The sequence below is a fragment of the Streptomyces sp. NBC_00490 genome (assembly GCF_036013645.1).
GTDB lineage: Bacteria > Actinomycetota > Actinomycetes > Streptomycetales > Streptomycetaceae > Streptomyces > Streptomyces canus_F.
Map to the genome: position 1 here is coordinate 1,873,169 of NZ_CP107869.1, position 57,671 is coordinate 1,930,839.

Annotated in this window: 47 protein-coding genes and 1 pseudogene (2 of these 48 running past the window's edge); 28 read left to right on the top strand and 20 right to left on the bottom strand. The window is 72.0% G+C overall.

The features are described 5' to 3' along the window. Positions 1-346, top strand: partial view of an aldo/keto reductase gene (locus OG381_RS08400; RefSeq protein WP_327715491.1) — the 3' portion only. Its footprint begins 707 nt before the window's first position; the window shows 346 of its 1,053 coding nt (coding positions 708-1,053); the start codon falls outside the window, past its left edge; its stop codon occupies positions 344-346. A 26-nt stretch (positions 347-372) separates the two neighbouring features. Here the strand turns inward: OG381_RS08400 and OG381_RS08405 are convergent, their stop codons facing one another. The 4 genes from OG381_RS08405 to OG381_RS08420 all read right to left on the bottom strand — a co-directional run bounded on the left by OG381_RS08405 (position 373) and on the right by OG381_RS08420 (position 5,781). Next, positions 373-870: a cupin domain-containing protein gene (locus OG381_RS08405; protein ID WP_327715492.1), complete on the bottom strand. Its 498-nt coding sequence runs from the start codon at positions 868-870 to the stop codon at positions 373-375. Between the two features lie 134 nt (positions 871-1,004). Then, entirely contained in the window at positions 1,005-3,521 is a 2,517-nt protein-coding gene (locus tag OG381_RS08410; RefSeq protein WP_327715493.1) for a cellulosome protein, read from the bottom strand. Positions 3,522-3,637: 116 nt separating this feature from the next. Further along, complete coding sequence (locus OG381_RS08415) at positions 3,638-4,174, bottom strand: MarR family winged helix-turn-helix transcriptional regulator (RefSeq protein WP_327715494.1); 537 nt, start codon at positions 4,172-4,174, stop codon at positions 3,638-3,640. Next, entirely contained in the window at positions 4,171-5,781 is a 1,611-nt protein-coding gene (locus OG381_RS08420; RefSeq protein ID WP_327715495.1) for an FUSC family protein, read from the bottom strand. The genes OG381_RS08415 and OG381_RS08420 overlap by 4 nt, the downstream gene beginning before the upstream one ends. A 163-nt stretch (positions 5,782-5,944) precedes the next feature. Here OG381_RS08420 and OG381_RS08425 point away from each other — a divergent pair, with 163 nt between their 5' ends. The 6 genes from OG381_RS08425 (at position 5,945) to OG381_RS08450 (ending at position 10,266) form a co-directional block, all read left to right on the top strand. After that, positions 5,945-6,475 carry a DUF5134 domain-containing protein gene (locus tag OG381_RS08425; RefSeq protein ID WP_327715496.1) on the top strand — a complete coding sequence of 177 codons (531 nt, stop codon included), beginning with the start codon at positions 5,945-5,947 and terminating at the stop codon, positions 6,473-6,475. Between the two features lie 75 nt (positions 6,476-6,550). Further along, positions 6,551-7,486, top strand: coding sequence for a M56 family metallopeptidase (locus tag OG381_RS08430; protein ID WP_327715497.1), 936 nt, complete (start codon positions 6,551-6,553; stop codon positions 7,484-7,486). A gap of 54 nt (positions 7,487-7,540) precedes the next feature. Further along, positions 7,541-8,212 carry a phosphatase PAP2 family protein gene (locus tag OG381_RS08435; protein ID WP_327715498.1) on the top strand — a complete coding sequence of 224 codons (672 nt, stop codon included), beginning with the start codon at positions 7,541-7,543 and terminating at the stop codon, positions 8,210-8,212. Next, positions 8,209-8,709 carry a hypothetical protein gene (locus tag OG381_RS08440; protein WP_327715499.1) on the top strand — a complete coding sequence of 167 codons (501 nt, stop codon included), beginning with the start codon at positions 8,209-8,211 and terminating at the stop codon, positions 8,707-8,709. Before OG381_RS08435 ends, OG381_RS08440 begins: the two co-directional genes overlap by 4 nt. 9 nt (positions 8,710-8,718) lie before the next feature. Beyond that, positions 8,719-9,435 carry an HAD family hydrolase gene (locus OG381_RS08445; RefSeq protein WP_327715500.1) on the top strand — a complete coding sequence of 239 codons (717 nt, stop codon included), beginning with the start codon at positions 8,719-8,721 and terminating at the stop codon, positions 9,433-9,435. 153 nt (positions 9,436-9,588) lie between these two features. Continuing rightward, on the top strand, positions 9,589-10,266 hold the full coding sequence (locus OG381_RS08450) for a TetR/AcrR family transcriptional regulator (RefSeq protein ID WP_327715501.1): 678 nt from the start codon (positions 9,589-9,591) through the stop codon (positions 10,264-10,266). On the opposite strand, the gene OG381_RS08455 is transcribed toward OG381_RS08450, so the two are convergent. Continuing rightward, positions 10,254-11,753, bottom strand: coding sequence for an LVIVD repeat-containing protein (locus tag OG381_RS08455; protein WP_327715502.1), 1,500 nt, complete (start codon positions 11,751-11,753; stop codon positions 10,254-10,256). The two genes, OG381_RS08450 and OG381_RS08455, sit on opposite strands and share 13 nt — an antisense overlap. 98 nt (positions 11,754-11,851) lie before the next feature. On the opposite strand from OG381_RS08455, the gene OG381_RS08460 reads away from it, so the two are divergent. After that, positions 11,852-12,487, top strand: coding sequence for a DUF305 domain-containing protein (locus tag OG381_RS08460; protein ID WP_327715503.1), 636 nt, complete (start codon positions 11,852-11,854; stop codon positions 12,485-12,487). A gap of 28 nt (positions 12,488-12,515) precedes the next feature. On the opposite strand, the gene OG381_RS08465 is transcribed toward OG381_RS08460, so the two are convergent. Then, positions 12,516-12,977 (bottom strand): DUF6214 family protein, encoded by a 462-nt coding sequence (locus tag OG381_RS08465; protein ID WP_327715504.1) that lies wholly within the window; start codon positions 12,975-12,977, stop codon positions 12,516-12,518. 199 nt (positions 12,978-13,176) lie between these two features. Between OG381_RS08465 and OG381_RS08470 the strand changes: the two genes are divergently transcribed. Next, positions 13,177-14,520 carry an FAD-dependent oxidoreductase gene (locus OG381_RS08470; RefSeq protein WP_327715505.1) on the top strand — a complete coding sequence of 448 codons (1,344 nt, stop codon included), beginning with the start codon at positions 13,177-13,179 and terminating at the stop codon, positions 14,518-14,520. 88 nt (positions 14,521-14,608) lie between these two features. Next, positions 14,609-15,997 (top strand): nucleobase:cation symporter-2 family protein, encoded by a 1,389-nt coding sequence (locus OG381_RS08475; RefSeq protein ID WP_327715506.1) that lies wholly within the window; start codon positions 14,609-14,611, stop codon positions 15,995-15,997. Here OG381_RS08475 and OG381_RS08480 read toward each other — a convergent pair. Continuing rightward, on the bottom strand, positions 15,917-16,270 hold the full coding sequence (locus tag OG381_RS08480) for an ArsR/SmtB family transcription factor (RefSeq protein WP_327715507.1): 354 nt from the start codon (positions 16,268-16,270) through the stop codon (positions 15,917-15,919). The two genes, OG381_RS08475 and OG381_RS08480, sit on opposite strands and share 81 nt — an antisense overlap. Positions 16,271-16,390: 120 nt before the next feature. Between OG381_RS08480 and OG381_RS08485 the strand changes: the two genes are divergently transcribed. Continuing rightward, a complete protein-coding gene (locus OG381_RS08485) occupies positions 16,391-17,470 on the top strand; it encodes an NADH:flavin oxidoreductase/NADH oxidase (protein ID WP_327715508.1) in 1,080 nt (359 codons plus the stop codon). A gap of 278 nt (positions 17,471-17,748) precedes the next feature. On the opposite strand, the gene OG381_RS08490 is transcribed toward OG381_RS08485, so the two are convergent. Then, the gene (locus OG381_RS08490; protein ID WP_443061884.1) at positions 17,749-19,101 is read right to left on the bottom strand and encodes an extracellular catalytic domain type 1 short-chain-length polyhydroxyalkanoate depolymerase; all 1,353 of its coding nucleotides are present in this window, start codon (positions 19,099-19,101) and stop codon (positions 17,749-17,751) included. Positions 19,102-19,378: 277 nt separating this feature from the next. On the opposite strand from OG381_RS08490, the pseudogene OG381_RS08495 reads away from it, so the two are divergent. Both OG381_RS08495 and OG381_RS08500 read left to right on the top strand, forming a co-directional pair. Continuing rightward, positions 19,379-19,568 (top strand): annotated as a pseudogene (locus OG381_RS08495) (pectate lyase); the annotation flags it as partial. 30 nt (positions 19,569-19,598) lie between these two features. Further along, the gene (locus tag OG381_RS08500) at positions 19,599-20,402 is read left to right on the top strand and encodes a pectate lyase (RefSeq protein ID WP_327715510.1); all 804 of its coding nucleotides are present in this window, start codon (positions 19,599-19,601) and stop codon (positions 20,400-20,402) included. Positions 20,403-20,466: 64 nt separating this feature from the next. Here the strand turns inward: OG381_RS08500 and OG381_RS08505 are convergent, their stop codons facing one another. Beyond that, positions 20,467-21,198, bottom strand: a complete 732-nt coding sequence (locus OG381_RS08505) for a PaaX family transcriptional regulator C-terminal domain-containing protein (RefSeq protein ID WP_327715511.1) — start codon at positions 21,196-21,198, stop codon at positions 20,467-20,469. Between the two features lie 65 nt (positions 21,199-21,263). Between OG381_RS08505 and OG381_RS08510 the strand changes: the two genes are divergently transcribed. Further along, positions 21,264-22,904 carry a DNA alkylation response protein gene (locus OG381_RS08510; protein WP_327715512.1) on the top strand — a complete coding sequence of 547 codons (1,641 nt, stop codon included), beginning with the start codon at positions 21,264-21,266 and terminating at the stop codon, positions 22,902-22,904. A 121-nt stretch (positions 22,905-23,025) separates the two neighbouring features. Beyond that, the gene (locus OG381_RS08515) at positions 23,026-25,029 is read left to right on the top strand and encodes a HEAT repeat domain-containing protein (RefSeq protein ID WP_327715513.1); all 2,004 of its coding nucleotides are present in this window, start codon (positions 23,026-23,028) and stop codon (positions 25,027-25,029) included. An 11-nt stretch (positions 25,030-25,040) separates the two neighbouring features. On the opposite strand, the gene OG381_RS08520 is transcribed toward OG381_RS08515, so the two are convergent. Then, a complete protein-coding gene (locus tag OG381_RS08520) occupies positions 25,041-25,640 on the bottom strand; it encodes an Rv1733c family protein (protein WP_327715514.1) in 600 nt (199 codons plus the stop codon). A 224-nt stretch (positions 25,641-25,864) separates the two neighbouring features. On the opposite strand from OG381_RS08520, the gene OG381_RS08525 reads away from it, so the two are divergent. The 4 genes from OG381_RS08525 to OG381_RS08540 all read left to right on the top strand — a co-directional run bounded on the left by OG381_RS08525 (position 25,865) and on the right by OG381_RS08540 (position 29,747). Beyond that, positions 25,865-26,950, top strand: coding sequence for a WD40/YVTN/BNR-like repeat-containing protein (locus tag OG381_RS08525; RefSeq protein WP_327715515.1), 1,086 nt, complete (start codon positions 25,865-25,867; stop codon positions 26,948-26,950). 72 nt (positions 26,951-27,022) lie between these two features. Continuing rightward, positions 27,023-27,700 (top strand): uracil-DNA glycosylase, encoded by a 678-nt coding sequence (locus OG381_RS08530; protein WP_327715516.1) that lies wholly within the window; start codon positions 27,023-27,025, stop codon positions 27,698-27,700. A gap of 20 nt (positions 27,701-27,720) precedes the next feature. Beyond that, the gene (locus tag OG381_RS08535; protein ID WP_327715517.1) at positions 27,721-28,707 is read left to right on the top strand and encodes an N-acetylglucosamine kinase; all 987 of its coding nucleotides are present in this window, start codon (positions 27,721-27,723) and stop codon (positions 28,705-28,707) included. Positions 28,708-28,826: 119 nt separating this feature from the next. Then, a complete protein-coding gene (locus OG381_RS08540; RefSeq protein WP_327715518.1) occupies positions 28,827-29,747 on the top strand; it encodes a sirohydrochlorin chelatase in 921 nt (306 codons plus the stop codon). An 89-nt stretch (positions 29,748-29,836) separates the two neighbouring features. On the opposite strand, the gene OG381_RS08545 is transcribed toward OG381_RS08540, so the two are convergent. After that, on the bottom strand, positions 29,837-30,862 hold the full coding sequence (locus tag OG381_RS08545; RefSeq protein WP_327715519.1) for a lactonase family protein: 1,026 nt from the start codon (positions 30,860-30,862) through the stop codon (positions 29,837-29,839). A 166-nt stretch (positions 30,863-31,028) separates the two neighbouring features. Further along, complete coding sequence (locus OG381_RS08550) at positions 31,029-32,522, bottom strand: FUSC family protein (protein WP_327715520.1); 1,494 nt, start codon at positions 32,520-32,522, stop codon at positions 31,029-31,031. Between the two features lie 211 nt (positions 32,523-32,733). On the opposite strand from OG381_RS08550, the gene OG381_RS08555 reads away from it, so the two are divergent. Both OG381_RS08555 and OG381_RS08560 read left to right on the top strand, forming a co-directional pair. Then, positions 32,734-33,210, top strand: coding sequence for an Lrp/AsnC family transcriptional regulator (locus OG381_RS08555; protein ID WP_327715521.1), 477 nt, complete (start codon positions 32,734-32,736; stop codon positions 33,208-33,210). Between the two features lie 13 nt (positions 33,211-33,223). After that, the gene (locus tag OG381_RS08560; RefSeq protein WP_327715522.1) at positions 33,224-33,919 is read left to right on the top strand and encodes an HAD family hydrolase; all 696 of its coding nucleotides are present in this window, start codon (positions 33,224-33,226) and stop codon (positions 33,917-33,919) included. A 7-nt stretch (positions 33,920-33,926) separates the two neighbouring features. On the opposite strand, the gene OG381_RS08565 is transcribed toward OG381_RS08560, so the two are convergent. Then, the gene (locus tag OG381_RS08565; protein WP_327715523.1) at positions 33,927-34,559 is read right to left on the bottom strand and encodes a TetR/AcrR family transcriptional regulator; all 633 of its coding nucleotides are present in this window, start codon (positions 34,557-34,559) and stop codon (positions 33,927-33,929) included. A 77-nt stretch (positions 34,560-34,636) separates the two neighbouring features. Here OG381_RS08565 and OG381_RS08570 point away from each other — a divergent pair, with 77 nt between their 5' ends. Beyond that, complete coding sequence (locus tag OG381_RS08570) at positions 34,637-37,711, top strand: carboxyl transferase domain-containing protein (RefSeq protein WP_327715524.1); 3,075 nt, start codon at positions 34,637-34,639, stop codon at positions 37,709-37,711. A 4-nt stretch (positions 37,712-37,715) separates the two neighbouring features. Here OG381_RS08570 and OG381_RS08575 read toward each other — a convergent pair whose 3' ends face one another. Together OG381_RS08575 and OG381_RS08580 are read right to left on the bottom strand one after the other, a co-directional pair. Further along, a complete protein-coding gene (locus OG381_RS08575; RefSeq protein WP_327715525.1) occupies positions 37,716-39,131 on the bottom strand; it encodes an FAD-binding oxidoreductase in 1,416 nt (471 codons plus the stop codon). A 109-nt stretch (positions 39,132-39,240) separates the two neighbouring features. Continuing rightward, positions 39,241-41,853 (bottom strand): helix-turn-helix transcriptional regulator, encoded by a 2,613-nt coding sequence (locus OG381_RS08580; RefSeq protein WP_327715526.1) that lies wholly within the window; start codon positions 41,851-41,853, stop codon positions 39,241-39,243. Positions 41,854-42,062: 209 nt separating this feature from the next. Between OG381_RS08580 and OG381_RS08585 the strand changes: the two genes are divergently transcribed. Further along, on the top strand, positions 42,063-44,891 hold the full coding sequence (locus tag OG381_RS08585; RefSeq protein WP_327715527.1) for a beta-L-arabinofuranosidase domain-containing protein: 2,829 nt from the start codon (positions 42,063-42,065) through the stop codon (positions 44,889-44,891). Positions 44,892-44,894: 3 nt separating this feature from the next. Here OG381_RS08585 and OG381_RS08590 read toward each other — a convergent pair whose 3' ends face one another. Beyond that, positions 44,895-45,647: a LysR substrate-binding domain-containing protein gene (locus OG381_RS08590; protein ID WP_327715528.1), complete on the bottom strand. Its 753-nt coding sequence runs from the start codon at positions 45,645-45,647 to the stop codon at positions 44,895-44,897. A gap of 58 nt (positions 45,648-45,705) precedes the next feature. Here OG381_RS08590 and OG381_RS08595 point away from each other — a divergent pair, with 58 nt between their 5' ends. The 5 genes from OG381_RS08595 (at position 45,706) to OG381_RS08615 (ending at position 53,260) form a co-directional block, all read left to right on the top strand. After that, a complete protein-coding gene (locus OG381_RS08595) occupies positions 45,706-46,113 on the top strand; it encodes a DUF5997 family protein (RefSeq protein ID WP_327715529.1) in 408 nt (135 codons plus the stop codon). 108 nt (positions 46,114-46,221) lie between these two features. Continuing rightward, positions 46,222-48,273: a calcium-binding protein gene (locus OG381_RS08600; RefSeq protein WP_327715530.1), complete on the top strand. Its 2,052-nt coding sequence runs from the start codon at positions 46,222-46,224 to the stop codon at positions 48,271-48,273. A gap of 311 nt (positions 48,274-48,584) precedes the next feature. Beyond that, a complete protein-coding gene (locus OG381_RS08605; protein ID WP_327715531.1) occupies positions 48,585-51,503 on the top strand; it encodes a glycosyl hydrolase 115 family protein in 2,919 nt (972 codons plus the stop codon). Positions 51,504-51,512: 9 nt separating this feature from the next. Beyond that, a complete protein-coding gene (locus tag OG381_RS08610) occupies positions 51,513-52,265 on the top strand; it encodes an SDR family NAD(P)-dependent oxidoreductase (protein WP_327715532.1) in 753 nt (250 codons plus the stop codon). 224 nt (positions 52,266-52,489) lie between these two features. Next, positions 52,490-53,260, top strand: a complete 771-nt coding sequence (locus OG381_RS08615; protein ID WP_443061885.1) for a response regulator transcription factor — start codon at positions 52,490-52,492, stop codon at positions 53,258-53,260. Here OG381_RS08615 and OG381_RS08620 read toward each other — a convergent pair. From OG381_RS08620 to OG381_RS08635, 4 genes are all read right to left on the bottom strand, one after another. Then, positions 53,249-54,802: an MFS transporter gene (locus OG381_RS08620; protein WP_327715533.1), complete on the bottom strand. Its 1,554-nt coding sequence runs from the start codon at positions 54,800-54,802 to the stop codon at positions 53,249-53,251. The genes OG381_RS08615 and OG381_RS08620 overlap by 12 nt on opposite strands. Before the next feature lie 75 nt (positions 54,803-54,877). Next, on the bottom strand, positions 54,878-55,795 hold the full coding sequence (locus tag OG381_RS08625) for a TIGR01777 family oxidoreductase (RefSeq protein WP_327715534.1): 918 nt from the start codon (positions 55,793-55,795) through the stop codon (positions 54,878-54,880). 49 nt (positions 55,796-55,844) lie between these two features. Continuing rightward, positions 55,845-57,434: an MFS transporter gene (locus OG381_RS08630; protein WP_327715535.1), complete on the bottom strand. Its 1,590-nt coding sequence runs from the start codon at positions 57,432-57,434 to the stop codon at positions 55,845-55,847. A 71-nt stretch (positions 57,435-57,505) separates the two neighbouring features. Continuing rightward, positions 57,506-57,671 carry the 3' end of a MarR family winged helix-turn-helix transcriptional regulator gene (locus OG381_RS08635; RefSeq protein ID WP_327715536.1) on the bottom strand. It continues 308 nt past the right edge of the window, so the window shows 166 of its 474 coding nt (coding positions 309-474); its start codon lies beyond the right edge, outside the window; it ends in the stop codon at positions 57,506-57,508.

Consider the following 57,671-nt stretch of genomic DNA (forward strand, 5'->3'; position numbering starts at 1 on the left):
CGCACAGGAGGAAGAGGTCGTCACCGCCGTCCTGGAGATCGCCGAACAGGGCGGCTGGAGTCCGGCCCAGGTGGCGCTGGCCTGGCTGCTCCAGCGGCCCGGCAACGTCGTTCCGATCATCGCCGCCACCAAGGAGCACCAGCTCGCCGACAACCTCGGCAGCGTCGACGTCCGCCTCGACGCCGACGCGGTCGCCCGCCTGGACGAGGTGAGCGCGGTGTCGCTGGGCTTCCCGCACGACTTCGTGAGGGACCCGGACGTCGTCCGGACGATCTACGGCGACCGCTGGGCGGACATCGACGACCGCCGCTCCGGGTACCGGCGTACGGCCACCGACGTCCTCTAGCCCCTTCTCGTCCCTTCCAGTCCCCTCTAGTCCACGAAGTAGCTGTCGTGCCGGACGCGGAACTGCTCGAGTTCCTCGCCACCGCGCTGCGCCATCTCCGCGACCCGCTCGAAGTACTCCTCGCGCGGGGCGCCCGGGGAGAAGAGCATGAGCATGGACGTCGGTTCGTCGGTCACGTTCTTGAAGGCGTGCAGGCCGCCGACCGGCACGTACAGGAAGTCGCCCGCGCGGCCCGTGACCCACTTCTCGCCGTCGTAGAGCTCCAGTTCGCCCGACAGGACGTAGAAGGACTCCGACATCGTCTTGTGGAAGTGGGTTCTGGCGCCGGCGGACCGTGGGCTCAACTCCGCCTTGTAGAAGCCGAACTCGCCGCCGGTCGAGGCGTGGGTGGCGAGGAAGTGGGTCGAACCGCCGGGCGAGGAGACGTCCGCGGGGGTGTCGACGGGGCGGAAGACGGCGTTCACCTCGCCCTTGTCGCCGTGGTAGCGGGGCTCCGGGTACGGGAGGTGTTCCGGGTAGGACATGATGCGCTCCTTCTGGCAGGTCTCCATCGCAAGCCTGGCCCGCGCCCCCGGACGGCCGCATCGGGCCCGCGGACGATCTGGGCGGTTCCGGGGAACTGGGGCCTCGGGCCCAGGCCTGCTTCTCGATGCGGTCGTCAGGCGAGCGGTGTCACCGTCACCGAGTCGAGAACCGGGGCGTGGGCGGAGCGCTGGCCGTGGGCGTTCGTGCCGGTGCCGTCGAAGTCGGGGAGCTCGTCGGCGGTGAACGTGACGGTGTTCGCGCCCTGTTGGAGGGTGACGGGGACGGAGAGCCGCCAGAAGTTGTTGAAGTGGAAGGTGGTGGGGAACAGCACGCGGCGCGTGTCGTCCCCGTTGACGGTGATGTCGGCGTGACGGCAGACCGGGTCCGGGTTGTAGTGGGTGCTCGGCGGCTGCTCGCCGTTGGAGTAGCGGATCGTCAGCGCGTGGCGTCCGGGGCGGTCCGCCGTCACCGTCAGGGTGAGTGCGTTGGCGGGGCCGCGGCCGATGCCGTCGACGGCCTTGCCGCCGGTGGCGTAGGGGAACGCGGTCGCCTTCGCGGTGCCGGTGAGCACGCCGTCTTGCGCCGGGTACGTCGTGGTGGGCAGCAGCCCGCGCGCCGGACCGACGGTCAACTGGTCCACGAGGAGCTCTTGCGAGGTCGCCGCGACCGTGACCTTGTTGACGCCCCCGGCGAGGAAGACAGGGAGGTCCGCGTCCCCGATCCGCCCGATCTCCTCCCCGTTGACCGTCAGCAGGCCCTCGCCGTCTCCGTGGAGGGCGAGGGTCGCCTCCCCGTCGTCGGCCGCGTGCACCCAGAAGGTCACGCTCCCGCCGCGCGGAAGCACGGCCGCGGGGCCGCTCACGCGCGCTCCGCCGGCGAGGGCCGCGTACCCGGCGTCGTAGCGCGCGACCCTCTCCGTGTCGCGCAGGACCAGCTCCAGCCGGTCGACGACCGCGTCGCCCCGGGTGGCACCGAGGTCGGGGTCCTGTGCCGCGAGGGTGATCAGATGGCGGCCCCCGGTCAGCTCCACCTCGGTGTCGGTGTGGCCCCAGACGGCCGGCTTGTAGCCGAGCGGCAGCAGCAGCTCGCGCGGGTCCTTGCCGTCGACGCGCAGGAAGACGTTGGTGGGGCCGTGTTCCCGCACCGCTTCGGCGAGGTTGTGCGCGTTGGCGTGGACACGGATCTCGTACGTCCCGTCCAGCGGGACCTCGACGTCGAAGGCGAGCACGCCGTCGGAGCCGGTGCGCAGACCGCCGACGTGGTAGCCGCCGGAGGTGGCGAACTTGTCGACGTCCGCCGGGGACCCCTCGGGGCCGTTCCTGGAGTAGCCGCCGCCCGTGTAGGCGGCGTCCTCGGCCTCATAGCTCCTGCGCCAGCCCGCCGACGGCTGCGGGCGGACAGGTCCGTCGCCGCCGGGCGACAGGATCAGTTGGTAGGCGGACATCTCGTCGAGACCGGTCAGGGGCAGCGTCACCCTGCCGTCGACCACAGGGAGTTGCTCATCCTTCAGGATCAGCGGCTGGGCGGAGGCGCCGAGTTGGCCCGTCCAGGGGATCTCCTGGAGCCGTGCACGGACGGTCGCGCCGAAGAGGTCGAGCTGCTTCACGACGATGTCGGCACTACCGCTCGCCCCTCCGAACAGCACCCGTGCCTGCCGCTTCTCCCGGTCGAGCGTGGCGACACCCTGGAGCGTGTACTGGACGTTGGGCTGCGGCGCGGTCACCGCGACCGTGTTCCCGGTCATCTGGCCGTAGGCGTTGAACAGCCACCACTGCCCGTTGGCCTTGTTGGCCTCGACGGCGGAGTCGTTGAGGTTGCCGGCGATGTTCCAGTACGCCATGTCGGCGTCGATCTTGGACTCCTCGATCGCGGAGATCCACTGGATCATCTGCCCGGGGACGGACAAGTGGTAGTTGTGGGCGTACTCGTTGACGTTGACGGGCAGCGGCCCGATGCCCAACTCGCGTTCCCAAGTGCGGTACTTGGCCACGTTCGTGCGGACCTCGTCCGGCGAGGAGAGTTCGTGCCAGGTGATCACGTCGGGCAGGACGTCGTGTTCCTTGGCGAAGGCGAGGAAGCCCTTGACCTCGGGATACAGGATGCAGGTATTGGGTCCGGCGATACGGGCGTCCGGGTCGAGGCCCTTGATCAGCCGGTAGATGTCCCGCCAGGCGGTGAAGTAGTGCCCCGGGTCGGTGTGCCACGAGATGCCGTCGTAGCTCCACTCCCCCTCGCCGAACATGTTGCCCTCGGGTTCGTTGAACGGGACGTAGACGACGTGGGACTTCAACGCACCCATGGTCAGGACCTGTTGGACCTGCTTGTGGATGCTCTGCGTGAAGCCGGCCAGCCGTTCCTCGCCGGTGGCGCCGGGCCACTCGTAGGGGAAGCCGCGCAGGATGTCCGGCATGTAGAGGTAGACGTCCTGCCCGCCGGCCGCGACGAAGGACGGCAGGATCTCCAGGGCGTCCGCGCCGGGGTGCTGGATGCCGTCCTGGGCCTTGGTGGCGACCGTGCGGACGTACATGCCCTCGACGACGGCGCGGCTGGGCACACCGTCGCCGTAGAGGCCGTAGAGCGTGCCGCTCGCGCCGCCGTGGAAGGGGCCCGTCTCGGTGCCGAGGTCGACGGTGAGCGTTTCGGCTGCCACGACATCTCTCCTTCGTCCGGTATTTCGCACGCGAGTCGGCGCATCGAACCGAACCTAGGAGCAGGTGTGGATCACGTCAATGGAGGAGCCGCTTCCGAGATTTACGGAACGGCCGGTCAGACGCGGAGCGCTCCGAGACGGCCTTCCAGCCGCGTCAGCAACTCGCCGAGCAGTGAGGCCAGTTCCCCCTGCTTCTCCCTGTCCAGCACGGACAGCACCGCGGTCTCGTACGCGAGCTGCTCGGGCAGGATCCCGTCCACGAGATCGCGGCCGGCGTCCGTCAGGCGGAGGTGGACCACCCGGCGGTCGCGGGTGTCGCCGCGGCGCTCGACCAGTCCGCGCTCGGTGAGCTGCTTGAGGCGCTTGGTGACGGCGGCGCCCGAGGAGAAGGTCTCACGGGCCAGGTCCCCGGGGGTCAGCTCATGGCCGGTGCGGCGGAGCGCGCCGAGCAGGTCGAACTCGGGACGGCTGAGACCGGCCCGCCGCAGGGGGGCGTCCTCGGCCTGCTGAAGGAGGGCGGCGGAGCGGTTGATACGGCCGATGATCTCCATGGGCCCGGTGTCGAGGCCGGGATGGACGGCCTGCCACTGTCGGACGACCGCCGCGACCGTGTCCGTCCTCGGGCCGTCTCCCCCGCTGGTCTCCGCCGTCATGGCCGTACGTCCTCCGTTGTCGCGCTGGTCAGCCGTCGTGTCGTCGCGGCGAGCGTACGGTGTCCCGCCTGCTCGGCGAGCACGACCCGCTCCTGGGGCAGGGCACGCTGCCACCATTCGCCGGACGCGGCGTCCACGGTGACACGCAGCTCGACCAGGGCGGCGGCCAGGGTCCGGCGCGCCGACTCCAGGGCGGCGGTGGCCGGGTCCGGCTCGGCGAGGAGGCGGGCCGTGCGCTCGCGGGCGCGGTCCACGGCGCTCAGGGCGTGCTCGACGCGGTCACCGGCGCGCCGGTCGGTGACGGCGATCGCGACGACGAAGCCGACCAGGGCGCCGACGACGGTGTCCACGATCCGCTCGGTGATCAGCCGGCCGGGCTCCTGGAAGCCGGCGAACTCGGTGATGAGCAGCGCCATCGGGGTCACGCAGACGCTGCCGAGCCAGTAGTTGCGGCTGATCAGCGCCTCCGCGCCGAAGTTGAAGGCGAGGCAGCACAGGACGAGGGCGGCCGGGCCGAGGTGGGCGAGCGGGACGACGGCGGCGAAGAGGAGGACACCGGCGAGATTGCCGACCACGCGCTGGACGCCGCGGCTCCAGGTGAGGGTGAGGTTGGCCTGGTAGAGGGAGGCGGCGGTGACCAGGGCCCAGTACGGGCGGCCGACACCGAAGGCTAGCGAGGCGTATCCGGCGAGGGCGCATCCGAGGGCGGTGCGCAGGGCGAGCGGGGTCAGGGGGCCGAGCCGGCGCCACCACGGGACGGTTTCGAGGCTGAGTTCGGCGTCGATGCCGAGCAGTTCACCCCGGTCCTCGGTCCGCGGGACCGGTCCGTTGCCGCGCAGGTCGCGCACCCAGGCCCGCAGCCGTTCGGGGTCGGTGTCGGCGGGGGCGGCGAGGGCGACCTCGGCGCGGACGACGAGGCGGTCGAGGGCGCGGCGGGGCTCGGTGCGGGCGCCGGCGGACAGCAGCGCCTGCCAGGCGGCCTGGACGGCGGCGGCCGCGGCGGCCCTGGCGCGGGGATCGTCGGGCTTCTCGGCGTACGCGGCGGCGGTGCGCAGCGCGTGGGCGGTGGCCCGGCGTTCCGGGCCGTGCGGACGGACCAGGCCGGGTGCCATGCCGATGAGCCAGGCCCAGACGCCCGCCGTGGCGGCGAGGGCCAGGTGGCCGGGGACCTGGGCGAGGGTCTGCGGGGCGAACAGGGCGGCGGAGGTGATGAAGGTGAAGATCACGTTGCCGGGCGGGCCGGTACGGGCCGCGTCGCACAGTGCCTTCTGCGCCGCGGCCAGGAGGGCGCCGACCGTGACCAGTGCCACGGCGCTCGTGGTGAGCGACGCGGCGACGAGGGCGACCGCGAGGCCGGTGAGCATGCCGAGCACGACCCAGGCCAGGGCGCGGGCCCGGGCGGCGTAGGGGCGATTGTGGGCGTACAGCGCGCACAGGGACCCGGCCATCGTGTACATCGCGAGGTCGAGGCGCCCGAGCGCCAGCAGGGTCAGGTTGGGCGGGGCGACCGCGACGACCACGCTCAGGGCGGGCTTGAACCAGATGTCCGAGGGCCGGCCGAGACGCAGGACGCCGGCGAGGGGGAGACGTGGGGTCGCGCTGTTCATAGCGATAACCTTAACAGGTGTTTTACTTGTAAACGATTTTCACGAGCCCGCGCTGACCTGCCGTGCTCCGCCGAATGCTCCCCGTGTACACCCTTGCGCCCGGGTGCGCGCCACAGTGGCGGGGCATCGCATCCCTGACCGACCGTCGAGCGGGGAGGCGCGTGTGCACGGACCGGCTTCGCCCGGCTGGCTGCTGGTGGCACTGTGTGCGGCGACCGGGGCCTACTGTCTGCTGCGGATGCGCAGCGAGGTCGAGGAGCAGCGCCGCGCGGCGGGTGGCGAGGCGCTCATGGGCTTCGGCATGGCCGCGATGGCCGTACCGGCGGCGGTGTTCACCCCGCCGTCGTGGGCCTGGTCCGGCTATGCCCTCGTGTTCGGCGCGGCGGCCTTGCGGGCGCTGTGGGCGGCACGGGCGAGCTCCCACCATCTGCACCACCTGGTGGGGGCGGCGGCCATGGTCTACATGGCGGTCGTGATGGCCGCCTCGCCCGGGCATCACGCGGGATCCGGGATCCCTTTGCTGACCGGGGTGTTGCTCCTCTACTTCGTGGGGTACGTCCTGCTGTCCGGGGTGCGGCTGGTGCCCGTGGCCGCCGGGGGCGGGACCGTCGGCTGGGGCGACCGGCCGGAGCTGGCGCGGGCGTGCCGGCTGTCGATGGGGATCGCCATGGTCGCGATGCTGGCGACGCTCTGAACACCTCCGTGTCCTGCGTCACTTTGCCCTCGGGGTCCGTACCCCTGGGTGGTGGGCCGCTCATAGGCTGCTCCCATGATGGTCCCCGCGGCACTGTTGCTGCTCGGCGCGCTGACCGCCGTCCTCGCCCCCCGGCTGCTCGCCCGGGCCGACTGGGCGGACCGTGAACCCGTGGTCGCCCTGTGGGTGTGGCAGTGCGCGGTGGCGGCCGTACTTCTGTGCTGTGCCCTGTCGATGACGCTCAGCGCGGCAGCGGCCTGGCAGGCGGTGCGCGGCCATGTCTTCGCGCCGGCGCCGTCCGGGGTCGTGGAGGCGTACGCGCTCGGCAGGGGCGGCAGCTGGGCGGCGACGACCGCGGTGACGCTGGCGCTGGGCGGGGTGTGGACCGCGGCGATGCTGATCCGGGAGATCGTACGGGCGCGTGCTCGGCGCCGGCTGCGCAGGGCCGAACTCCTGGTGCGGGCCCCGATGTTGCCCGGCGAGGAGCGGGGCGCCGGCCCTCTCGTGGTCCTGGAGGGCGAGCGGCCCGACGCCTGGTGGCTGCCCGGGGCGGCGCCCCAACTGGTCATCACCACGGCGGCGTTGCGCCGCCTGAAGGGGCGCCAGCTGGACTCTCTGCTGGCCCACGAGGAGGGGCACGCGCAGGCCCGGCACGACTGGCTGCTGCACAGTTCGGCCGCGTTGGCGGGCGGGTTTCCGCAGGTTCCGGTGTTCGCCGCGTTCCGCGACGAGATGCACCGGCTCGTCGAGCTCGCCGCGGACGACATGGCCTCCCGCCGCTTCGGGCGTCTGACGACCGCGCTGGCCTTGGTGGAACTCAACGAGGACCGGGGAGTGTTCGGGCCCTGCCCGACCCCGCAGGCCCATGTCCCGCAGCGGGTGAACCGCTTGCTGACCCCCCGGGACCGGCTCACGGCGGCCCGCCGGCTGCGCCTGACGGCGACGGCGGCACTGGTGCCGGTGGTTCCGGTGCTGGTGGCGTTCGTGCCGGGGTTGCGCGCGCTCGGCTAGGGGCCTGTCCGGCGGAATTCGCCTCCTGCCCCGCCGGTCGGCGAGGATCGTAGTATGCACTCGCCGACCGTCGACGCCCCGTCCCACCCGCAGGGCCAGCGCACCGCCCTCCGCTCGGCCGGTGTCCTGACCGTGTGCTCCGTACTGCTGCTCACCCTGGTCGCGGTCCGGTGGCACCCGCTGATGAGCCTCGACAAGGACATCGCGACGACCACGCACCACTGGGCGGTGGACGAGTCAGGGCTCACCCATGCCTTCCGCATCCTCACCGACTGGGTGTGGGACCCGTGGACGATGCGACTGCTGTGCGCGGTGGTCGCCCTGTGGCTGATGTGGCGGCGCCAGGCATGGTGGACGGCCCTGTGGCTGGGGGTCACGTGCTTGCTGGGCACCCTGTTGCAACAGGGGCTCAAGGCCGCGGTCGACCGTCCCCGCCCGGTCTGGCGGGACCCGGTCGACTCGGCTCACTACGCGGCCTACCCCTCCGGCCACGCCATGACCGCCACGGTCGTCTGCGGCCTGCTGCTGTGGCTCCTGCACCACCACGGCGCCGACCGCCGTGTCTTCCGCGCGGTGCTGGCCGTGTCCCTCGTCTCCGTCGTCGGCGTCGGCGTCACCCGTATCTGGCTCGGCGTCCACTGGACCTCGGACGTCGTGGGCGGCTGGCTGCTGGGGGTGCTGGTGGTGGCCGTGGCGGTGTTCGTGCACGCGCGGCGGAAGACGTGAGCTACCGCTATGTGGGACCGGCGGAGATCCGTGCGCGGGTCCGCCCCGGCGCCGGGGGCCGTGCCATCGGGTCACCGGCCGACCTGGGCGCCTGGGTGGCCGAGCGCGGCGAGGCCGAGGCGCGGGAGCCGTACACCTTCGTCGTGGACCTGGACGGCCGGCTGCGGCTCGCGCCGCGGCGCAGCGAGCACGTGGCCTGCGCGGGCGGCGGTTCCGTACTGGCGGCGGGCGAGATGGCCTTCAGCCGAGCGTCCGGACCGTGGACGGCCCACGAGATCAGCAACCAGTCGACCGGCTACTGCCCGGACCTCACGTCGTGGCACGCCGTCGCCCGTGCCCTGGAGTCCGCCGGTGTCGGCCATCCCGGCCGCTTCACCCACGAGGTGGTGTTCCGTCGCTGCGAGGGGTGCCGGGAGTGCTCCGTGGTGCGTGAGGGCGACTTCGTGTGCGTGTTCTGCGGCAGTGATCTTCCGGTCGAGTGGAACGTCGACTCGTAGGATCTGCGCATGATCGCAGTGCTGTTCGACTTCTCCGGGACCCTGTTCCGTATCGAGTCCACCGAGTCCTGGCTGCGCGGAACGCTCGCGGAAACCGGGATCGCGCTCCCCGAGGCCGAGATCACCGCGGCTGCGACGGCGCTGGAGGTGGCGGGGGCGCTGCCGGGCGGGGCGAATCCCGTGCGGGTGCCCGAGGAACTGGCGGGCCGGTGGGCGACCCGGGACGAGAGCGCCGAGCTGCACCGGGCCACCTACACCGGGCTCTCCCGGCAGGTGCCGCTGCCCGACCCGCGGCTGTACGACCGGCTCTACGACCGGCACCGGTCGCCGTCGGCCTGGCAGCCCTACCCGGACGCCGCCGAGGTGCTCCGGGCGCTGCGCGAGCGCGGGATCGGCGTCGGGATCGTGAGCAACATCGGGTGGGACCTGCGGCCCGTGTTCCGGGAGCACGGCCTCGACCCGTACGTCGACACGTATGCGCTGTCGTACGAGCACGGCGTCCAGAAGCCGGATCCGCGGCTGTTCGCCCTCGCCTGCGAGAGCCTCGGGGCCGACCCGCGCGGGACGTTGATGGTCGGTGACGACCGGCGGGCCGACGGCGGTGCGGCCGCGCTGGGCTGCGGGGTGCACTTCGTGGACCATCTTCCGGTGACCGAGCGCCCGGACGGGCTGCTGGCGGTGCTGGATCTCGTGGACGGGGCACGGGAGAACGCCACCGGTAAGTAGCCTCAGGCCACCACTGGGGCGTAAGAACCGCCCGTCTCGGGCGATCCCCCGCGTCGCCCGAGACAGACGGCAGCCCTGACCAGCCGTTTCACCGGCCGGTCCGGACGACTTGAGTATAGTTGGCTGGTAACCAGTCAACGCAGGAGTTACAGCATGTCCCCGCGCAGCGCCTCGGTCAATGAAGAGTTGCGCCGTCGTTCCCGGGAGCGGCTCCTGCAGGCGGCCGTCGAGCTGGTCTCCGAGCACGGTTACGAGGCGACGACGCTCGGCGCCATCGCGGACCGGGCCGGTTCGGCGCGTGGGCTGACCTCGTACTACTTCCCCGGCAAGCGCCAGCTCGTGCAGTCCGCCGTGCACCGGCTGATGCACCGCACGCTGGAGGAGGCGCTGGAGCGCGAGCCGCGCACCGACGACGGCAAGGAGCGGATGGCGCGGGCCATCGACGCGATTCTGGGCCTGGCCCGGGATCGGCCCGTGCTGATGCGCCAGCACATGGCCGGGCTGCTGCACGCCGAGGGTTTCATGCCGTGCCCGGAGCAGCGGCGCCTGGCCGAACTGCTGAGGGACACCGTCGCCCGCAACGGCTCGGGCGACGTCGACGCCGACTATCCGATGCTGCGCGCCCTGCTCATGGGCTCGGTCTACGCGGCCCTGGTGCCCGGGGTCCCGATGCCGATCCCGGTACTGCGGGCCGAGTTGTTCGGGCGCTACCGGCTGGACTGGGAACTGGGCGTCCCGCCGGACACCGATGAGGCGTCCGGCGGGACGTACGAGACCGATCTGTCGCGTTTCTTCGCGACCGGGGATCCCGCGGCCGGTCAGTCGAAGTAGTCGGGCTGCGTCTGGACGTTGAGCTCGCCCAGCCGCACCCGCTTCGCCGGGTCCGTGCGCCGGTCGTTGATCTTCAGGACGTCGAAGCCCTTGGCGATGTCGTTGGAGTAGATGTAGCCGTTGTAGTAGTACGCCGACCAGGGACCGGCCGTGGTGAGCTGCTCGGTGTTCACCGGGCCGCGCTCGAAGTAGCCGATCTCCTTCGGCTTCGAGGAGTCGGTGAAGTCCCAGACGGAGACGCCGCCCTGGTACCAGGCCTGGACCATGATGTCCTTGCCCTTGACCGGGATCAGCGAGCCGTTGTGGGCCACGCAGACCTCGACGTCCGCCTGGTAGCGGGGGATCTTGAAGTAGCTGCGGAAGACGAGCTTGCGCTTGTCGCCCTTGCCGACGATGTCGTAGATGCCGTCGGCGCCACGGTTCGGACCGATCGCCGCGTTGCAGGTGGCCGCGCCGCCGCCGCCCAGCTCGTCGGTGAAGACGACCTTGTTCGCCTTCTGGTTGAAGGTCGCCGAGTGCCAGAACGCGAAGTTGACGTTGTCCTGCACCCGGTCGATGACCTTCGGGTTCTCGGGGTCCTTGATGGAGAACAGGATGCCGTCACCCATGCAGGCGCCCGCCGCCAGGTCCTTCGAGGGCAGCACCGTGATGTCGTGGCAGCCGGTGGTCTTGGAGACGCCCGGGTTGGTGGGTCCGCCGGGGTTGCCGCCGCCGTCCGGGCCCTCACCCGGGAACAGCACCGGGAAGCTCACGACCGCCGCGTTCTGGGGGGCGTTGCGCGGCACCTTGATGACGGAGATGCCGTCGTGGGGCGGCTGGCAGTCGGGGTAGGCGGCGTTCGGCGAGTACGAGGAGACGTAGACGTAGACGTCCTTGCGCTCGGGCACCAGCGTGTGGGTGTGCGAGCCGCACGCGGTCTCGACGGCGGCGACGTACTTCGGGTTCGCCTTGTCCCTGATGTCGAAGACCTTGATGCCCTCCCAGGAGGACTTCTCCGTCGCGGGCTGCGTGGTGCTGTTGCAGCTGTTGTCGGTGCGCGAGGAGTCGGTCGACAGGAAGAGCAGGTTCCCGGAGACCGAGATGTCGTTCTGGGAACCGGGGCACAGGACCTGGGACACGGTCCTCGGTGCCTTCGGGTTGCTGATGTCGTAGATGACGAAGCCGTCGAAGTTGCCGGAGAAGGCGTACTTGCCCTGGAACGTCAGGTCCGAGTTGAGACTCGCCAAGGCCTTGGGCGAGTTGGCCACGTGCTCGATGTTGTCGGAGTGGACGACCTCGTCCTTGCCGGGTATCTCCCCGTCGGCTATCGCGGCCCGGACCTCGGCCTCGGTGCTCCGGGACACTTTCTCGCCCACGGTCGGGCCGTCCCCGGGGTCGGGGGTCGCGGCCGCGGGTCCCGCCATCAGCATCGCCGCCAGGAGTCCGGCCGCGGCCGCGGCAACTCCCAGTCGTCTGTGCCGGGTTCGGGGGTTCTTCAACAGGATCACTGTTTCCTCCCTGAGTTCCGTTCACCTCGGAACGGTTCACGCACCACCGAAGTATTGTCTTCGCCATGCACATACCAACAGGGGGCAACAAGATCGCAATGAAGTTTTTCGCCCCGGTGACCCTCACCGCCCTCGCGATGCTGGGACTTGGCGCCTGTGACACGGCCTCGGACGCGGAACCGGCCCCGAGCGGACCGTCGGTGCTCGTGCCCGGCAAGCCCGGCGAGGCGAACCGCACCCTGTCCGCCGACGAGGCCGCGGACCAGCGCGCCGAGGACGACTCCCCCAACTCGGCGGACGTCTCGTACGCCCGGATGATGATCGAGCACCACACACAGGCACTGGAGTTGACCGAACTCGCCCCGGAGCGCGCGAAGTCCACGAAGGTCGAGAAGCTGGCCGAGCGGATCAAGGCGGCCCAGGGGCCGGAGATCGCCGCCATGCGGAGCTGGCTGAAGACGTACGGCAAACAGGAGACCCGGGAGGGCGACGCGCACGACCACGCCTCGATGCCCGGGATGGCCACCGAGGCACAGATCCACAAGCTGCGGGCCGCCAGGGGCACGGCCTTCGACCAGCTCTTCCTCACCCTGATGATCACGCATCACGAAGGGGCGATCACCATGGCCACCGACGTGAAGGGACAGGGCAACAACATCCGGATCGAGGAGATGGCCGACGACGTGGTCGCCCAGCAGACGGCCGAGATCTCCCGGATGCGGGACATGCAGTAAAGGCCCCCGCCGACCGCAACAGCCGCACTCAGCGCCGGGCGTGACGTGGCGTCAGGTACCCGGCGTCGCGCGCCTGCGCGATCAGCCGGAGCGACTTGCGGCGGCTGTGCCCGGTCGCGCACATCACCGCGAGCACCGGGTCGACGCCGTCCTCCTGGGCGGCCCGGTACTCCTGGGCGAGCAGCAGGCGGCCCTCCACGCCACGCGGCCAGGCGGGCCGGGCGCGCCGCGACCCGGCCGGCTCGTCGTCCCCTTCCGCCGGTCCGGCACCGCACGCCTCGAAGAGCGGGCCCTCGATCCAGTCGGCGAACACCGCGAGGTCGTCCAGCGAGAGGGCCGGCTGGGCCCGGACGTCCTCGACCGAGACCTGCCCCTCGGCCACGACGGCGAGCGCGTCGACCCGGGCACCGTCGGTGAACGCCAGCCGGACGTGGAACCAGGCTGTCGTCCCCTCGCCCTCCCGCACTTCCCACGCGGGCCACACGGACACCGCACCGTCCGTCGGGCAACGATCAGAAAGATTAAGAAACGATGCTTCTAGCACACACGCAACGTAACCGCATGATCACTTTCCATACCAACGGACACGCGTCCACGGACCCGTACAGCACCCTGTCAGCGCAGCTGCGACGGTGCGATGCTGGAGACATCAGCGATCTCCTCTGATCCCTCGGGTAAGGAGTACCGCCGTGCTTCGTGTCGCCGTTGTCGGCTCCGGGCCGAGCGGGTGCTACACCGCCCAGAGCCTGGTCCAGCTGGATCCCTCGGTCCGCGTCGACGTCCTGGACCGCCTGCCGTGCCCGTACGGCCTGGTGCGCTACGGGGTGGCGCCCGACCACGAGAAGATCAAGTCCCTCCAGGGCAATCTGCGCACGGTCCTGGAGCACGAGCGGGTGCGCTTCCTCGGCGGGGTGCGGGTGGGCGAGGACGGGGTGCCCGCCGCCCGGCTGCGGGAGCGGTACCACGCGGTCGTGTACTGCGTGGGGGCCGCCACCGACCGGCATCTGGGTGTTCCCGGCGAGGATCTGCCGGGCAGCTGGTCGGCGACCGAGTTCGTGTCCTGGTACAGCGCCCATCCGGATGCCGTGGACGACGGATTCGTCCGTGACGCCCGCTCGGCCGTGGTCATCGGCGTGGGGAACGTCGCGGTCGACGTGGCGCGGATGCTGGCCCGGGGCGCCGCGGAGCTGAGCCCCACGGACATGCCGCAGGCGGCGCTCTCCGCGCTGGCGGCGAGCCGGGTGACCGAGGTTCACATGGTGGGTCGCCGGGGCCCCTCCCAGGCTCGGTTCACCACCAAGGAGCTGCGCGAGCTGGGCGCGCTGCCGGACACGGAAGTGACGGTGGATCCGCAGGAGTTGGCGCTGGACCCGGCGTACCTCGCCCCCTCCGCGCTGCCCGCCGCGCCGCGCCGCAATGTGGAGGTGCTGCGCGGCTGGGCCACCGCTCCCGGGCGGTCCGCGGCGCGCCGGATCCGCATGCGCTTCTTCCTGCGTCCCGTCGAACTCCTCGCCGAGCACGGACGGGTGGCGGCGGTGCGCTTCGAACGGACGGCGCCCGACGGGCAGGGCGGGGTGACGGGGACGGGCCGGTACGAGGACATCGCGGCGCAGCTGGTGCTGCGGTCGGTGGGGTATCGCGGGGTGCCGCTGGAGGGGCTGCCGTTCGACCCCGCGACCTGTACTGTGCCGCACCTCGCCGGTCGGGTGCTGCGCGAGGGGGCCGTCGCGCCGGGCGAGTACGTGGCCGGTTGGATCAAGCGGGGTCCGACGGGAGTCATCGGCACGAACCGCCCCTGTGCGAAGGAGACGGTGACGTCGTTGCTGGAGGATGCCGCCGCTCTCCTGCGCAGGGAGCTGCCCGGCGATCCCCTGGCGGCGCTGCGGGCGGACGGGATCGAGCCCGTCGAGTGGACGGGGTGGTGCGCCATCGAACGGGCGGAGGCGGAGCTGGGGGCCACGCTCGGGCGGAGCGTGGTCAAGCTGCCGGACTGGGAATCGCTGCTGGCCGCGGCGCGCAGGAGCGCCTCGTAGCAGAGTGGAACGTGTCCGGGTGGGCATGACACACAGCGGCAACAGCTCGGAAATCAACAAACTGTTCAAGGAGCTTACGGTCTCGCTCATGACGACAACCGCTCCCGTACATCCCGTCGACGAAGTCCCACCCGTACGCCAGTTGGCCGCCTTCGGCCTCCAGCACGTCCTCGCGATGTACGCCGGAGCCGTGGCCGTCCCCCTGATCGTCGGCAGCGCGATGAAACTGTCGGCCGCCGACCTCGCGTACCTCATCACCGCCGACCTCCTGGTGTGCGGCATAGCCACGCTCATCCAGTGCATCGGGTTCTGGCGCTTCGGCGTGCGTCTGCCGATCATGCAGGGCTGTACGTTCGCCGCCGTGTCGCCCATGGTGCTGATCGGCACCACCGGCGGCGGACTGCCCGCGATCTACGGCTCGGTGATCGTCGCGGGACTCGCGATCATGCTGCTGGCGCCGGTGTTCGGGAAGCTGCTGCGCTTCTTCCCGCCGCTGGTCACGGGCACCGTGATCCTGATCATCGGGCTGTCGCTGCTCCCCGTCGCGGGCAACTGGGCCGCGGGCGGTGTCGGTGCGGCCGACTTCGGGGAGCCGAAGAACCTCGGGCTCGCCGCGTTCGTCCTGCTCGTCGTGGTGGGTGTGCAGCGGTTCGCGCCGGTCTTCCTGAGCCGGATCGCCGTCCTGACCGGCATCGTCGTCGGGCTCGCGGTCGCGATCCCGTTCGGGTTCACGGACTTCGACGGGGTCGGCGACGCGGACTGGCTCGGCGTCAGCACGCCGTTCCACTTCGGTGCGCCCACCTTCGAGTTCTCGGCGATCGTCTCGATGCTGGTCGTGGCGCTGGTGACGATGACCGAGACGACCGGTGACCTGATCGCGGTCGGCGAGATGACGGACCGCAAGGTCGAGCCGCGCTCCCTCGCGGACGGCCTGCGCGCCGACGGCCTGTCCACCGTCCTCGGCGGCGTCTTCAACACCTTCCCGTACACCGCGTACGCGCAGAACGTCGGTCTCGTCGGTATGACCCGGGTCCGCAGCCGCTGGGTGGTCGCCGCGGCGGGCGGCATCCTCGTCCTGCTCGGCCTGCTGCCCAAGCTGGGCGCGGTCGTGGCGGCCGTACCGGCGCCGGTGCTCGGCGGCGCGGGTCTGGTGATGTTCGGGACGGTCGCGGCGAGCGGGCTGAGGACGCTCGCGCAGGTCGACTTCAAGGGGAACAACAACCTGACGGTGGTGGCCGTCTCGGTCGCCGTCGGCATGCTGCCGGTCGGGGTGCCGGCGGTCTACGAGAAGTTCCCGGACTGGTTCCAGACGGTGATGAACAGCGGCATCAGCGCGGGCTGCCTGACGGCGATCGTACTGAACCTGCTGTTCAACCACCTTCCCTCGAAGGGCGGTTCAGTCGCTCCCGAGGCGGCCGTCCTGGCGGGAGGCGGCGCCGAGGAGACTGTCGAGAAGTCCCGGGAAGAGGTCGTCTAGGTCGCTCTTGCGCAGACCGTTCATCTTGGCGGTGCCCCGATAGATCTGCCGGATCACCCCGGCCTCGCGCAGCACGCGGAAGTGGTGCGTGGTCGTGGACTTGGTGACCGGCAGCTCGAACTGCGAACAGGTGAGCTCGTCGCCCACGGCGGCGAGCTCTCGCACGATCCGGAGCCGCATCGGGTCGGACAGCGCGTGCAGGATCGGCTCCAGCCGGATCTCCTCGCGCGCCGGGTGCGGAAGATCGCGGCTGCTGACGGCGGGAGAGGTCACGGTGGCTCCAGACTCTGCGGGGAGCCCATTGTACGAGACCTCTCGTAGTTTGACACCTTACGTACTACGATGCCTATCGTACGAGTCGACCGCTCGGTCCCGTGACGATTGGAGCCCGCCGTGAGTGCCCTCTTCGAGCCCTACACCCTGCGCGATCTGACGATCCCCAACCGGGTGTGGATGCCGCCGATGTGCCAGTACTCCGCGGCCCCCGAAGGCCCGGAGACCGGGGCGCCCAACGACTGGCACTTCGCGCACTACGCGGCGCGCGCGGCGGGCGGCACGGGCCTGATCATCATCGAGGCGACGGCCGTGAGCCCCGAGGGCCGGATCTCCCCGTACGACCTGGGGATCTGGAACGACACCCAGGTCGAGGCGTTCCGCCGGATCACCCGCTTCCTGGTGTCCCAGGGCACCGTGCCGGGCATCCAGCTCGCACACGCCGGCCGCAAGGCGGCCACGGACCGGCCGTGGAAGGGCGGCGCGCCGCTCGGCACGGACGGGTACGGATGGCAGCCGCTGGGGCCGAGCCCGCTCGCCTTCGACGAACGGCACGCGGTGCCGACCGAGTTGACGACCGCTCAGATCCAGGAGATCGTCGGCCAGTTCGCCGACGCGGCCCGCCGCGCTCTCGCCGCGGGGTTCGAAGTCGCCGAGATCCACGGCGCCCACGGCTATCTGATCAGCAACTTCCTCTCCCCGCACTCGAATCACCGCACGGACGCCTACGGCGGCTCGTACGAGAACCGCACCCGCTTCGCCCTCGAGGTCGTGGACGCCGTACGGGAGGTGTGGCCGGACGACAAGCCGCTGTTCTTCCGTATCTCGGCGACCGACTGGCTGGAGGAGGGCGGCTGGACGGCGGACGACACGGTCCGCTTCGCGGCCGACCTCCGGGCCCATGGCATCGACCTCCTCGACGTCTCCACCGGCGGCAACGCCTCCGGCGTCCGCATCCCGACCGGCCCCGGCTACCAGGTCCCCTTCGCCGCCCGGGTGAAGGCGGAGACCTCGCTGCCGGTGGCCGCGGTCGGCATGATCACCGAGCCCGAGCAGGCCGAGAAGATCCTGGTCAACGGCGAGGCGGACGCGGTACTGCTGGGCCGTGAGCTGCTGCGCGACCCGTCGTGGGCGCGGCACGCGGCGCGGGAGCTGGGCGGGGACGTGCGGGTGCCGGACCAGTACCACCGGTCGGTCTGAGCCTGTCCTCCCTCCGGAGTACGGCGCCCCCGGCGTGTACTCCCGGAAGATCGGGGTCGGTGTCTCCGGAGGCACGATGCGCCGGGGGCTCCCGGCGGCAAGGCTGGCGGCATCGAACGTCAGGAGGGCGCCATGAGCCGCCAGACCCGCATCCGCGTCAGCCGCCGACCCGCGGCCCCCCGGGACGAGAAGATCGACCGCAGGACACCTTCGGGACGCCTGCTGCCGTACTGAACCGCCGGAAGGCGGCCGGAGAGCTCCGGCCGCCCCGCTGGACGTCAACCGGTCGTGCAGGCCGTTCCGTTGAGGGTGAACGCGCCCGGCGCCGCGCTGTTGCCGGTGTGCGTCGCCTGGTAGCCGATGCTGACGCTCGCGTTCGGGGCGAGCGTGGCGTTGTACGAGGCGTTCGTCGCCGTCACCGTGCCGGAGCCCGGCGCGTAGGTGGCGTTCCAGCCGTTGGTGATGGTCTGGCCGGTGGGCAGGGTGAAGCCGAGCTGCCAGCCGTTGAGCGCGCTCGTGCCGGTGTTGGTGATCGTCACCGAGGCGGTCAGCCCGGTGCTCCAGGCGTTGGTGGTCACGCTCACCTTGCAGGGCCCGGCCGGGGGCTGGGGTGCGGGGCCGTCGCTGTCGAGACCGAAGAACGTGAGGACTCGGGCCGCCATGCCCCAGGCGTACAGGTTGTGGCCGACGCCCTGGAGGCTGATGGCCTCCACCGGGGCCTGGTCACCGGTGCCGCCGTAGCGGGTGCGGGTCCAGCCGGACTGGGGTGTGTCCGTGGCCGCGGGGGTCTGGCTGACGCCGCGGACGTTCGTCCACTGCTTGATCTCCTCGCCGAAGTTGGGGTAGCGCAGCACGTCGTCCTCGGTGCCGTGCCACACCTGCATGCGCGGCCGGGGCCCCGTGTAACCGGGGTAGGCGGCGCGGGCGATGTCGCCCCACTCCTGCGCGGTGTGGATCACGGTGCCCTGGGCACAGGCGCTGTTCCACTCGGAGCCGTCGGTGGTGGCGAAGCAGCCGAACGGCACACCCGAGAAGGCGGCACCCGCGGCGAACACGTCGGGGTAGTCGCCGAGCAGGACGTTGGTCATCATCGCGCCGGAGGAGATGCCGGTGGCGAAGATGCGGCTGGTGTCGGCGTCGTACGCGCGGACGGTCCAGTCGACCATGGACTTGATGCCGACCGGGTCGCTGCCTCCGCCGCGCCGCAGCGCCTGGGGCGAGGCGACGTCGAAGCACTTGCTGGAGCGGGTGACCGACGGGTAGACGACGATGAACCCGTACCGGTCGGCGAGCGAGGCGTACTCGGTGCCCGAGTACATCGCCGGGCCGGAACCGGTGCAGTAGTGGACCGCGACCACGATCGCCGGGTTCTCGGTGACGCTCTCGGGGACGTACAGGTACATCTGCAGATTGCTGGGGTTCGTCCCGAAGTTCGTGATCTCGGTGAGCGTCGCGGTCGGGGCGGCCTCCTCGCGGGCGGAGGCCTGCGGGGCGGCGAGGAAGCCGGCGGCGAGTAACGCCACCAGCAGTGCGTGGAGCGCGACGAGGACCGCGCGCAGCGGTCTCCTCGCGGGGGTGCCGGCAGTGGCGGACACGGTGGATCCCTTCGTGATGGCGGCTCGTGGGGGCATCGCTGAGGGGAGTAACAGGCATGGTGACATGCACATGGCCGCCATGGAAGCGCTCCCACGCACCCTGTTGCCGACGCAATCCGTTGTGCGCAAAGCGTTGACTAGAAAGCGCTTGCCCCCTACGTTCCGTTCAGCAGCGTGACCAACGGGCTGAACGACAGGCTCTGAAGGTCACAATGTCCGCACACCGCTGTTTAGATTCGCGAACGATGTTCACGTACATGTTCGAGTAAGCCCGGCCGAAGGGACGCACCCCACATGCGTACTCGCGCTCACTTCCGTCACCACGAACCGCGGCAGTGACGTGGACGGTCACGCGAATCTGCGCGGCAACGATCTCGGGCGGGGCCGCCACCGAGATCTCCCGGGTCGGCACGTTCACCGCGCCGCCCCACGGCTGCACCGCGGAGCCCGCCTCGACGGCCGTCACCTCGGTGACGTCCGGCGCGGGCGCCGCAAGGCTCTGACACCCCCCAACTGGAAGAAGGCATCGGGACATGACTTCACCAGCACTACCGCGCACCCGCAGGCGCGCACTGACCGGCGCGCTGACCGCACTCGGCCTCTCGTCTGTCATGATCACGACAGTGGGTGCGCCGACGGCGAGCGCCGCGACCTGGCCGACGGCGAACGGCAGCCAGGCCGTCTCCTCGACCATCCAGCTGTCGGGCACCAAGGACTACGGGATGAAGCGCCTGTACGGCTCGGGCGCCCTGGGCAGTGACAACCAGGACGAGGACCAGGGCCCGATCCTGGAGCTGGCGGCCGGCACCGTCCTGAAGAACGTCATCATCGGCGCTCCCGCCGCGGACGGCATCCACTGCTCGGGCAGCTGCACGCTGCAGAACGTCTGGTGGGAGGACGTCGGCGAGGACGCGGCGACCTTCCGCGGCTCCTCGTCGTCGAACGTCTACACCATCTCCGGCGGTGGCGCGAAGGAAGCCAGCGACAAGGTGTTCCAGTTCAACGGCGCCGGGACGCTCAACGTCTCCAACTTCGCCGTGAAGAACTTCGGCACCTTCGTCCGCTCCTGCGGCAACTGCTCCACGCAGTACAAGCGGACGATCAACCTCAACACCATCGAGGCGACCTACAAGGGCAGCAAACTCGTCGGCATCAACACCAACTACGGCGACAGCGCGACCCTGCGGGGCATCACGATCGTCGGGGACACCAGCAAGAAGATCATCCCGTGCCAGAAGTACATCGGCAACAACTCGGGCAAGGAGCCGACCACCAACGGCACCAACCCCGACGGCACCTACTGCAAGTACGCGACGTCGGACATCACCTACAAGTAGTCCCCCCACGGTGAAGGCGGCCGTACGAAGCGTCCCCCGCACGGCGCTTCGCACGGCCGCCGCATCATGTGCCCAGCTCCCGCCGGTAGTTCGCGTACGCGGCGCGCAGGGCCTCCCCCGGCCAGCCGCCGGGCAGGAGTTCGCCGGGCAGGACGGGATCGGCGAGCAGATGCCGTACGACCGCCGCGAAGGCCGTGAAGAGCTCCGCGGGTTGATCCGCGCGGGCCGCGTGGGTGAGCAGCGCCCGGCCGGTGGCCGCCCAGGCGTCGAGCGGCCAGAGAGCTGCGGCCAGTTCGCCCGCGGGGCGGTCCGGGCGGGCGGTACAGCGCTCGGCCACCTGCGCGAGGTCGTCCGGCAGCGGGCGGCGCAGATTGGCGGGCCGCAGCCAGACACCCTCGCGGAGCTCGGCGAGCCGGAGCGCGGTCAGCCGGGTGCGCAGGTCGGCCCGCTCGGCGGGGCCGCGTCCCGTCGCGGTGATCACGAGCATCTCCCAGTCGCCGCTCCACGCGCGCGTGCGGGGATGCACGGCGTCGTCCTGGCGCCGCTGACGGTCCAGCAGCCGGTCGCTGAGCCGGTACACGGTGTCCGTGCGCCGCAGGTCACCGGCCGCGACCATCCGGCTGAGCGCGGCCCGCGCGGTGGAGCCGCCGACACCGAAGGGCTCCACGCGGCGGACGAGCTCCTTCACCGGCAGTTCGGGCGGATGCGCCCCCAGCAGCAGGCTCAGCACGACCGAGCGTGCGGAGAGCGGGCGCAGTTCCAGCTCGTCGGGCCGCACCGTGATGTTCGTCCGCATGGTCACGTACTGTATGCCGTATTGCATGATTGCTGCGGTCGCACTGATAGTGCAACACTCGGTCCATGGACTCCACGAGCGCGACGCACGACGTCACCAATCAACCCCCTCCCCTGGCCCCGTACGACGCGTCCGAGGACACGGCCCTGCTGGAGGGGCTGCGCCGCGAGGGTGCGGGCTGGGCCGAGGAGGACGTGCGGCGGCTCGGGCGGCTGGCCGGGAGCGCGGAGGCCCAGGAGTGGGCCGAGCTCGCCAACCGCCACGAGCCCGTGCTGCGCACGCACGACCGCTACGGGCACCGCGTCGACGAGGTGGAGTTCCATCCGAGCTGGCACCACCTCATGCGGGTCGCGGTCACCGAAGGACAGGCCGGGGCGCCCTGGGCCGACGACCGGCCGGGCGCCCATGTCGCCCGTACCGCGGGCGGCCTGGCCTGGGGACACACCGACGCCGGGCACGGCTGTCCGACCTCGATGACGTACGCCGCCGTCCCGGCCCTGCGACACCAGCCGGAGCTCGCGAAGGTCTACGAACCACTGCTGACCGCCCGGGAGTACGACCCGGTCCTGCGGGTGCCCACCGAGAAGCGCGGTCTGCTGGCGGGCATGGGGATGACCGAGAAGCAGGGCGGCTCCGACGTCCGCACGAACAGCACGACCGCCACCCCCACCGCCGAGCCCGGGGTCTACACGCTGCGCGGGCACAAGTGGTTCACGTCGGCGCCGATGTGCGACGTCTTCCTGGTCCTGGCACAGGCACCGGAGGGATTGTCCTGCTTCCTGGTGCCGCGCGTCCTGCCCGACGGCAGCCGGAACACGTTCCGCATCCAGCGCCTCAAGGACAAGCTGGGCAACCGGTCGAACGCCTCCTCCGAGCCCGAGTTCGACGGGACCGTCGCCTGGCTGGTCGGGCCCGAGGGGCGGGGCGTCAAGACGATCATCGACATGGTCAACTGCACACGTCTGGACTGCGTGATGATGTCGGCGACGCTGATGCGCAAGACGCTCGTCGAGGCGGGCCACCACGCACGCCATCGCAGCGCGTTCGGTGCCCGGCTGGCCGACCAGCCGCTGATGCGCAACGTGCTCGCGGATCTGGCCCTGGAGTCCGAGGCCGCGACGACGCTCACGCTGCGGCTGGCCGGGGCCGCCGACCGTGCGGTGCGCGGCGACGAGGGCGAGCAGGCCTTCCGGCGCATCGCGACGGCCGTGGGCAAGTACTGGGTCACCAAGCGGGGCCCGGCCTTCACCGCGGAGGCCCTGGAGTGCCTGGGCGGCAACGGCTATGTGGAGGAGTCGGGCATGCCCCGCCACTACCGCGAGGCTCCCCTGCTGTCGATCTGGGAGGGCTCGGGGAACGTCAACGCCCTCGACGTGCTGCGGGCGTTGGTGAAGGAGCCCGGCACGGCGGACGCCCTGTTCGCCGAACTCGCCCTGGCGCAGGGGGCGGACGCCCGCCTGGACGCGGCCGTGGCACGGTTGCGGGGGCTGCTGGCCTCCGCGTCCGAGAGCGGCGCCCGGCGCCTGGTGGAACAGATGGCGCTGACCCTTCAGGCCTCCCTGCTGGTCCGCCACGCCCCGGCCCCGGTCGCCGACGCCTTCTGCGCGACCCGCCTCGGCGGTGACTGGGGGCACGCGTTCGGCACGCTTCCCGACACGGCCGGCCTGGGCGCGATCCTGGGGCGTGCGCTGCCCGAGGAAGGCTGACCGGACAGCAACGACCGGCCACCGTAGGGCCGTTGGCAGACAGTCACCCCGCGATTCCGCTTCGTTGTCAGTGCCGTGGTGCAGACTCCGATCAGTTGGCGTTCGCATGGGGGAGGACAGCGTGTTCACGGGGATCGACGAGGTCGACTGGGCTTCGATGCGGCATGCGTACGGCAGCGCGGAGGACGTGCCCGGCCTGCTGAAAGGGCTGGCCTCCGCGGACGCCGCCGAGCGGGAGATCGCGCTCGACGGGATGTACGGGGCCGTGCACCACCAGGGAGACGTGTACGACTCGACACTCGCCTGCGTGCCGTTCCTCTTCGCACTCGCCGCGCGGGAGGAGGTGCAGGAGCGCGCCGGGATCGTGGAGCTCCTGGTCAGCATCGGTGGGGACGGCGAGGTGCCCGAGGACGGCCCGTACGCCACGGCCAGGACGGCCGTGCGGTCGGGTGGCGAGGTCTTCGAGCGGCTGACCGGTGACCCGGACGCCGCGGTGCGCGGGGCCGCCGCGGGCGCCGTCGTGCGGTTCCTCGGCGAACCGGCACCTGTGCTGGGCCTGTTGCGGGAGCGGATCAGGGTGGAGCGGGACGACCGGGTGCTCCTCGCGCTGGCCGAGGCGCTCGGGTTCCTCGCCCGCCACCACCCCGGGCACGCGGCGGAGGCCGTCCGCCTCCTGGAGGCCCAGAGCGCACCGCCGTTCGGCCCCGGGCTGCGGCTGGCCGCGCTCGGGCAGCTCGCGGGCTGCGCTCCCGACCGGCTCCCGGCCGACCTGGTGCCCACGGTCGTCGCGCTGCTCCGGGAGCGGTCCGCGCACCGGCCCGTCGCACCGGGCGAACCCGTCCGTCCGGACACGGACACACTGGTCGGCCGGCTGCGGCGGCTGCGCCCCTCGGACGAGGAGGGATCTCAGCTGCTGCGTACCCTGCACACCGCGCTGGGCGGCCGGGTGGACGACCGGATCGCCCTGCTCAAGGGCCAGTTGACCAGCCCGGACGCGACCGACCGGTGCAACGCCGTGTGGATGTCGATGGGCCTGATCGGCGAGTGGCGCGGCGACCACAGCGAACCCGTCGCACTGATCGGGGCCCAACTGGGCACCGAAGAGGGCCGGTTGCTCGAAGCCGCGACGTCCGTCCTGGAAGGCCTGTTCGAACTGGCCGCACCCGCCGCCGACGACCTCGCCGCGCTGGTGACGCGCCGCCCCGATCTGTGGGTGCAGCCCTTCGAGCGCAGCCCTTCGTGGTTGGGCGGGCCGCTCAAGGCCTTGGCCAGGTGCGGGGATCCACGAGCGGTGCCGGTCCTGGGCGAGGTGCTCGCGGGGTCCGACGTGCCCGACGAGCTGGGCCGGGTCGTCCGGCACCTGGGGCGGGCCGCGGCCCCGCTCGCGCCCGCGCTGCGGGAAAGGCTCGCGAACGTCCCCCTCGACGCGTCGGACACCTACGACCGTGCCGGTCCGCTGCTGATGGCGCTGAGGGAACTCGACGACCGGGACAGCGTGCCGCTGGTGCTGCGGCTGCTGCTCGGGACGCCGCAGGAACACCGGTCGAGGGACACCTTGGTGGAAGAAGGGCTGCGCACGCTCGGGGCATTCGGGGCCGCGGCGCGCGAGGCGATACCGGTGGTCCGGGGGCTGTTGGAGAGCGAGAGCGCGGTCGCGGCGGCGGCTTCACTGTGGGCTGTCGAGGGGGATGCCGAGCTCGTCCTGCCCGTTCTCCTGCGGGCGTTGGAGGGTGAGGGCCCCGGTCAGCCCTGGGCCGCGGCCGACGTACTCGCCGGGATGGGACCGGTGGCCGGGCCCGCGGTCGACGGGCTGCGGCGGCGGATCGGAGCGTCGCACCCGTGGGAGCGCAAGTCGGTGGCGTGCGCGCTGTGGCGGATCGCGGGTGATACGGAGCTCGCCCTGCCGGTGCTGCGCGACGCGTGGGCCCGGAATGTGCACACCCGCGTCCCCGTCGCCGAGTGCGTCGCGGCCATGGGCCCCGACGGCGCAGCCCTGCATGACCTGCTCCGGACCGAACTGGCCGCCCCACGACGGCACACGGCACCCGAGGGATACGGCATGCACGACGTCTTCACCGACGAGCGACTGCTGGACCTGTGCCGGGAGACGTTGAGGGACGCGTAGGCGCGGCCTCCTCACCACGAGCCGCCCTCGGCCCGCCGCCCGCTCCACATCGGCCCGAACCGCTCCCACTCTGCGTCCCACTGATCGATGCGGCGGCATTCCAGGCGGCCGCGCAGCATGCGGCCGGCGACGAAGGGCACGAAGGCGGCGCTCGCCCCGACCAGGACGCCGATCAGGGAGGCGCGCAGGGCAGCCTGGGAGGCGGTGGCCGGGCGGGTGACCAGCCGGCCCTCCCGATCCGTCCATACGCCGACCGTGGTGCCCGAGGGGCTGCCGGGGCGGACGCGGACCTGGCCGGTGTGGGACGAGCCGTCCGCCGCCGCCCAACGCACCTCCGCCCACACCTGGTCGCTGCTCGCCGTCCCCGTCTGCCCGGCGAACGTCCCGGGCGCCTCCTCCACGAGCCGTGCCTCGACCTGCCGCCACTCGACACGCTCGCGGGCCAGGCTGTGCTCGACGGAGCGAGCGGCGCCCATGCCGGCGAGCACCCCGGTGAGGGCGGTGAGCAGCCAGACCCCGAGCACGACCCAGGCCTCCACCTTGTCGGCGCGGCGCTTGAGCGGGTTGCGCCGCCAGCGCCATGACCACACCTTCGAACCACGCAACGCCATCGAAGGCTTCCTCCTCGTGAACGCGCGAACATGCCGGACCGCCTTTCCATACGGGGAACGGCTCCCCGGTGCTCACGGACCGGCGCACGGCTTCCCGCAAGCGGTTGCCGTCCCCGCTCTGACTCGCCCCTGACCTGCGGCGGAGCGGTTTGCGGGGGTGACTGTCAGTGCCGGGGTGCAGACTGGCCGATATCCGGGACAACGACGTCATGGAGGTGGTCGGCATGACCGAGGTACTGCTCGCCGTGGGCACCCGCAAGGGTCTGTTCATCGGGCGCAGGCGGGGTGGGACCTGGGAGTTCGACGAGAGTCCCTACTTCAACGCACAGGCCGTGTACTCGGTCGCGATCGACACCCGCGGCGAGCGACCACGGCTGCTGGCCGGCGGCGACAGCGCGCACTGGGGCCCCTCCGTGTTCCACTCCGACGACCTGGGGCGCAGCTGGACCGAGCCGGCCCAGCCGGCCGTCAAGTTCCCCAAGGACACCGGGGCTTCGCTGGAGCGGGTCTGGCAGCTGCACCCGGCGGCCGCGGAGCCGGACGTGGTGTACGCGGGCACGGAACCGGCCGCGCTGTACCGCTCGGAGGACCGCGGCGAGACCTTCGAGCTGGTCCGCCCGCTGTGGGAGCACCCCACGCGGTCCAAGTGGGTGCCGGGCGGCGGCGGTGAGGGGCTGCACACCGTCCTGACCGACAAGCGGGACCTGCGGGCCGTGACGGTCGCCGTCTCGACGGCCGGGGTGTTCAAAACGACCGACGGCGGGGCGAGCTGGACCCCCTCCAACTCCGGTGTCTCCGCGGTGTTCCTGCCCGATCCGGACCCGGAGTTCGGCCAGTGCGTGCACAAGGTCGCCCGGGACGCGGCGAACCCGGACCGGCTGTATCTGCAGAACCACTGGGGTGTGTACCGCAGCGACGACGCGGGCGCGCACTGGACGGACATCGGCGAGGGGCTTCCGTCCACGTTCGGTTTCGCGGCGGCGGCGCATCCGCACCGCGGGGACACGGCGTACGTCTTCCCGATCAACGCGGACGCGGACCGGGTCCCGGCCGACCACCGCTGCCGGGTCTTCCGCACGGCGGACGCGGGCAAGAGCTGGGAGCCGCTCTCGGCGGGGCTGCCGCAGGAGGACCACTACGGCACGGTGCTGCGGGACGCGCTGTGCACCGACGACGCGGACCCGGCGGGTGTGTACTTCGGCAACCGCAACGGCGAGGTGTTCGCATCGGCCGACGACGGCGACAGCTGGCGGCAGCTCGCGTCGCATCTGCCGGACGTGCTGTGTGTGCGGGCCGCGGTGGTCGGATGAGTCATGAGGGGGGACGGCCGGGCTTTGGCCACCGGTTGATCACCGCTATCCGTACGGCAGTAGGGTGACGCCGTGGCTCCACGACCCTTGCATGAAATCGTCGAACCGGGCTGGGCGAAGGCCCTCGAACCCGTCGCCGGACGCATCGCCGAGATGGGCGACTTCCTGCGGACCGAGATCGCCGCGGGACGCACCTATCTCCCGGCCGGGCCGAACGTCCTACGGGCCTTCCAGCAGCCCTTCGACGACGTCCGCGTCCTGATCGTCGGACAGGATCCCTATCCGACGCCGGGACACGCGGTGGGGCTGAGCTTCTCGGTGGGGCCGGAGGTGCGGCCGCTGCCCGGCAGCCTGATCAACATCTACCGGGAGCTGAACACGGACCTGGGCCTGCCCCAGCCGTCCAACGGCGATCTGACGCCATGGACCCAGCAGGGCGTGCTGCTCCTCAACAGGGCGCTCACCACGGCCCCGCGCAAGCCGGCCGCGCACCGCGGCAAGGGCTGGGAGGAGGTCACCGAACAGGCGATACGGGCGCTTGCCGCGCGCGGCAAGCCGCTGGTGTCCATCCTGTGGGGCCGCGACGCCCGCAACCTCCGCCCGCTCCTCGGCAACCTCCCGTCCGTGGAGTCCGCCCACCCCTCCCCCATGTCGGCCGACCGCGGCTTCTTCGGCTCCCGTCCGTTCAGCAGGGCCAACGACCTGCTGGTCGGGCAGGGCGGAGAGCAGGTGGACTGGCGCCTGCCGTGACCGGGGCGGGGGCCTCGCCCGTGGCTCCCCCGGCCGGCGACTCCGGATTCCTCGCCGTCGACTCGGGTGGCTCCGGGCTGCGGGCCGTCGTCGGGACGGTGCGGCGCGGGGCGTTGGCGCAGCGGGAGTCACGGGAACCGGTGCGCACCGGGGCGCGGGGCATCGACCCCGGACACCTGATGGAACAACTGGTGCCGATGGTGCGGACGTTGACCGCGCGGACGGGTGTCGGCCGACTGCGCACCGCCGTCGTCGGGGCCGCCGGTCTCAGCACCCTCGGCGAGGCCCTGCGTGCCGAGCTCCCGGACGCCCTGGGGCGGGAGTTCGGAGCCGGGCGGGTCGCTCTCGTCGCCGACGCCGTCACCGCCTACGCGGGTGCCCTCGGGTCGGCGCCCGGTGCCGTCGTCGCCGCCGGTACCGGGCTGATCGCCGTCGGGACGGATCTGACGCGCTGGCGCCGTGCGGACGGCTGGGGCCATCTCCTCGGTGACTGCGGCAGTGGCGCCTGGATCGGACGGGCCGGCCTGGAGGCCGCGCTGCGTGCCTACGACGGGCGGCCGGGCGGATCGACCGGACTGCTGGCCCGGGCCGAGGAGTTGTTCGGGGCGATGCCCGGACTGCCCGGGCTGCTCTATCCGCGTCCGGACCGTCCCGCCGTCCTCGCCTCCTTCGTCCCCCACGTCGCCGCCTGCGCCCCGGACGACCCCGTCGCCGCGGACATCCTGCGTACCGCCGCCCGGCACATGGCCGAGTCCGCGGCCGCCGTCTGCCCCGCCGAGGGGACGCCCGATGTCGCCCTCACCGGTGGCCTGTTCAAGATCGGCGCCCCCCTTCTCGTACCCCTGGAGGAGGAATTGGCGAGACGGCTGCCTCACGCACGCCGGGTGCCGGCGGCCGGAGATCCGCTGCACGGGTCCGTGCGGATCGCGACCGACCTCGCGACGGGGGCGCTCACTCTGCCGGGTGACAGGGCGATGCTGTACGTCGTGACCGGAACGAGCGACTGATCCAGACACGGCCGCCGCTTCCGATCCGTACGTAACTCATCAGACAAAACCGGACGGATACCGCTCACCTGCACCCTCCCCGAACAGGGAAGCCCAGTAAGCCAGTAACATGCGGCGCCATGAGCTCCCCCACTGGGCCCGCCGGCCTGCCAGTACGAATGCCGCGCCCCCGCCAGCCCGGACGGCACCGCCGTCCCGAGCCGCTGGCGGCTCCCGAGGGCGCGCCCGCGCTTGTTCTCGCCGTGCCGGGAACGCCCAGCGCCGCCACGCGCAGCCTCGCCGAAGAGGTCGTCAGCATCGCCCGCTCCGAGCTCCCCGGCCTGGACGCCCGGATCGGATACCTCGACGGGGACGACGCGGAGTTCCCCACGCTCCAGTCGGTGCTCACGCACACCGCACAGGAGCGCGCCGCACGGTTCGAGCAGGCCAGGGCCGCCGGTGTGGACGTCAAGGAGCCCGAGGGCCCCGTCGCCGTCGTCGTGCCGCTGCTGGCCGGTCCGGACAGCGCGCTGCTGCGGGTCGTCCGCCAGGCCGTCATGGACAGCCGTGTCGCGGCCGACCTGACCGATGTGCTCGGCCCGCACCCGCTGCTCGCCGAGGCGCTGCACGTGCGTCTGTCGGAGGCCGGTCTGGCCCGTGCCGACCGGGCCCGGCTGTTCACCGTGGCGACCGCCGCGGACGGCATCATCCTGGCCTCCGTGGGCGGTGACGAGGCGGTGCAGGCGGCCGGGATCACCGGCATGCTGCTCGCCGCGCGCCTCGCCGTGCCGGTGATGGCCGCCGCGCTCGACCAGGAGGGCTCGATCGCCTCGGTGGCCGACCAGCTGCGCGGCTCCGGCTCGCAGAACCTGGCGCTGGCGCCGTATCTGATAGGGCCGGAGATCGACCCGGGTCTGATCGGGGAGGCGGCCAAGGAGGCGGGCTGTGCGGCCGCCGAGGCGCTCGGCCCCTACCCGGCGATCGGCAAGCTGGCCCTGGCCAAATACACGACGGCGCTGGGCATCGCGCCGCAGCAGCCGCAGGGCGCGCCGACGCGCTGACGTCGCGCCTGACCACCGTAAGACATGCCGAAGGGCCCCTCCCGGCGCGGGAGCGGGCCCTTCGGCGTTGCCGGGAGGTCCGGCGGGGCTCAGCCGAGGACCACGCAGGACGCGGCGGGCAGCTCCGTGGAGCCGCTCCGGCGCGGCAGTCCCGTCTCCGTGTCGACCGCGAACCAGGTCACGTCGCCGGAGCGTTCGTTCGCCACGTAGAGGAAGCCGTCGGACCCGGCGAGCGCCCGAGGCCAGTGGCCGCCGCAGGGGACGGTGCCGACGAGCCGCAGTCGCTCTCCCTCGACGGCGAACGTGGACAGGACGTCCTCACCGCGGGTGGCGGTCCATACGAAGCGGCCGTCGGGTGCGGCGACGACGCCCGACGGGTAGGCGTCGCCGGCCGGGGCCCCCGGGAGCACCTGGGCCTCCGTGAGGGGCTCCAGGAGTCCCTCGGCGGCGTTCCAGCGGCAGACGGTGAGGGTCGGGGCGAGTTCGTTGAGCACGTAGGCGTACCCGCCGTCCGGGTGGAAGGCCAGGTGGCGGGGGCCGGAGCCGGGGCGCAGGGCGATCTCGCGATGGAGGACCGGGCTGCCGCCGGTGAGTGTGCACACCCGCGCCGAGTCCGTGCCGAGGTCGAGGGTGACGACCCACCGCCCGCTGGGGTCGGCCTGGATGTGGTGGGGGTGCGGGCCCTGCTGGCGGCGGGCGTGCGGGCCCGAGCCGGTGTGCCGCAGCACGCCGGAGGCTGCGGACGCGAGGGTGCCGTCGGGGCGGAGGGGCACGGCCGTGACGCTGCCGGAGCCGTAGTTGGCGGTCAGGACGTGCCCGTCGTACAGGCCCAGGTGGGTGGGCCCGTCGCCGCCGACCCGCACCCGTGCGCCGGCCGGCTCGAGCTTGTCGCCGGTGACCCGGTACGCGGCCACCGCCCCGTCGGCGGTCTCGCTGACCGCGTAGAGCGTGCCGCCGTCGGGCGCCAGGGCCAGATACGCGGGGTCGGGGACCCGGTCCACGCTGCTCAGGGGCGTCAGGGCGCCGCTGTCCGGGTCCACCACGGCTGTCACGATGCCGGGGCCCCCGGCCGCCGTGAACGACCCGATGAAGGCCCTCCGCTGCCGTTCTGCCACCGCTGTCCCCTCTCGGTCCTGTGCCGTTCGGGGCGACCGTAGCAGCGGATCATCAACGGTCTAGACCAAATGGGGGACGGCCCCCTCGACTTTCCACAACTTTCATGAACCCGCGACGGAAGTGGCGACGGCCCGCGGGCGACTCCCGTACGGGACCAACGGCGGGTCAGGCTCCGACCAGGGGCGACCCGGACGGCGTCCGCAGGGGCGTGGCCAGCTCGGTGAGGGCCCGTTCCAGACCGTGGAGATGGGCCAGCGCGGGCTCCGCGGCGGGCGGACCGTCCACCCGCGCCACGTCCTCGCGCCTTCCCCCGGTGAGCGCCTCCACCGCGGTCTCCACCCGCCAGCAGGCGGCGGCGAGACGGGCGTCGTGCGAGGCCTCGGCGTCGGCGGCGACGGCGACCAGTCCGCGGACCTCGCGGGCGCAGTCGTCCAGCAGGGCGAGCACCCGGCGGGCGCGCCGCTTGCGGCCGAGCATCGGGTTGAGCGGGTGCACCAGCGGTGCGACGGACAGCCGTACCCGGCCGAGCAGCTGCTCCAGTTCGGCCACGCGCGGGGCCGGGTCGGCGCCCGGCACGCCGCGCAGGCGGGCGGCGGCCTCGGCGGTGCAGGCGTGGACGCAGCGCAGGGCGCGCTGGATCCAGGCGTCGGTGGTGGTGTGGGTGCTGACCGGCAGCACGAACAGCACGGCGAGCATCGCGCCGAGCGCCCCGATACCGGTCTCCACCAGGCGCAGGGCGAGCAGAGCGGGGGTGAGCAGGCCCAGGAGGCCGTAGAGCAGCTCGGCGAGGACGGTGACGCAGAGCATCATCCACGTGTACGAGACCGCGGCCGTGTAGAAGATCCCGAAGACGCACAGGGCGAGGAGTACGGCCGAGGGCACCGCGGAGCCCGCCACCGGAACGGCGACGAGCAGGCCGAGGCCGAGGCCGATCACCGTGCCGAGGACCCGCCGGAAGCCGCGGACGAGGGTCTCCCCGCGCGAGGTGGTGTTGACGAAGACCCACCAGGTCGCGCCGACGGCCCAGTACCAGCGCTCCGGGGACACCAGCTGGCCCACGACGAGCGCGAGGGCCGCGCCTGCGGTCGCCTGCACCGCCTGGCGGGTGGTCACGCGGGCGAGGCCGGTACCGGCGGGCGGTGCGGGCACGGGGGCCGGCGGCAGTCGGCGCTCGTAGCACCAGGCGCCGAAGCGCACCGCGGCGGCGATCAGCACGGACAGCAGGACGGCCGTGTACAGCTCGGGCAGCCGGTCCGGGGTGGCTCGCAGGAACTGCGCCACGAAGAAGGTCATGAACGCGAACACGCCGAGGCTGTGGCCGCGCGGGCCCCAGCGGCGCGCGTACACGCCCGCGCCGATCACGGCGAGGAAGGTGAGATCGCGGGCGACGGGCAGGTCGTGCAGCGCGGCCGCTGCGGCCAGCACGGGAAGTCCGACGGCGGGCAGCAGCGCGGTGGTGACCGCCTGCGCGCGGACCGTGGCGTCGGTGACGGTGAACAGGGCGAGCAGCGCGGCGAGGCCGCCGGTGACCGCGCCGACCAGGGAGTGTCCGGCGAGGCCGCAGACGGCGACCGCGAGCCCGATGCCGAGCACGGCCCGCGCGGCGAAGCGCAGCCTTACGCGCCCCGGGTCCGGGGCCATGAACACCCTCTTCAGCACTGCTGTCCGCCCCCTGCTCATATCCCGGCCCGAATCCCGGCACGAAAAAGGCGCCGCGGGGTCCGCAGCGCCATCGACAGGCTCATTGCAGCATCGCCGCCACTGCTGGCTCAAGTGGCGTCGGATATCCTGGGCCATTGGTACAGCGGAATCGGTCCTTGCCCGTCCATCAGCGGGCCAACGGACCACGGACGAGGAGACGCCGCGCACCATGGCCGTGGACGAGCTCGACACCCGCATCCTGCGGCTGCTCCTGGAGCAGCCGCGTACGAGCGTGCGTGAGTACGCCCGTGTCCTCGGCGTCGCCCGCGGCACGCTCCAGGCCCGCCTGGACCGTCTGGAGCGCGGCGGTGTGATCACCGGCACGGGTCCCACCCTCTCCCCCGCGGCCCTCGGCCACCCGGTGCTGGCCTTCGTGCACATCGAGGTCACCCAGGGCCGGCTCGACGACGTGGGCGACGCACTGGCCTCCGTACCGGAGATCGTGGAGGCCTTCTCGATCGCGGGCGGCGGAGATCTGCTGACGCGGGTGGTGGCGCGGGACAACGCGCATCTCGAGGACGTGATCCAGAAGGTGATCAGCCTGCCGGGCGTGGTCCGCACCCGTACGGAGGTGGCGCTGCGCGAGCGGGTGCCGCACCGGCTGCTGCCGCTCGTGGAGTCGATCGGCCGCTCCGTCCGCACCTGACATGCTGAACAGCATGAGCAAGCTCGGCACCCTCTCGGTCATCTTCGATCTCGACGGAACGCTCGTGGACAGCGAGCCGAACTACTACGAGGCCGGCCGCCAGATCCTCGCCGAGCACGGCGTACCGGACTTCACCTGGGCCGAGCACGAGCGCTACGTCGGCATCAGCACCCTGGAGACGGTCGGGCTCTGGAAGCGGGAGTACGGCCTGGACGCCTCCGTCGAGGAGCTGTTCGCCGCCAAGAACCGCCGCTATCTGGAGCTGGCCCGCGCGAACACCCCCGTCTACCCCGAGATGCGCAAGTTCGTGGAGCTGCTGGCCTCCGAGGGCGTGGCGACGGCCGTGGCCTCGGGCTCGTCACCGCAGGCCATCGAAGTGATCCTCCGGGGCACCGGCCTCGACGCCTTCCTGCGTACCGTCGTCTCCGCCGACGAGGTCGAGCGCGGCAAGCCCGCCCCGGACGTCTTCCTGGAGGCGGCCCGCCGGCTGGGCGCCGACCCGGCGCACTGCGTGGTCCTGGAGGACGCGGCCCCGGGTGCCGCCGCCGCACACGCGGCCGGGATGCGCTGCATCGCGATCCCGTACGTCGCCGCGCAGGCCGACGCACCGGAGTTCACCACCGCGAGTCTGCTGCTGCGGGGCGGTCAGGCGGAGTTCACGGCACGGTCCGCGTACGACTGGCTCGCGCGCACGGCCTCGTCGTCCTGATCCGACGTCATGGCGCCCTTCCTCCCGGCACTCCGAGCAAGTGCAGGTAGAGGGCGGTGACTTCGCGGACCGCGTCGTCGTACCGGTCGGGCCGCCCGGCGGTCACGCGCGCGAACTCCACGCACATGCCGCCCACCGCCCGTGCCAGGGTCAGCGGTTCGGCGGCCGGAGCCGCACGCCCCTGCTCCACCAGGCGACCGATGTAGCGGGCGAGGCGGTGGACGGGCCGTTCCCTGATCTCCTCCCACACCGCGCCCACATCCGCGTCGGTACGCGCCTGCTGCTCCAACAGCCGTAGCAGCGGCAGGTGGTGCACATAGGCCGCGATGAAGGCGCCGACGGACGCCTCGGCGACGGCACGGGCGTCGTCCGTGTCGACGCCCGGCACGTCCTGGGCGGCGAGGAAGGCGTCCCGTACGCGTGCCGCGAGAACACGGAAGATCTCTTCCTTGGACGCGAAGTACACATAGAAGCCGGCCCTGGACACCTCCGCCTCGGCGGTGATGTCGGCGACGGTGGCCGGACCGTGGCCGAGCCGGGCGAAGACGGTCTCGGCGGCGTCGAGGAGGCGTGCCCGGGCCGGTGCCTCGGTGCGGTCGCGGGCGGTGCGGACCGCCCAGGGCTTCTGCGTGCGGGTCACGCGGCGAGCATATTGACGTTGACGTCAATGTCAATGAGCATGACGGGGCCGGTCGTTGACGTCCTGGAGGCTCACGCATGGGTGCCGTGCTCGTCGCCAACCGCGGGGAGATCGCCGTACGGGTCCTACGGGCCGCCGCCGAGGCCGGGCTGCGTACGGTCGCCGTCCACGAGGAGGGCGACGAGGCACATCTGCGGCCGGCCGACGAGGCCGTGCCGCTGGGCGGATACCTGGACGCGGGCGCCCTGGTGGACGCCGCCCTGCGCACCGGCTGCTCCTTTCTGCATCCCGGGTACGGCTTCCTCAGCGAGGACGCGGACTTCGCGCGGCGGTGCCGCGATGCCGGGATCACCTTCGTCGGGCCCTCCCCGGACGTGCTGGACCTCTTCGGGGACAAGGTGCGTGCGCGTGAACTCGCCGTGGCGACAGGGGTTCCCGTGCTTCCCGGGGTGCGGGGCGGTCTGGCGGAGGCGCGGGCGTTCCTGGCCGGCGGGCCGGTGATGGTCAAGGCGGTCGGCGGGGGCGGCGGGCGCGGGATGCGGGTCGTGCGACGGGCCGAGGAACTGGACGAGGCCTGGGAGCGGTGCCGCTCGGAGGCGTCGCAGGCGTTCGGCCGGGGCGACGTGTACGCCGAGCGGCTGCTGGAGGGGGCCCGGCATGTCGAGGTGCAGATCGTCGGGGACGCGTCGGGTGCCGTCTCTCATCTGTGGGACCGGGACTGCACCGTCCAGCGCCGCCACCAGAAGGTGATCGAGATCGCGCCCGCTCCCGAACTCCCGGACGCGGTACGGGAGAAGCTCCTTGAGGGTGCCCTGCGGATGGCCTCGGCGGCCCGCTGTTCGAGTCTCGTCACCTTCGAGTTCCTGGTCCTGGGCGACCGGTTCCACTTCATCGAGGCCAACCCGCGGCTCCAGGTGGAGCACACGGTCACCGAGGAGGTGACGGGTGTCGATCTCGTCGCCGTGCAGCTGCGGCTGGCGGCCGGTGGCACGCTGGCGGAGCTGGGGCTGGCGGGGCCGCCGGAGCCGCCGCGAGGATTCGCCGTGCAGGGGCGGGTGAGTGCGCGGGGACCGGGGCGGATCACCCGCTTCGACGTGCCGACGGGGCCGGGGGTCCGGGTCGACACGGCGGTGCGACCGGGGGACGAGGTCGGCGTCCGGTACGACCCGCTGCTCGCGAAGGTCGTCGCCCACGCTCCGAACGGCGATGTGGAGGCGGCCTGCGCTCGGCTGCGGCGGGCGCTGGGCGAGTTCGCCGTGGAGGGGGTGCGGACCGGGATACCGCTGCTGCGGGAGGCGCTGGCCGAGCCGCGGTGCTGGACGCGGGCCCTGCCCGAGGAGGAGTTCACGGCTCCCGTGGGAGGCGCCGTGACCGCCCCCGTGAGCGGGACGGTCGTGTCCGTCGACGTCGCCGCCGGCGAACCGGTGCGTGGCGGGCAGCAGTTGCTGGTGATCGAGGCCATGAAGATGGAACACGTCGTACGGGCGCCTGGTGCGGGGCTCGTGGGTGCGGTGCACGCGCGCGTGGGGGCGACGGTCGACGACGGGCAGCTGCTGGTGGCTCTGAACGAGGTGTCCGGGGAGACCGAAAAGGAGGTGTCTCCGGAGGCCGTCGATCCGGACGCCGAGCGACCCGACCTGGCCGAGGTCCGGCACCGGCACTCCTTCGGACTGGACGAGAACCGGCCCGAGGCGGTCGCGAAACGGTATGCCCTGGGCCGTCGTACCGCCCGCGAGAACATCGAGGACCTGTGCGACGCGGGCTCGTTCACCGAGTTCGGCGCGCTCGCCGTCGCCGCCCAGCGCGGGCGCCGCTCGCTCGACGACCTGATCCGGTCGACGCCGGCGGACGGCATGGTCACCGGCACCGCGCGCGTCGGCGGCGAACCCTGCGTGGTGATGTCGTACGACTACACCGTCCTGGCCGGTACCCAGGGCCTGCAGAACCACCGCAAGACCGACCGCATGCTGGAGCTCGCGGAGGAACGGCGGCTGCCCGTCGTGCTGTTCGCGGAGGGCGGCGGGGGCCGGCCCGGGGACACGGACACGACCGCCGTGGCCGGGCTCGATGTGACCACCTTCCAGCGGATGGGGCGGCTCAGCGGGCTCGTTCCGCTCGTCGGTGTCGCCTCGGGGCGGTGCTTCGCGGGCAACGCCGCGCTGCTCGGCTGCTGCGACGTGGTGATCGCCACGCCCGAGGCGAGCATCGGGATGGGCGGGCCCGCGATGATCGAGGGCGGTGGGCTCGGTGTGTACCGGCCGGAGGAGGTCGGGCCGCTGTCGGTTCAGGTGCCCAACGGGGTGGTCGACATCGCCGTCACGGACGAGGCGGAGGCGGTGCGGGTCGCCCGGCGGTATCTGTCGTACTTCCAAGGACCGCAAGAGAGTTGGGAGGCGCCGGACCAGCGGTTGCTGCGGCAGGCGGTCCCCGGGAACCGGCGGCGGGCGTACGACGTGCGGGCGGTGGTGGACGGGCTGGCCGACAGCGGGTCCGCGCTGGAGCTGCGGTCCGGGTTCGGCATCGGGGTGCTGACGTTCCTGGTGCGGATCGAGGGGCGTCCGCTGGGCCTGATCGCGAGCAATCCGGCGCATCTGGGCGGGGCGATCGACCGGGACGCGGCCGACAAGACGGCGCGTTTCCTCCAGTTGTGCGACGCGTTCGGGCTGCCGGTCGTCTCGCTGTGCGACACCCCCGGGTTCATGGTCGGCCCGGACGCCGAACGGACCGCGACCGTACGGCACTTCGCGCGGCTCTTCGTGACCGGCGCGAATCTGCGGGTGCCGTTGGTGAGTCTGGTGCTGCGCAAGGCGTACGGGCTCGGCGCGATGGCGATGATGGGCGGCTCGACCCGCGCCCCGGTGGCCACCGCCGCCTGGCCCAGTGGGGAGTTCGGCGGCATGGGGCTGGAGGGTGCCGTCCGGCTGGGCTATCGCAAGGAGTTGGCGGCGATCGCGGACCCGGCCGAGCGCGCGCGTGCCTTCGCGGCGCGGGTCGCCGAGTTGTACGAACGCGGGAAGGCGGTCAACACGGCGGCGGCGCTGGAGATCGACGCGGTGATCGACCCGGCCGGGTCGCGGGACTGGATCCTCGCGGCACTTCAGGGGTGCCCCGTCCCGCGGCCGGGGCACCGCCCGTTCGTCGACACCTGGTGAGCCGCTACGGCCTCGTCTCGTGCGAGGGCTTCGCGGCCGGCTGGATGTTCTGGTTGAGACGGAAGACGTTGTCCGGGTCGCGGTCGGCCTTGATGCGGGCCAGCCGGTCGTAGTTGCCTCGATAGCTGGCCCGGACGCGTTCCTGGCCCTCGTCCATCATCATGTTCACGTAGGCGCCGCCCGCCGAGTACGGGTGCAGCGCGTCGAAGTAGTCGACCGTCCACCGCTTGATCAGCTCGGCGTTGGCCGGATCGGGGTCGACTCCGGCGTAGACCGACGCCCAGCGGGCGTGGCGGTAGGCCCAGGGGGTGTCGTCCTGGCCCACGTCGTGGGCGGCGCCGTCGATCGGGTAGAGGTGCATGGTCGACTGCATGGTGGGGACCTCCGCGCCGAACTTGGCGTGGAGTTCGACGGCGTCGTCCGGGATGGTCTCGACGAAGTCGGCGCGCCAGTACCACTGGTGGCCGGGCGGGTAGAGCCCGTCGAACGCGGACTGGATGTCGGGGTGCTGCATGGGCATGGGGGCGTGCAGCAGCGGCTGGGGCAGGGCGTCGAGGAGCGGGGCCATCTCGCGGGCGGCCGCCTCGGGGTCGGCGCCGGCGTAGCACCACACCACGCCCGCGGTCTTGCGGAGCTGGATCTCCTCGGGGAACGGCGGGGCCGGCGGCACGGTGCCGTGCAGGAAGAAGCCGTTGAGCTCGCGGGGCGCGTTCGGCAGGAAGTCCCGGTAGGCGGCGAGGACTTCGGCGCTGTCCTCGACGGCCCAGAAGGTGGGTCCGGCGACGACGGTGCTGATCTCGTGGAGCCGGAACAGGAAGGACGTCACGACACCGAAGTTGCCTCCGCCGCCGCGGATCGCCCAGAACAGGTCGCTGTTCTCGAAGCCGCTGGCCTGCACTTTGCGACCGTCGGCGAGGACGACGTCGACCTCCAGCAGGTTGTCGATGGTCAGCCCGCACTTGCGGGTGAGATGGCCGAGTCCGCCGCCGGTGGCGATGCCGCCGACACCGGTGGTGGAGATGATGCCGCTGGGGGTGGCGAGACCGTGCGCGTTGGTGGCGCGGTCGACCTCGCCCCAGACGCAGCCGCCGCCGACCCGTACGGTGTGGGCGTCCGGGTCGACCTCGACCTCCTTCAGAGGTGACAGGTCCAGGACCACCCCGTCGTCGACGGTGCCGAGACCGGCGCCGTGGTGGCCGCCGCCGCGGACGGCGAGGGGCAGGTCGTGTGCGCGGGCGAAGGCGATGACGCCGGCGACGGCGTCCGCGTCGGCGCAGCGGGCGACGAGTGCCGGGCGCCGGTCGATCATGGCGTTGTAGACGGTCCGGGCCTCTTCGTAGGCGGCGTCGTCGGGGCCTATCAACTCCCCGGTGAATCCGGTCAGTTCCCTGCGTGCCGCCTGAGCGATCGTGGTGGTCATGCGGTCCCCCGTTCACGAATCGGGTGATTCGGGTCAATTCGTACAGTCTACTCGCGTCGCACCACACGGGACATCCGTGGCCGTCACCCAGCTCGGGGCCGCCGGGTACCTACGTTTCGCCGGGAAGCGAAGCTTCCGGGAGCAGCCCGAGCCGCGCCGCGCGGTCGGCGGCGTGCCGCCGGGAGGGCGCGTCGAGTTTGTCGAGGACGGCGCGTACATGGTTGTCGACCGTGCGTACGGACACGACGAGCCGGGCCGCGATCTCGGCGTTGGTCAGGCCTTCCGTGAGCAGCCGCATGACCTGGAGTTGGCGCCGGGTCAGGCCCGCGGGGTTCTCGCGGGTCTCGGCCAGGGGGCCGCGCGGGATGTGGCGGACGCCGAGCTGCCGCAGTTCGGTGCGGAGCAGCCGGGCCCGGGGCTCGGCGCCCAGGGCGTCCAGGGCGGTGAGCGCGGTGAGTTTGTCGGCGGGGTCGGGGCTCTCGGCCAGGGCGACGGCGTGTTCGTAGGGGCAGCCCGCCGCCTCCCACAGGGTGGCGGCCGTGCGCCACTGGCCGCGGGCCTGGAGCGCGTACGGATGGTCCGAGTCCTCCAGTGATACGCGGTGCCCCGCTCTGGTGAGCCAGTAGCCGAGCTCGGCGCGGTACGGGATGCCGGGCAGGCGGTCGGCCTGGGCGTGGACGGGTCCCGCCGCCGCGACGACGGCGGCGAGGTCGCCGCGCAGCCACGCCGCTTCCGCGAGGGCCGCCGCGACCGGGCCGGTGCGTTGCAGTTCCCTGGTGCGTACGGCGATCTGCCAGGCCTCGGCGAGGAGTTCGGCGGCGCCGGGCCGGCCGCAGCGGGTGCGGACCCGGGCGAGCACGGTGAGCGCGGGACAGCGGGCGGGCACGAAGTCGTGCATGCCGTACTCGGCGTGCTTCTCGGCGTCGTCCCAGTCGGCGGCCGCGAGCCGCCGCATGGCCAGTTCGACGTGGAGGTAGTTGAGGAAGCCGAGGTGTTCGGCGCGGTCGGCGAGGTCCATGGCCGGGACCAGGAACGTGTCGGCCTCGTCGTACCGGAGGTGGTCGAGGAGGGTCCAGATCAGGTTGGCGTAGGACCGGCAGGCGTGTTCGACCTCGCCGGCGGCGAGCGCGACGTCGAGGCTCTCCTCCAGCTGCCACCGCCCGGCGGGGTCCCCGCCGCGCCAGCGGGCGCAGCCGACGTTGTTGAGGGCGTGGGAGAGGATCGCCGCGTCGCCCGCCTTGCGGGCCAGGACGATGGCGCGTTCGCCGAGTTCCACGGCCTCGGCGTAGCGGTCGGCCAGCATGCGCAGCTGGGCGGTGTTGCTGACGGCGAGGGCGAGGAGACGGTCGTCGCCGGCGTGTTCCAGCACGGTGACGGCCTCCCGGGCGGCCTCCTGGGCCTGGTCGGCGTCCCCGGCCCACCAGTGGATGCGGGACAGCCAGCGCAGGTCGGCGCCGAGGGCGAGGGTGTCGCCGAGGGAGCGACGCAGGGCGACGGCTTCACGCTGGGCGGTGACGGCGGTGGCCGAGTCGGCGATGGTGTAGCTCTCCACGGCGTGGCGTTCCAGCAGGTCGGCGAGTTCGGCCGGGGCGTAGCGATGGCGTTGCCGCAGAACGAGGCGGAGCTGGGCGGCGGCCTCACGGTGGGCGCCGGCGCCGGCGGCGTCCTTGGCCGCGTCGGGGCCGTAGCGGGCGATGGCGTCCTGGTCGCCGGCGCGGTCGGCGTGGTGGACGATGCGGGCGGCGTCGGAGCCGGGCCGGGCGACGAGTGCGGCCAGGACGTTGCGGTTGAGTGCGATACGGCGGGCTGCGGGCAGGGAGTCGGCGACGGCGCGCCGGATCAGCTCGTGCCGGAACGCCACACGCTCGGGCACCACGGCGAGCAGTCCGCGCTGCTCGGCCTGCGCCAGTACGGCCACACCGTCCGCCAACAGCGCGTCCACCAGCGGGCGTTCGACGGCCGAGGGGACGACGGCGAGCTGCTCCAGCGCGTCCAGCGTGGCCGCGTCCAGTCCGCGCAACCGGGCGAGGACGGCGTCGACGACGGTCGGCGGCACTCCCCCGGTGCCGCCCGCGGCCATGATCTCGGCGACGAAGAACGGGTTGCCCGAGGTCACCTCGTACACCTGGGCGGCGTCGAGGCGCCCGGGGGCGCTCAGTGTGCGGACCGCGTCGAGGGAGAGCCGGGCCAGGGGCAGCCGGTGCACTCGGGGCGTGCGGGAGACCTGGCCGAGGAGGTGGCGCAGGGGGTGGTCGCGGCTCAACTCGTCGTCGCGGTAGGTGAGGACGAGGAGGGCGGGCAGCTGTTCCATGCGCCGGACCAGGAAGCGCAGGGCGTCCAGCGAGGCCTCGTCGGCCCAGTGGACGTCCTCGACGACGAGGACCGCCGGATGCGGGGTGCCGGCGAGTTCGCCGTGCAGGGCCTCGTAGACGCGGTGCCGGTCGCCGCCCTCCATGACGGCCCGTGCCAGGTCGGCGCCGACGCTGCCGACGAGGTCGCGGAACGGGCCGAGGGGGCGCCGGGTGGCGAGGTCGTCGCACTGTCCGACGAGGACGCGCGCCCGCTCGGGCAGCCGCTCCGGCATCGCCTTCACCAGAGTCGACTTGCCGATTCCCGCCTCGCCGAAGACGAGCGCCACCGCACCGGCGCCGTCAGCGGCCTGTCGTGCGGCCGCGGCCAGTCGCGTCAGTTCGGGCTCGCGTTCGAGGAGCCACCGGTCCACGCGGGAGATTCTGCCACCGCGACACCGGACGGGCCCCGCCTCCGCACCTACGGCCCGCCACGACCCGGTGGCCGACGCACAGTGACTTCTCGACCGAACGGCCGGAACTGATCGCTCCAGAACCGTTGACGCTCACCCGCCCCCTCCCTATCGTCTGGTCGACTATTCGAATGGCGTTCGATATATGGAACACCGATAGAGGAGCACACATGGCACCGCCCCTCTCCAGACGAAACCTCCTCCAGGCCGCCGCCCTCGCCGCGGCCGCACCCGCGCTCTCGTACGCGGCGAGCGGCCGGGCCACCGCGGCCACGCCCGCAGCCTCCGCAACCGCGGCCGCGGCCGCGCCCGCCGCCTGGACCGTGCAGCCCTTCGCGCTCGACGAGGTGACCCTCGGGCCCGGTGTCTTCGCCGACAAACGGCAGTTGATGCTCGACCACGCGCGCGGCTACGACGTGAACCGGCTGCTCCAGGTCTTCCGCGCCAACGCGGGCCTCTCCACCGGCGGCGCGGTCGCACCCGGCGGCTGGGAGGGCCTGGACGGCGAGGCCAACGGCAATCTGCGCGGGCACTACACCGGCCACTTCCTGACCATGCTGGCGCAGGCGTACGCGAGCACCGGCGAGCAGGTGTTCGCGGACAGGATCACCACCATGATCACCGCCCTCACCGAGACCCGCGCCGCCCTGCGCACCGACCCGAAGATGCTCGCCGTCACCGGGAAGTGGGGCGCCGCACACGAGAACGTGCGCGGCTCCTACCAGTACGTCGACCTGCCCGCCGCGGTCCTCGGCGGCGCCTCCGCGATCACCCTGTCGGTGTGGGTCAAGCCCACCCACGACGCCAACTGGCAGCGCGCCTTCGACTTCGGCAACAACACCACCCGGTACATGTACCTGGCCACCCGCAACGCGAGCGGTGTGCCCCGGTTCGCCATCACCACCAACGGCGCGGGCGGCGAGCAGGCCCTCAACGGCACGGCCGCGCTGCCGCTGAACCAGTGGAGCCACCTGGCCGTCACGATCTCCGGCAGCACCGGCACGCTGTACGTCAACGGCACGGCCGTCGCCACGAACACCGCGATGACCCTCAACCCGGCGGCGCTCGGCACCCTCGCCAACAACTGGCTCGGCCGCTCGAACTACGCGGGCGATCCCGTGTACGCGGGCGCCTACGACGAGTTCAACGTCTGGTCACGCGCGCTGACCCAGGCCGAGATCACCTCGCTCCAGACCAACGAGGCCAAGCTCTCCACGGCCGGACTCGGCAACCTCGTCTCGTACTGGTTCCAGACCACCGGCGGCGGCACGTTCCCGGACGGCTCCGGCCGCGGTCTGACCGCCACGCTGCGCCGCACCTGGGGCGGGCCGAGCCACCCCGGGTTCCTGGCGGCGTACCCGGAGACGCAGTTCATCGACCTGGAGACGAGGACCGCCAGCGACTACACCAAGGTGTGGGCGCCCTACTACACCGCCCACAAGATCCTGCGCGGTCTGCTGGACGCGTACACCGCCACCGACGACGCGCGCGCCCTCGACCTCGCGTCCGGCATGGGCGACTGGATGTACTCCCGGCTGTCCGTCCTGCCCGAGGCGACGCTCCAGCGCATGTGGGGGCTGTTCTCCAGCGGCGAGTTCGGCGGCATCGTCGAGGCGATCGTCGACCTGCACTCCCACTCGGGAAAGGCCGAACACCTCGCGCTGGCCAAGCTGTTCGACCTCGACTCCCTCATCGACGCCTGCGCCGCGAACACCGACACCCTCAACGGGCTGCACGCCAACCAGCACATACCGATCTTCACCGGTCTGCTGCGGCTGTACGACGCGACGGGCGAGACGCGTTACCTGACCGCCGCGAGGAACTTCTGGGGCATGGTCGTACCGAACCGCATGTACGGTATCGGCGGCACCAGCACCGGTGAGTTCTGGAAGGCCTCCGGGCTGATCGCGGGCACGATCAGCGACACCAACGCCGAGACGTGCTGTGCGTACAACATGCTCAAGCTCAGCCGGACGCTGTTCTTCCACGAGCAGACCCCGAAGTACATGGACTACTACGAGCGGGCGCTGCTCAACCAGGTGCTCGGCTCCAAGCAGGACAGGGCCGACGCGGAGAAGCCGCTCGTCACCTACTTCATCGGGCTGACACCCGGTCATGTGCGGGACTACACGCCCAAGCAGGGGACGACCTGCTGCGAGGGCACCGGCATGGAGAGCGCCACCAAGTACCAGGACTCGGTCTACTTCAAGGCCGCCGACGGCAGCGCGCTCTACGTCAACCTCTACAGCCCCTCCCGACTGACCTGGGCCGAGAAGGGGGTGACGGTCACTCAGACCACGGACTACCCGCGTGAACAGGGCACCACGCTCACCATCGGCGGCGCCGGCGCGGCCTTCGCCCTGAAGGTGCGGGTGCCGTCGTGGGCCACGTCCGGATTCCGGGTGACCGTCAACGGCACCGCGGCGAGCGGGACTCCGGCCGCCGGGAGCTACTTCACGGTGTCCCGGACCTGGAAGGCGGGCGACGTCGTCCGGATCACCGTCCCGTTCCGGCTGCGGGTCGAAAAGGCCCTGGACGACCCGGCGTTGCAGACCCTCTTCTACGGGCCGGTCAACCTGGTCGCCCGCAACGCGGCCACCAGCTACCTGTCGTTCGGGCTGTACGCCAACGCGGCCCTGTCCGGCGACCTGCTGCCCACCCTCGCCCCGGTGAGCGGCAAGCCCCTCCACTACACCCTCAACGGCACGGAGTTCGCGCCCTTCCTGGAGGGGTCGGAGAATCCGACGCACGCCTACTTCCGGCGCGCGGAGCCCAAGGTCGTCTTCGGCACCCTGGACTCCGGGATCGCCAACCCCGCGAAGTCCGACGGCACCACGCTGCTCGACGAGATCTGGGCCGGGGCGCCGTTCGCGAGCAAGAGCGCGCTCGTGACCAAGGTGACGAGCACCGTGAACGCCTGGGTGTCGGCCGGGCTGCTCTCCCAGGCGAACGGCCAGGTGGTGATCAGCACGGCGGGGCAGGCGACCTACGTGTCCTGAAGGCTACGAGCGGCGCCGGGGCTTGCCGCGCCGGGCGCCCTGGGTCTTCTGGCCGGCGGGCGGCTTGCGTCGCCCGCCGGCCGCGTCGGGGCGCTTGGGCTGCTTCTTGGGCTCGGCCTTCGCCTTGGCCTTGTCCTGAGCGGCCGGGCGGCCGCGGGTGCTGTTGACCGTGCGGCCGCGGACGATGCCGATGAAGTCCTCGACCAGGTCCGTGGTCGCGTCCTCCGGCCACGACAGCGCGACGGAGGACACGGGGGCGTCCGTGACCGGCCGGTAGGTGAGGTCCTTGCGATGGTGCAGCCGGGCGAGCGACTGGGGGACGACGAGGACGCCGATACCGGCCGCGACCAGTTCGACGGCGTCCTCCGTGGTCGCGGGACGCTCGAAGGCGGGCTGCCCCGGCAGCCGCGGCCACTCCAGGACGTCGTCCAGGGGGTGCAGCACGATCTCGTCGGCCAGGTCCTCGGTCGTGACCTCGTCGACCGCGGCGACGACGTGGTCCTTCGGGACGACGACGACCGTGCTCTCCTCGTAGAGCGGGATGGCGCTGAGCACCGTACGGTCCACCGGCAGCCGTACGAGACCGGCGTCAGCGGCCCCGTCCCGCAGCGCGTCGCGCGCCTCGGCGACGGAGAGCTGGAGGAGGGTCAGCGGGATGTCGGGCAGTCGCTCGTTCCAGATCCGCACCCACTTCGAGGGGGTCACGCCGGGGACGTAGGCGAGCCGGAACTGCGGGGGTTCTTCCGAGCCTGTCACCTGGCCAGGTTACCGGCCGTGGTCGGCGGACGTTCACCCAGTCGATACCCTGGACACCATGACGCAGCACCAGAGCACCCAGACGATGAAGCCCGCGACCGCGGCGAAGAAACTGGGTGTGTACCTCGAGGCCACCCCCGCCGAGTTCCGTGAGGGTGTCGTCTCGCGGGCACAGCTCACCGAACTCCAGGCCGATCCGCCCCAGTGGCTCCAGGATCTCCGTGCCCACGGCCCGCACCCCCGTCCGGTGGTCGCGGCCAAGCTCGGCGTGTCCATCGCGGGCCTGGCGCGCGGCGGCGTCACCGAGCCGCTCACCACCGAGCAGATCGAGGCGCTGAAGCAGGAGCAGCCTGAGTGGCTGGCCAAGGAGCGCGCCACCCAGGTCGAGGTCCGCACCGAGACGGTCCGGATCAAGAAGAAGCGCGCCGAGGAGGCGGAGAAGGCCGGGCGCGACACCCGCGACTGACCTCGGCCGCCACCGCGCTCCGCCGCCCGGATGGATTCCCGCGTCCGGTGCGTGCGACGCAGTTCGTGGTGACCGCCTGCGCGATCCGGCGACGGAAAGCTGTCGCGCATGCTCACACCTCATGTGCGGTCAGCACGGCGCCGACCCGACGGACGCCGCCGGTCCCTCCTGGCCCGGGCCGGGGCGGTCGCGGTCACCGTCCTGGCACTCGTCCTGACCCTTCCGGGTACCGCCCTCGCGGCCCCGGGCGACCTGGACCCCGCCTTCAGTAGCGACGGCAAGGTCCTCACCGGCTTCGCCGGCGACGATCACGCCAATGACGTGGCGGTGCAGTCCGACGGAAAGATCGTCTCGGTCGGCACCTCCACCGACGAGTCGCTGCTGGAGAGCCGCTTCGCGCTGACCCGTCACCTCGCCGACGGCACCCTGGACACCGCCTTCGGCGGCCGCGACGGTGACATCCCCGGCACGGTGACGACCGCCGTCAACACCATGGACACGAACTTCCAGTGGAGCGAGGCCCACGCCGTGGTCCTCCAGGCCGACGGCAAGATCGTCGTAGTGGGCAGCAGTTGGCGCGAGTACGAGGACTGCTGCTGGTTCGTGGTGGTCCGCTACAACGCGGACGGCACCCTGGACGACTCCTTCAGCGGCGACGGCCGGGTCTTCGCCGACATCGACGGCCCGACCGAGGCCCTCGACGTGGCGATCGACTCCAGCGGTCGGATCGTCGCGGCCGGCTACACCGGGGGCCGCATGGCCGTGCTCCGCCTCACCGGCGACGGCACCCCGGACAGCACGTTCGGCGGCGACGGCACGGTGACCGCCAATCCCGCGGGACCGGTCCCCCAGGAGGGCGGGGACGGCCGTGCCCTGGCCCTGCAGGCCGACGGGAAGATCGTCGTCGGGGGTGAGGTCGGCTCCACCCGCTTCGACTTCGCGCTGATGCGCTTCAACACCGACGGCAGCGTGGACACCGGCTTCGACGGCGACGGCATCGTCCGCACCGACTTCGGCGGCTACGACAGTGTGGAGTCGCTGGCGGTCCAGCCCGACGGCAAGATCGTCGCGGCGGGCACCGGCGACAGCGGAGCCGCGCTGGCCCGCTACCACACCAACGGCAGCCTGGACACCAGCTTCGACGGCGACGGCCGGGTCGTCACACCCGCAGTCGGTGTCGCCGACATGGTGCTCCAGCCGGACGGGCGGATCGTCGCCGCCGGCACCGCGGGCAGCGACTTCTCGGTCCTGCGGTACAACACCGACGGCAGCCTGGACAACGGCTTCGGCACCGCCGGTCAGGCGACCGCGGACTTCGGCGGCGTCGACACGGCACGCGGCGTGAAGCTCGACTCCGCCGGCAGAATCGTCGCCGCCGGTACGGGCGGTCCGAACAGCGACTTCGCGCTGGCCCGCTTCCAGGGCGGAGGCAGCACGCCACCGCCTCCGAGCGGCACGGACCTCTCGGTCACGAAGAGCGGCACCGGCACGGTCAGCATCGGTGACCGTGCCACGTACACCGTGGCGGTCACCAACACCACCGTCGGCACCACGGCGACCGGCGTCACCCTCACCGACACGCTCAGCGGACTCGCCGCCTCGGTCGTCTCCGCCACCACCACTCAGGGCAGCTGCACGATCACCGCCACCGGCGCCACCTGCGCCCTCGGCAGCGTCTCCGCCGCCGGCCCCGGCGCCACGGTGACGATCGTCGTGGAGCCCCGCGCCACCGGCACCCTCACCGACCGCGCCACGGTCACCGCCACCACGACCGACCCGGCCGCCGCCAACAACACGGCCACCAGGACCACCACCGTCAACAACGCCCGCGGCTGCACCCGTATCGGCACCAGCGGCAACGACACCCTCACCGGCACCTACGGCAACGACGTGATCTGCGCCCTCGGCGGCGACGACACCGTCAACGCGAGCTACGGCAACGACACCGTCCACGGCGGATACGGCAACGACCGCGTCGACGGCCAGTTCGGCGACGACACGCTCAACGGCGGCCCCGGCAACGACAACCTGATCGGCAACTACGGCGCCGACAACCTCAACACGGTCGACAGCGTCTCCGGCAACGACACCGCCAACGGCGGCTTCAACACGGACACCTGCACGACCGACGCGGGCGACATCCGCATCAGCTGCCCCTGATCTCCGGCGCAGTCACACGGCGGCGGCCCTCCATGTCCCGGAGGGCCGCCGCCGCGTCCGTCGCCACGCGTCCGCGACAGCGGCGGCCCGCAAGCCACCCCACGCACCACTCTGGACGCCCTGGGAATCCCTGGCCTAGGCTGCACAGCAAGCGCTTTCTAAGCAGCCAGCCAGTCCGTCATGCGCCGAGCTCCGCCGACAGTTCCGTGCGCGAGCCGACGCGGACCGGCGCGGAAAGGTAGCGTTCCGTGCCGCACCACGAACCGAACGGCCAGTCAACGTCCTGGACCCGTCAGTCCTTCCTGCGGGGCATGGCCGCAGCAGGAGCGGCTCCCCTGCTTCCCGGGCTGCTGCCCGCCGCGACCGCCCGGGCCGCGGAGTCCAGCCGGCCCGGCTTCCTCCTGGTGGGTGAGGGCGCCGCCGTCGACGTGTTCGTGGACGCCGTCGACGACCCCGCCGTGATCCGCGCCGCCGGCGATCTGCGGGCGGACATCGAGCGGGTCGGCGGAGTACGGCCGGGGCTGCTGCACGAACTGCCCGCGAAGACGGACCGGTTGGTCGTGGTGGGCACGATCGGCTCGAGTCCGGTCATCGACCGCCTCGTCGCGGCGGGACGGCTCGACGTCTCCGGGGTCCGGGGGCGCTGGGAGGCCTCCGTCACCCAGGTGGTGGAGCGCCCGGTGCCCGGTGTGCGGCGCGCCCTGGTCATCGCGGGCAGCGACCGGCGGGGCACCGTCTACGGCGTCTACGACACCTCGGAGCGCATCGGGGTCTCCCCCTGGTACTGGTGGGCCGACGTGCCGGTCGAGCGCCGTGACACCGTGACGGTCCCGGCGGACACCGTCAAACGGCGTGAGCCGTCCGTCCGTTACCGCGGCATCTTCATCAACGACGAGCAGAACCTGACCACGTGGTCGCACCGCACCCAGGAAACCGACAAGAACATCGGCCCCGAGACGTACAAGCGCGTCTTCGAGCTCCTGCTCCGACTCAAGGCCAACTACCTGTGGCCGGCCATGCACCCCTACTCCGACTTCTTCAACAAGCACCGCGACAACCCCGAACTGGCCGACCGCTACGGCATCGTCGTCGGCTCCAGCCACCCCGAGGCGCTGCTGCGCAACGGTGTCCACGAGTGGGAGCCGTGGGCCGCCGAGCACCCGAACGCGGACGGCACCCCGCCGGTGTACGACTACACCGTGAACCCCTCGGTCATCTCCGACTACTGGAGAGCCCGGGCGAGACAGAACGCGGCGTACGAGAGCAGCTGGACGCTCGGCATGCGGGGGCTGCACGACAGCGCGCTGGAGACGAAGTACGCGACGACGATCCCCGAGAAGGTCGTCGTGATGAACGACATCATCGCCGAACAGCGCCGGACCCTGACCGAGGAGGTCGGTGCGGCGGCCGAGCCGCAGATCTTCATCCCGTACAAGGAGGTGCTGGACCTCTACAACGCGGGCGTCCAGGTCCCCGAGGACGTGACCCTGATCTGGCCGGACGACAACCACGGCAACATGCGCCAGCTGCCGAACGACGCGGAGCGCGCCCGTCCGGGCGGCAACGGCATCTACTACCACCTCTCCTACTGGGGCCGCCCGAAAAGCTATCTGTGGCTGGACACCACGCAACTGGCCAAGGTCTGGCAGGAGTTGCGCCGTGTGCATGAGCACGGCGTCGACCGCATGTGGATCTTCAACGTGGGTGACCTCAAGTCGATCGAGACCGGGCTGTCCTTCTCCATGGACATGGCCTGGGACGTGGACCGGTGGGACGCCGACGACGTGGAGGACTTCCTCGCCGAGTGGGCCGGACGGCAGTTCGGGCGTCTGCACCGGCGGGAGATCGCGGCGATCCGCACCGAGTACTACCGGCTGGCGGCGGAGCTGCGGCCGGAGTTCATCGCCCGCGGGATCCTGTCCGTGATCCACCACGGAGATGAGGCGGGGCGCCGCCTCGGCGCGTACGACCGGCTGCTGGGCCGGGTGCGGGCGGTGGGCGCCGAGTTGCCCGAGGCGTACCGGGACGCCTTCTTCGAACTGGTCGAATACCCGGTCCATGGCGCCTACTTGATGAACCTCAAGTACTACTGGGCGGACCGCAACGGGCTGGCGGTGACACAGGGGCGCGGTGCGGGGACCAACCGGTTCGCGGACCTGGCAGAGGCGGCCCACGCCCAGGAGGCGGCGCTGACCAAGCGGTACAACACCGAGGTGGCGGGCGGGAAGTGGGACGGGATCGTGAACCCGTACCCTTCGCAGATCCCCAAGGCGCCGGGGCGGCCGAGCGTCACCCGGGTGGCCCGGCGCGAGACCTCGGGGCTCGGCGTGGCGGCCGAGGGAAACGAGACCGGGGCGGCCCGGCCGCTGTCCTTCTCCTCCTCCACCCGCGACCGGCGCTTCGTGGACGTCTTCAACACCGGCTTCCTCGCCCTGGACTGGACGGCCGAGCCCGGCGCCCCCTGGCTCCGGCTGAGCTCGGCGGGCGGATCCCTCACCGAGCAGACCCGGGTGTGGGTCGAGGTCGACTGGGCCCGGGCGCCCGAGGGCACGCTCGACACGACGGTCACCTTCGCCGGGGCCGGCCAGAGCGCCGAGGTGCCGGTGCGGGTGGTCAACGACGGCGAGCGGGCCCTGCGGCGGGCCCGGGGGTTCGTCGAGGCCAACGGGTTCGTGTCGATCGACGCCGCGCACTTCGCGCGGCGGGTGGCGCGAGGCGGGGCGCGCTGGCGGGCCGTACGCGGACTCGGTCGTCGTACGGGCGCGATGGAGGCGGTCCCGTCGACGGCCGCCGCGGTCACCGAGGACTTCGCCGAGCAGGCACCGGAGTTGGGATACCGGGTGCGGTTCGCGAGCACGGGCACCTTCCCGGTCACCGTGTTCCGGCTGCCCTCCCTCGACGAGCGCGGCCATCGCCGGGTGGCCGTCGCGCTCGACGACCAGCCGGCCACCGTGCTCACCGGGCAGTCGGTCGCCACCGGCAACCGGGGGGACGCGTGGGCGCGTCAGGTGGAGGACGGCGTCGAGAAACTGACGGCGCACGTGACCGTCACCGAAGCCGGTGACCACATGCTGCGGATCTTCATGGTGGACGCGGCGATCGCCGTGGACCAGATCGTCGTCGACACCGGTGGACTGCCCGTCAGTTACCTTGCCCCGCCCGAGAGTTATCACCCGGTGTTCAACCCCGAGCCCGCCTACGAGCCGGGACTGGACGTGCCGGGGCAGTAGGTTGCCCGCATGAGTGAGAGCACATCCCGACTGGCCGGGAAAGTCGTGGTGGTCACGGGTGCGGCCCGTGGTCAGGGCGCCGCGGAGGCGGCCGCCCTGGCCCGGGCCGGGGCCGAGGTGATCGCCACCGACGTACGGCCGGAGGACGACGGCTGCCGCCGCCTCGACGTGAGCAGCGAGACCGACTGGGCGGAGCTGGCCGCCGAGTTGGGAGCGACGTACGGCCATGTCCACGGTCTGGTCAACAACGCGGGCGTCATCCGGCGCGGGCGGCTCGGGGAGGTCGGCCCCGAGGAGATGGCACAGGTGCAGGCGGTCAACACGACCGGGCCCCTGCTCGGCATCCAGCGGCTCTCCCCGCTGATGCCGCCGGGCTCGTCGATCGTCAACGTCGGTTCGTCCGCCGCGCTGACCGGCTACTACCCCGTCGCCTACACGGCCAGCAAGTGGGCGCTGCGCGGGGTGTCGAGGATCGCGGCGATGGAGCTGGGGCCGCGGGGCATCCGGGTCAACACGATCCATCCGGGCTACATCGAGACGGACATGACGGCCGCGGCCACCGAGACGTTCCGTGAGACGACGATCCGCGAGACGCCGCTCGGCCGCAGCGGCAGGCCCGACGACATCGCCCCGCTCGTGGTCTTCCTGATCTCCGACGAGTCCTCGTTCATCACCGGGACGGACATCCCGGTGGACGGCGGTCTCACGGCTCACGGCGGCGTCAAGTCCATCTCGGACGCGATGCGACCGGACGGACCGTAGAGAGCTCCGTGCGGACCGCCGGTCCCCCGCGCCGGCGGTCCGCACGGAGAGAGGGAGAGAGCCAGGCATCCCCTCCGGGCCTGTTCTCCCCTGTCTGCGGTCGCCGGGGGCGCCGATGTGCTGGAGTACACGAGAACGTCGCTGTTGCTCTGTTGCATTCTGGAGGGGCAAGAGGTTGCGCAGGTATGGGTACAACTGCGTAGGCGAACGAGTGGAGCGCGAACGTGGCACAGGGGCTGGGCGGAGCCTATGAACGCATGCTGGCGGTGGCCGTCGCCGCCCTCCACGAGCGGGATCCGGGGCGGTTGTGGCCGTTGGTGGCGGGCGCGCTGCCGGGTCTGATCGGGGCCGAGGTCCTGATCTACAAGCTGGACGACTGGAGCGAGAGCGGGGGCACGATCGGTCTGTCGCCCGGTGTGGAACCGGAGTTCGACGGGCTCGGCGACGAGGCCGTGGGACTGCTGCGGGCCGGGTATCCCTTCGCGGAGCACTACGGGGCGAGCCCGGACCGGGAGCCGGTGACGGCGCGTCGGGCGGCCGGGCGGAACTGGTCCGGGAGCCCGACCGCGCGGCTGCTCGACGACATCATGGACGTGGACCACGCGTTGGGGATTCCGCTGCCGCAGTCGAGGGCGCCGATCACCGGCTGCATCGTCTACCGCTCCGGGCGGGACTTCACCGATGAGGAAGTCGTGGTCGCGGGGCGGCTTCAGCCGCTGCTGGCGGGGATAGAGCAGCAACGGCAGCTCCTCCAGCGGGTGGTCGTGCCGAGCGGCGACGACGTGGGGCTGACGCCGCGGGAGTCGACCGTGCTGCTCCTGCTGGGCGACTCCCTGACGGCCGCCGCGATGGGCCGTCGCCTCGGTATATCCGAGCGGACGGTGCACAAGCATGTCGCGAACGTCTACCGCAAGCTCGGCACCCATGACCGGCTCGGGACGGTGCTGCGCGCCCAGCGGCTGGGTCTTGTGCCCGCGCCGGCGTCACGGGGGTGAGGGCACGCCGTCGCCCTTGAGGCGTTCCAGGTCGGACGGGCGGACCTGGATGGCGAGGACGGCGATCAGCGCGGCGAGGACGGCGAAGATCGCCGCCACGACGAAGGCGGCCGAGACTCCGGCGGTCAGGACCTCGTCGCCCCAGTGGCCGGGGAGTTGCCCGGTGCGCTTGAACTGCAGGAGTTCGGCCGGGGTCGCCTGGTCCAGGAAGCGCGGGACCTGCTTGTCCGCCTCGTTGGTGCTGGCCGTGCCGAACGTCGTGACCAGGATGGACAGTCCCAGCGAACCGCCCACCTGCTGCGTGGCGTTGAGGAGTCCGGAGGCCGCGCCGGTCTCCTGGACCGGCACGTTGGAGAGCGCCATCAGGGTGAGCGAGACGAACTCCATGCCCATGCCCAGGCTGAAGACGAGGATCGGGCCGAGGACGCTGCCCGCGTAGGTGGAGTGGACGTCGGTCTGGGTCAGCCAGGCCAGTCCCGCCGCGGCCAGGATCGCGCCCACCACCATGAACGGCTTGGGTCCGTAGACGGGCAGGAACCGCGAGGCCAGCCCGGCGCCGACCGCGATGACCGCGCTGACCGGCAGGAAGGCGAACCCGGTGGCCAACGGGCTGAAGTTCAGGACGTTCTGCACGAAGAGCGTGAGGAAGAAGAACATGCCGAAGATCGCGGCGGCGAGGCACAGCATGATGCCGTAGGTGCCCGCGCGGTTGCGGTCGGCGAACATGTGCAGCGGTGTGATCGGCTGCCGGGAACGCCGTTCGACCAGGATGAACAGCGCGAGGAAGACGACGGCCGCGCCGAACGAGGCCAGCGTGAGCGCGTCCCGCCAGCCTTCCTGCGCGGCTCTGATGAACCCGTAGACCAGCAGGACCATGCCGACGGTGGAGGTCAGTGCGCCGGTGAGGTCGAAGTGGCCCGGGTGGCGTTCGGACTCCCTGATCCAGCGGGGCGCGGCGAGGGCGATGAGCAGTCCGATGGGGACGTTGACGAAGAGCACCCATCGCCAGTTCAGATACTCGACGAGGATGCCGCCGGCGAGCAGCCCGATCGCGCCGCCGCCCGCCGAGACCGCGGCGAACACCCCGAACGCCCGGTTGCGTTCCGGGCCTTCGCGGAAGGTCGTGCTGATCAGAGAGAGGGCGGTCGGGGAGGCGATGGCGCCGCCGACGCCCTGGAGGGCGCGTGCGGACAGGAGTTGGGCCTCGTTCTGCGCGAACCCGCCGAGCAGGGACGCCAGGACGAAGAGCAGGACACCGAAGATGAAGACCCGCCGTCTGCCGAGGATGTCACCGGCGCGGCCGCCGAGGAGCAGCAGACCGCCGAAGGTGAGGGTGTAGGCGTTGACCACCCAGGCCAGGCTGGTGGTGGAGAAGTCCAGGGAGCGCTGGATGTCCGGCAGCGCGATGTTCACGATGGTGATGTCGAGGACCACCATCAACTGACACGAGGCGATGACCAGGAGGGCCAGGTTGTTTCCGCCACCGCCGGTGTTCCCGGTGGGGGCCTGGGCTGCGGAAGTCGACTGCGAGTCACTGGTCATGGGATATCGCGCTTTCAGGGGACGGTGGCGTCCACTGTTCGACCGTACGCCTGCCTCCAGAACGTCACCACTCGATCAGCCGACACCCTCTCGGCCGACCGCGGCGGCGAGCGCCCCGTCGATGGTCGGGTGCTCGAAGGTGAAACCGGAGGCCGACAGGGCGCCCGGCACCACGCGCTGGCTCATCAGGATGCCGTCGGCGAACTCGCCCAGGACGAACCGCAGTGCGAAGCCCGGCACCGCGAAGACGGTCGGCCGGTGCAGGGCCCTGCCCACGGCGGCGGTGACGTCACGGTTGGTGGCGGGGTGCGGGGACGTCATGTTGACGGGTCCGGTGATGCCGTCCGTGGCGATGATGTGGCGCAGGGCGCGGACCGCGTCGGTCAGGGAGAGGTGACTCCAGTACTGGTCGCCGCTGCCCAGTCGCCCGCCGAGGCCTGCGCGGGCGAGCGGGAGCAGGCGTCCCATCGCCCCGCCGCGGGGCGACACGACGATGCCGAAGCGGGTGTTCACGACCCGCGTGCCGACCGCGCCGGCGCCCTGGGCGGCCGCCTCCCACTCCTGGCAGACGCCGGCCAGGAAGTCCCGGCCGGGCGCGCCCGACTCGTCGACCTCGGCCCTGCCGGTCTCGCCGTAGTAGCCGACGGCCGAACCGGACACGAACACCGGCGGCGGCTTCTCACAGGCCGTGATGGCCGTCGCGAGGGCGGTGGTGCCGAGGACGCGGCTGTCGCGGATCTGCTTCTTGTACGCCTGTGTCCAGCGGCGGTCCCCCACGCCCGCCCCGGCCAGTCCGACCACCGCGTCGGCGCCTTCGAGCACGGTGGGATCCAGCAGACCCGCCTGCGGCTCCCACCGTGCCTCCGCGCTGCCGTCATCGCGGGACCGCGGCTCCCTGCGGACCAGTCGGGTCACCCGGTGCCCGTCGTCGAGCAGCGACGCGGCCAGGGCGCCGCCGATCAATCCCGAAGAACCGCTGATGACGACGTGCATGGGGGACCCCGATCCGGAGGGACACGCGAGATGCTTTAGACTTAAAGCATCATACTCCCTGCTCCACGGCCGGAGCCCGCCGCACCCCGATCGCCGCCGCGACCGCGCCCAGCACCGCGAGGACACCGGTCGCCAGCACCGCCGTGTGCACACCGTTCATGAACGCGTCGTGACTGCCCTCGACCACCGCGGCCTTCAGCTGCGCCGGCATCGCGTCGGAAACCGGCGCCACCCCCATGGCCACCGCGTCCTGGGCCTCGCCCAGCCCGTGTGCCGTCCGCGCGGGCACTCCGGCGTCGGTCAGTTCGCCGGTGAGGGTGGAGCCCACCCGGCTGCTGATGACGGAGACCAGGACCGAGGTGCCGAGCGCGCCGCCGATCTGCAGCGCGGTGGCCTGGAGACCTCCGGCGACACCGCCGTCCCGCACCGGGGCGTTGCCCACGATGGCCTCCGAGGAGGCGGACATCACCATGCCGACGCCCAGGCCCATCGCGATGAAGGGCGGCCACATGGTGGCGTACGAGGAGTCGGCGCTCCAGGTGAGCATGGTGAACATGGCGGCGGCCTGGAGCAGCATGCCCAGCGGCATGGTGAACCTGGCGCTGAACCGCTCGGTCAGGGCGGCGCCGAGCGGGGAGGCGACCACGGAGGCGAGACTCAACGGCAGGGTGCGGACGCCGGCTTCGACGGGGGAGAAGCCGCGCACGTTCTGCAGGTAGAGCATGACGAAGAAGATCGTGCCGAGCAGGACGAAGAAGTTCAGGGCGGTGATGACGGTGCCCACGGTGAGGGCCGGGTTGCGGAACAGCCGCATGGGCAGCAGCGGGTGGGCGACGCGGGACTCGTGGAGACCGAAGACCAGCAGGACGACCACGCCCGCGCCGATCGCACCGAGGGTGCCGGCCGAAGTCCAGCCCCACGTCTCGCCCTTGACCACACCGAACACGACGGCGAGCAGACCCACGGCGAGCAGGACGACGCCGGGGATGTCGAACCTCTCCCCCGCGGCCGCGGTGTTCTTGCTCTGCGGCAGGACGAGCGCGCTGTAGACGAGGGCGATCACACCGATGGGGGCGTTGATGTAGAAGACGGACTCCCAGTTGACGTGCTGGACGAGCAGACCGCCGACGATGGGGCCGAGCGCGGTGGACACGGACGAGACCATGGCCCAGATGCCGACCGCCATACCGAACTTCCTCGGCGGGAACACCGCGCGCAGCAGACCGAGGGTGTTGGGCATCAGCAGGGCGCCGAAGAACCCCTGGACCGCGCGGAAGGCGATCACGCCCTCGATCGAGCCGGCGAGTCCGATCGCGACGGAGGCGAGGGTGAAGCCGGCGACGCCGATGAGATAGAAGGTGCGCCGCCCCAGACGGTCACCGAGCTTGCCGCCCAGGATCAGGGCGGCCGCCAGGGCCAGCAGATAGGAGTTGGTGACCCACTGGAGGTCGGCGGTGGAGGCGTTGAGGTCGCGGCCGATCTCGGGGTTGGCGATGGACACGACCGAGCCGTCCAGGCCGACCATGAACAGGCCGAAGGCGACGGCGATCAGGGTCAGCCAGGGGTTGGAGCGGGGGCTGCGGCGGGCCTCGTCGACGGGCGCGGGCACCCCGACGGGAACGGCGGTGGAAGAGGGCATGGAGAAGCCAGGTCCTTGTACTGAAGAAGGAGAGGAAGAGGGCGACACGGACGAGCAGGCCGCCCGGGGCGTCAGCCCTGGGCGGCGCGGAGGTGACCGGTCAGGGCGTGCAGGGCACCCACGGCCGCACCGAGCGCCCGGCGCTCCCCGTCCGTCAACGCCTGGAGCGCGTCCACGAGATGGACGCTCATGAGCTGCTCGACCTCGGCGATCCGCTGCCGGGCCAGTGCCGTCAGA

What these genes read in the sequence shown, in the direction of transcription:
- OG381_RS08405 (WP_327715492.1), bottom strand. Translation starts at nt 870, where the DNA reads ATGTCCTACCCGGAACACCTCCCGTACCCGGAGCCCCGCTACCACGGC.
- OG381_RS08415 (WP_327715494.1), bottom strand. Translation starts at nt 4,174, where the DNA reads ATGACGGCGGAGACCAGCGGGGGAGACGGCCCGAGGACGGACACGGTC.
- OG381_RS08420 (WP_327715495.1), bottom strand. Translation starts at nt 5,781, where the DNA reads ATGAACAGCGCGACCCCACGTCTCCCCCTCGCCGGCGTCCTGCGTCTC.
- OG381_RS08430 (WP_327715497.1), top strand. Translation starts at nt 6,551, where the DNA reads ATGATGGTCCCCGCGGCACTGTTGCTGCTCGGCGCGCTGACCGCCGTC.
- OG381_RS08435 (WP_327715498.1), top strand. Translation starts at nt 7,541, where the DNA reads ATGCACTCGCCGACCGTCGACGCCCCGTCCCACCCGCAGGGCCAGCGC.
- OG381_RS08445 (WP_327715500.1), top strand. Translation starts at nt 8,719, where the DNA reads ATGATCGCAGTGCTGTTCGACTTCTCCGGGACCCTGTTCCGTATCGAG.
- OG381_RS08450 (WP_327715501.1), top strand. Translation starts at nt 9,589, where the DNA reads ATGTCCCCGCGCAGCGCCTCGGTCAATGAAGAGTTGCGCCGTCGTTCC.
- OG381_RS08460 (WP_327715503.1), top strand. Translation starts at nt 11,852, where the DNA reads ATGAAGTTTTTCGCCCCGGTGACCCTCACCGCCCTCGCGATGCTGGGA.
- OG381_RS08475 (WP_327715506.1), top strand. Translation starts at nt 14,609, where the DNA reads ATGACGACAACCGCTCCCGTACATCCCGTCGACGAAGTCCCACCCGTA.
- OG381_RS08490 (WP_443061884.1), bottom strand. Translation starts at nt 19,101, where the DNA reads ATGCCCCCACGAGCCGCCATCACGAAGGGATCCACCGTGTCCGCCACT.
- OG381_RS08500 (WP_327715510.1), top strand. Translation starts at nt 19,599, where the DNA reads ATGACTTCACCAGCACTACCGCGCACCCGCAGGCGCGCACTGACCGGC.
- OG381_RS08505 (WP_327715511.1), bottom strand. Translation starts at nt 21,198, where the DNA reads ATGCGGACGAACATCACGGTGCGGCCCGACGAGCTGGAACTGCGCCCG.
- OG381_RS08510 (WP_327715512.1), top strand. Translation starts at nt 21,264, where the DNA reads ATGGACTCCACGAGCGCGACGCACGACGTCACCAATCAACCCCCTCCC.
- OG381_RS08520 (WP_327715514.1), bottom strand. Translation starts at nt 25,640, where the DNA reads ATGGCGTTGCGTGGTTCGAAGGTGTGGTCATGGCGCTGGCGGCGCAAC.
- OG381_RS08525 (WP_327715515.1), top strand. Translation starts at nt 25,865, where the DNA reads ATGACCGAGGTACTGCTCGCCGTGGGCACCCGCAAGGGTCTGTTCATC.
- OG381_RS08540 (WP_327715518.1), top strand. Translation starts at nt 28,827, where the DNA reads ATGAGCTCCCCCACTGGGCCCGCCGGCCTGCCAGTACGAATGCCGCGC.
- OG381_RS08555 (WP_327715521.1), top strand. Translation starts at nt 32,734, where the DNA reads ATGGCCGTGGACGAGCTCGACACCCGCATCCTGCGGCTGCTCCTGGAG.
- OG381_RS08560 (WP_327715522.1), top strand. Translation starts at nt 33,224, where the DNA reads ATGAGCAAGCTCGGCACCCTCTCGGTCATCTTCGATCTCGACGGAACG.
- OG381_RS08570 (WP_327715524.1), top strand. Translation starts at nt 34,637, where the DNA reads ATGGGTGCCGTGCTCGTCGCCAACCGCGGGGAGATCGCCGTACGGGTC.
- OG381_RS08575 (WP_327715525.1), bottom strand. Translation starts at nt 39,131, where the DNA reads ATGACCACCACGATCGCTCAGGCGGCACGCAGGGAACTGACCGGATTC.
- OG381_RS08585 (WP_327715527.1), top strand. Translation starts at nt 42,063, where the DNA reads ATGGCACCGCCCCTCTCCAGACGAAACCTCCTCCAGGCCGCCGCCCTC.
- OG381_RS08595 (WP_327715529.1), top strand. Translation starts at nt 45,706, where the DNA reads ATGACGCAGCACCAGAGCACCCAGACGATGAAGCCCGCGACCGCGGCG.
- OG381_RS08600 (WP_327715530.1), top strand. Translation starts at nt 46,222, where the DNA reads ATGCTCACACCTCATGTGCGGTCAGCACGGCGCCGACCCGACGGACGC.
- OG381_RS08605 (WP_327715531.1), top strand. Translation starts at nt 48,585, where the DNA reads ATGGCCGCAGCAGGAGCGGCTCCCCTGCTTCCCGGGCTGCTGCCCGCC.
- OG381_RS08610 (WP_327715532.1), top strand. Translation starts at nt 51,513, where the DNA reads ATGAGTGAGAGCACATCCCGACTGGCCGGGAAAGTCGTGGTGGTCACG.
- OG381_RS08620 (WP_327715533.1), bottom strand. Translation starts at nt 54,802, where the DNA reads ATGACCAGTGACTCGCAGTCGACTTCCGCAGCCCAGGCCCCCACCGGG.
- OG381_RS08625 (WP_327715534.1), bottom strand. Translation starts at nt 55,795, where the DNA reads ATGCACGTCGTCATCAGCGGTTCTTCGGGATTGATCGGCGGCGCCCTG.
- OG381_RS08630 (WP_327715535.1), bottom strand. Translation starts at nt 57,434, where the DNA reads ATGCCCTCTTCCACCGCCGTTCCCGTCGGGGTGCCCGCGCCCGTCGAC.